Source organism: Pseudoclavibacter sp. AY1F1, from assembly GCF_002931075.1.
Lineage (GTDB): Bacteria > Actinomycetota > Actinomycetes > Actinomycetales > Microbacteriaceae > Pseudoclavibacter.
In genome coordinates, this window is record NZ_PSTQ01000011.1 from 1 (window position 1) to 55,469 (window position 55,469).

General features: G+C 67.6%; 59 protein-coding genes (1 of these 59 running past the window's edge). 33 read left to right on the forward strand and 26 right to left on the reverse strand.

Going from position 1 to position 55,469, the window contains the following annotated elements:
- Positions 1–717: 717 nt before the first annotated feature.
- The 5 genes from C5B85_RS14710 to C5B85_RS14730 all read right to left on the reverse strand — a co-directional run bounded on the left by C5B85_RS14710 (position 718) and on the right by C5B85_RS14730 (position 6,110).
- Positions 718–1,542, reverse strand: a complete 825-nt coding sequence (locus tag C5B85_RS14710; protein WP_104286775.1) for an ABC transporter ATP-binding protein — start codon at positions 1,540–1,542, stop codon at positions 718–720.
- Positions 1,539–2,576 carry an ABC transporter ATP-binding protein gene (locus C5B85_RS14715; RefSeq protein ID WP_104286776.1) on the reverse strand — a complete coding sequence of 346 codons (1,038 nt, stop codon included), beginning with the start codon at positions 2,574–2,576 and terminating at the stop codon, positions 1,539–1,541. Before C5B85_RS14715 ends, C5B85_RS14710 begins: the two co-directional genes overlap by 4 nt.
- Complete coding sequence (locus tag C5B85_RS14720) at positions 2,569–3,549, reverse strand: branched-chain amino acid ABC transporter permease (RefSeq protein WP_104286777.1); 981 nt, start codon at positions 3,547–3,549, stop codon at positions 2,569–2,571. Before C5B85_RS14720 ends, C5B85_RS14715 begins: the two co-directional genes overlap by 8 nt.
- Before the next feature lie 9 nt (positions 3,550–3,558).
- Complete coding sequence (locus tag C5B85_RS14725) at positions 3,559–4,833, reverse strand: branched-chain amino acid ABC transporter permease (protein WP_104286778.1); 1,275 nt, start codon at positions 4,831–4,833, stop codon at positions 3,559–3,561.
- A 344-nt stretch (positions 4,834–5,177) separates the two neighbouring features.
- Positions 5,178–6,110, reverse strand: a complete 933-nt coding sequence (locus tag C5B85_RS14730) for a rhodanese-related sulfurtransferase (RefSeq protein WP_104286779.1) — start codon at positions 6,108–6,110, stop codon at positions 5,178–5,180.
- 78 nt (positions 6,111–6,188) lie between these two features.
- Here C5B85_RS14730 and C5B85_RS14735 point away from each other — a divergent pair, with 78 nt between their 5' ends.
- The gene (locus C5B85_RS14735) at positions 6,189–7,121 is read left to right on the forward strand and encodes a DNA-3-methyladenine glycosylase (protein WP_104286780.1); all 933 of its coding nucleotides are present in this window, start codon (positions 6,189–6,191) and stop codon (positions 7,119–7,121) included.
- A gap of 266 nt (positions 7,122–7,387) precedes the next feature.
- Complete coding sequence (locus tag C5B85_RS14740) at positions 7,388–7,828, forward strand: Hsp20/alpha crystallin family protein (protein ID WP_104286781.1); 441 nt, start codon at positions 7,388–7,390, stop codon at positions 7,826–7,828.
- A 170-nt stretch (positions 7,829–7,998) separates the two neighbouring features.
- On the opposite strand, the gene C5B85_RS14745 is transcribed toward C5B85_RS14740, so the two are convergent.
- On the reverse strand, positions 7,999–9,438 hold the full coding sequence (locus C5B85_RS14745) for a xylulokinase (protein WP_104286782.1): 1,440 nt from the start codon (positions 9,436–9,438) through the stop codon (positions 7,999–8,001).
- 201 nt (positions 9,439–9,639) lie between these two features.
- Positions 9,640–10,833, reverse strand: coding sequence for a xylose isomerase (gene xylA, locus C5B85_RS14750; RefSeq protein ID WP_104286783.1), 1,194 nt, complete (start codon positions 10,831–10,833; stop codon positions 9,640–9,642).
- A gap of 220 nt (positions 10,834–11,053) precedes the next feature.
- Here xylA and chvE point away from each other — a divergent pair, with 220 nt between their 5' ends.
- The 4 genes from chvE to C5B85_RS14770 all read left to right on the forward strand — a co-directional run bounded on the left by chvE (position 11,054) and on the right by C5B85_RS14770 (position 16,338).
- Positions 11,054–12,175 carry a multiple monosaccharide ABC transporter substrate-binding protein gene (gene chvE, locus C5B85_RS14755; RefSeq protein WP_104286784.1) on the forward strand — a complete coding sequence of 374 codons (1,122 nt, stop codon included), beginning with the start codon at positions 11,054–11,056 and terminating at the stop codon, positions 12,173–12,175.
- Positions 12,176–12,338: 163 nt separating this feature from the next.
- Positions 12,339–13,853 carry a multiple monosaccharide ABC transporter ATP-binding protein gene (gene mmsA, locus C5B85_RS14760; protein ID WP_308471341.1) on the forward strand — a complete coding sequence of 505 codons (1,515 nt, stop codon included), beginning with the start codon at positions 12,339–12,341 and terminating at the stop codon, positions 13,851–13,853.
- A gap of 50 nt (positions 13,854–13,903) precedes the next feature.
- Positions 13,904–15,058 carry a multiple monosaccharide ABC transporter permease gene (mmsB, locus tag C5B85_RS14765; protein WP_104286874.1) on the forward strand — a complete coding sequence of 385 codons (1,155 nt, stop codon included), beginning with the start codon at positions 13,904–13,906 and terminating at the stop codon, positions 15,056–15,058.
- A 128-nt stretch (positions 15,059–15,186) separates the two neighbouring features.
- A complete protein-coding gene (locus tag C5B85_RS14770) occupies positions 15,187–16,338 on the forward strand; it encodes an ROK family transcriptional regulator (RefSeq protein ID WP_104286786.1) in 1,152 nt (383 codons plus the stop codon).
- A gap of 84 nt (positions 16,339–16,422) precedes the next feature.
- On the opposite strand, the gene C5B85_RS14775 is transcribed toward C5B85_RS14770, so the two are convergent.
- Positions 16,423–17,376, reverse strand: coding sequence for a beta-ketoacyl-ACP synthase III (locus C5B85_RS14775; RefSeq protein ID WP_258070825.1), 954 nt, complete (start codon positions 17,374–17,376; stop codon positions 16,423–16,425).
- Positions 17,377–17,512: 136 nt separating this feature from the next.
- On the reverse strand, positions 17,513–17,878 hold the full coding sequence (locus tag C5B85_RS14780) for an META domain-containing protein (protein ID WP_104286787.1): 366 nt from the start codon (positions 17,876–17,878) through the stop codon (positions 17,513–17,515).
- 114 nt (positions 17,879–17,992) lie between these two features.
- On the opposite strand from C5B85_RS14780, the gene C5B85_RS14785 reads away from it, so the two are divergent.
- From C5B85_RS14785 to C5B85_RS14795, 3 genes are all read left to right on the forward strand, one after another.
- Positions 17,993–18,493: a DUF1990 family protein gene (locus tag C5B85_RS14785; protein ID WP_104286788.1), complete on the forward strand. Its 501-nt coding sequence runs from the start codon at positions 17,993–17,995 to the stop codon at positions 18,491–18,493.
- 49 nt (positions 18,494–18,542) lie between these two features.
- The gene (locus C5B85_RS14790) at positions 18,543–19,472 is read left to right on the forward strand and encodes an AraC family transcriptional regulator (RefSeq protein ID WP_104286876.1); all 930 of its coding nucleotides are present in this window, start codon (positions 18,543–18,545) and stop codon (positions 19,470–19,472) included.
- Between the two features lie 122 nt (positions 19,473–19,594).
- A complete protein-coding gene (locus tag C5B85_RS14795) occupies positions 19,595–19,972 on the forward strand; it encodes an ankyrin repeat domain-containing protein (protein ID WP_104286789.1) in 378 nt (125 codons plus the stop codon).
- A gap of 61 nt (positions 19,973–20,033) precedes the next feature.
- Here the strand turns inward: C5B85_RS14795 and C5B85_RS14800 are convergent, their stop codons facing one another.
- Positions 20,034–21,248 (reverse strand): MFS transporter, encoded by a 1,215-nt coding sequence (locus C5B85_RS14800; RefSeq protein WP_104286790.1) that lies wholly within the window; start codon positions 21,246–21,248, stop codon positions 20,034–20,036.
- 105 nt (positions 21,249–21,353) lie between these two features.
- A complete protein-coding gene (locus tag C5B85_RS14805; protein WP_104286791.1) occupies positions 21,354–22,439 on the reverse strand; it encodes an AI-2E family transporter in 1,086 nt (361 codons plus the stop codon).
- A 173-nt stretch (positions 22,440–22,612) separates the two neighbouring features.
- On the opposite strand from C5B85_RS14805, the gene C5B85_RS14810 reads away from it, so the two are divergent.
- The 4 genes from C5B85_RS14810 to C5B85_RS14825 are packed head-to-tail and all read left to right on the forward strand — an operon-like array spanning position 22,613 to position 26,851.
- Positions 22,613–23,293, forward strand: coding sequence for a GntR family transcriptional regulator (locus C5B85_RS14810; RefSeq protein ID WP_104286792.1), 681 nt, complete (start codon positions 22,613–22,615; stop codon positions 23,291–23,293).
- Positions 23,290–24,825, forward strand: coding sequence for an MmgE/PrpD family protein (locus C5B85_RS14815; protein ID WP_104286793.1), 1,536 nt, complete (start codon positions 23,290–23,292; stop codon positions 24,823–24,825). Before C5B85_RS14810 ends, C5B85_RS14815 begins: the two co-directional genes overlap by 4 nt.
- The gene (gene prpB, locus C5B85_RS14820; RefSeq protein WP_104286794.1) at positions 24,825–25,739 is read left to right on the forward strand and encodes a methylisocitrate lyase; all 915 of its coding nucleotides are present in this window, start codon (positions 24,825–24,827) and stop codon (positions 25,737–25,739) included. Before C5B85_RS14815 ends, prpB begins: the two co-directional genes overlap by 1 nt.
- The gene (locus C5B85_RS14825) at positions 25,736–26,851 is read left to right on the forward strand and encodes a bifunctional 2-methylcitrate synthase/citrate synthase (RefSeq protein WP_104286795.1); all 1,116 of its coding nucleotides are present in this window, start codon (positions 25,736–25,738) and stop codon (positions 26,849–26,851) included. The genes prpB and C5B85_RS14825 overlap by 4 nt, the downstream gene beginning before the upstream one ends.
- A 30-nt stretch (positions 26,852–26,881) precedes the next feature.
- On the opposite strand, the gene C5B85_RS14830 is transcribed toward C5B85_RS14825, so the two are convergent.
- The 4 genes from C5B85_RS14830 to upp all read right to left on the reverse strand — a co-directional run bounded on the left by C5B85_RS14830 (position 26,882) and on the right by upp (position 29,577).
- Positions 26,882–27,214 carry a helix-turn-helix transcriptional regulator gene (locus C5B85_RS14830; RefSeq protein WP_181064455.1) on the reverse strand — a complete coding sequence of 111 codons (333 nt, stop codon included), beginning with the start codon at positions 27,212–27,214 and terminating at the stop codon, positions 26,882–26,884.
- Positions 27,198–27,662: a MarR family winged helix-turn-helix transcriptional regulator gene (locus tag C5B85_RS14835; protein WP_104286797.1), complete on the reverse strand. Its 465-nt coding sequence runs from the start codon at positions 27,660–27,662 to the stop codon at positions 27,198–27,200. Before C5B85_RS14835 ends, C5B85_RS14830 begins: the two co-directional genes overlap by 17 nt.
- Before the next feature lie 150 nt (positions 27,663–27,812).
- A complete protein-coding gene (locus tag C5B85_RS14840) occupies positions 27,813–28,508 on the reverse strand; it encodes a winged helix-turn-helix domain-containing protein (protein WP_104286798.1) in 696 nt (231 codons plus the stop codon).
- Positions 28,509–28,941: 433 nt separating this feature from the next.
- The gene (gene upp / locus C5B85_RS14850; protein WP_068478425.1) at positions 28,942–29,577 is read right to left on the reverse strand and encodes a uracil phosphoribosyltransferase; all 636 of its coding nucleotides are present in this window, start codon (positions 29,575–29,577) and stop codon (positions 28,942–28,944) included.
- A 71-nt stretch (positions 29,578–29,648) separates the two neighbouring features.
- Here upp and C5B85_RS14855 point away from each other — a divergent pair, with 71 nt between their 5' ends.
- On the forward strand, positions 29,649–30,119 hold the full coding sequence (locus C5B85_RS14855) for a nucleoside deaminase (protein WP_374953102.1): 471 nt from the start codon (positions 29,649–29,651) through the stop codon (positions 30,117–30,119).
- An 18-nt stretch (positions 30,120–30,137) separates the two neighbouring features.
- Here the strand turns inward: C5B85_RS14855 and C5B85_RS18980 are convergent, their stop codons facing one another.
- A complete protein-coding gene (locus C5B85_RS18980) occupies positions 30,138–30,437 on the reverse strand; it encodes a hypothetical protein (protein ID WP_146077972.1) in 300 nt (99 codons plus the stop codon).
- Positions 30,438–30,551: 114 nt separating this feature from the next.
- Here C5B85_RS18980 and proC point away from each other — a divergent pair, with 114 nt between their 5' ends.
- From proC to C5B85_RS14875, 3 genes are all read left to right on the forward strand, one after another.
- The gene (gene proC / locus C5B85_RS14865) at positions 30,552–31,391 is read left to right on the forward strand and encodes a pyrroline-5-carboxylate reductase (RefSeq protein ID WP_104286801.1); all 840 of its coding nucleotides are present in this window, start codon (positions 30,552–30,554) and stop codon (positions 31,389–31,391) included.
- Between the two features lie 91 nt (positions 31,392–31,482).
- Positions 31,483–33,036, forward strand: coding sequence for a DnaJ domain-containing protein (locus C5B85_RS14870; RefSeq protein WP_104286802.1), 1,554 nt, complete (start codon positions 31,483–31,485; stop codon positions 33,034–33,036).
- A gap of 152 nt (positions 33,037–33,188) precedes the next feature.
- Positions 33,189–34,370, forward strand: coding sequence for a type II CAAX prenyl endopeptidase Rce1 family protein (locus tag C5B85_RS14875; RefSeq protein ID WP_104286803.1), 1,182 nt, complete (start codon positions 33,189–33,191; stop codon positions 34,368–34,370).
- Between the two features lie 67 nt (positions 34,371–34,437).
- Here C5B85_RS14875 and C5B85_RS14880 read toward each other — a convergent pair whose 3' ends face one another.
- Positions 34,438–35,106 carry a TrkA family potassium uptake protein gene (locus C5B85_RS14880; protein ID WP_068478414.1) on the reverse strand — a complete coding sequence of 223 codons (669 nt, stop codon included), beginning with the start codon at positions 35,104–35,106 and terminating at the stop codon, positions 34,438–34,440.
- Positions 35,099–36,556 carry a TrkH family potassium uptake protein gene (locus C5B85_RS14885; protein WP_104286804.1) on the reverse strand — a complete coding sequence of 486 codons (1,458 nt, stop codon included), beginning with the start codon at positions 36,554–36,556 and terminating at the stop codon, positions 35,099–35,101. Before C5B85_RS14885 ends, C5B85_RS14880 begins: the two co-directional genes overlap by 8 nt.
- A 210-nt stretch (positions 36,557–36,766) precedes the next feature.
- Here C5B85_RS14885 and C5B85_RS14890 point away from each other — a divergent pair, with 210 nt between their 5' ends.
- From C5B85_RS14890 to C5B85_RS14900, 3 genes are all read left to right on the forward strand, one after another.
- The gene (locus tag C5B85_RS14890; RefSeq protein ID WP_068478412.1) at positions 36,767–36,979 is read left to right on the forward strand and encodes a helix-turn-helix domain-containing protein; all 213 of its coding nucleotides are present in this window, start codon (positions 36,767–36,769) and stop codon (positions 36,977–36,979) included.
- Between the two features lie 106 nt (positions 36,980–37,085).
- Positions 37,086–37,184, forward strand: a complete 99-nt coding sequence (locus C5B85_RS14895) for a 30S ribosomal protein bS22 (RefSeq protein WP_082775156.1) — start codon at positions 37,086–37,088, stop codon at positions 37,182–37,184.
- A 107-nt stretch (positions 37,185–37,291) separates the two neighbouring features.
- Positions 37,292–37,555 carry a glutaredoxin family protein gene (locus C5B85_RS14900; protein WP_104286805.1) on the forward strand — a complete coding sequence of 88 codons (264 nt, stop codon included), beginning with the start codon at positions 37,292–37,294 and terminating at the stop codon, positions 37,553–37,555.
- A 143-nt stretch (positions 37,556–37,698) separates the two neighbouring features.
- On the opposite strand, the gene C5B85_RS14905 is transcribed toward C5B85_RS14900, so the two are convergent.
- The 3 genes from C5B85_RS14905 to C5B85_RS14915 are packed head-to-tail and all read right to left on the reverse strand — an operon-like array spanning position 37,699 to position 40,591.
- Positions 37,699–38,838 (reverse strand): FHA domain-containing protein, encoded by a 1,140-nt coding sequence (locus C5B85_RS14905; protein ID WP_104286806.1) that lies wholly within the window; start codon positions 38,836–38,838, stop codon positions 37,699–37,701.
- Entirely contained in the window at positions 38,838–40,094 is a 1,257-nt protein-coding gene (locus C5B85_RS14910) for a M23 family metallopeptidase (protein ID WP_181064456.1), read from the reverse strand. Before C5B85_RS14910 ends, C5B85_RS14905 begins: the two co-directional genes overlap by 1 nt.
- Positions 40,049–40,591, reverse strand: coding sequence for a hypothetical protein (locus tag C5B85_RS14915; protein WP_104286808.1), 543 nt, complete (start codon positions 40,589–40,591; stop codon positions 40,049–40,051). Before C5B85_RS14915 ends, C5B85_RS14910 begins: the two co-directional genes overlap by 46 nt.
- A gap of 315 nt (positions 40,592–40,906) precedes the next feature.
- Between C5B85_RS14915 and C5B85_RS14920 the strand changes: the two genes are divergently transcribed.
- The 9 genes from C5B85_RS14920 (at position 40,907) to C5B85_RS14955 (ending at position 49,468) form a co-directional block, all read left to right on the forward strand.
- On the forward strand, positions 40,907–41,200 hold the full coding sequence (locus C5B85_RS14920; protein ID WP_104286809.1) for a hypothetical protein: 294 nt from the start codon (positions 40,907–40,909) through the stop codon (positions 41,198–41,200).
- 17 nt (positions 41,201–41,217) lie between these two features.
- Positions 41,218–41,445 carry a hypothetical protein gene (locus tag C5B85_RS18985; protein ID WP_146077974.1) on the forward strand — a complete coding sequence of 76 codons (228 nt, stop codon included), beginning with the start codon at positions 41,218–41,220 and terminating at the stop codon, positions 41,443–41,445.
- Positions 41,446–41,486: 41 nt separating this feature from the next.
- Entirely contained in the window at positions 41,487–42,044 is a 558-nt protein-coding gene (locus C5B85_RS14925; protein WP_104286810.1) for a hypothetical protein, read from the forward strand.
- Positions 42,044–43,639 (forward strand): hypothetical protein, encoded by a 1,596-nt coding sequence (locus C5B85_RS14930; protein WP_104286811.1) that lies wholly within the window; start codon positions 42,044–42,046, stop codon positions 43,637–43,639. Before C5B85_RS14925 ends, C5B85_RS14930 begins: the two co-directional genes overlap by 1 nt.
- On the forward strand, positions 43,629–45,137 hold the full coding sequence (locus C5B85_RS14935) for an SCO6880 family protein (protein ID WP_219819422.1): 1,509 nt from the start codon (positions 43,629–43,631) through the stop codon (positions 45,135–45,137). The genes C5B85_RS14930 and C5B85_RS14935 overlap by 11 nt, the downstream gene beginning before the upstream one ends.
- The gene (locus tag C5B85_RS14940) at positions 45,134–46,696 is read left to right on the forward strand and encodes an ATP/GTP-binding protein (protein ID WP_104286812.1); all 1,563 of its coding nucleotides are present in this window, start codon (positions 45,134–45,136) and stop codon (positions 46,694–46,696) included. Before C5B85_RS14935 ends, C5B85_RS14940 begins: the two co-directional genes overlap by 4 nt.
- Positions 46,693–48,453, forward strand: a complete 1,761-nt coding sequence (locus C5B85_RS14945; RefSeq protein WP_104286813.1) for a type IV secretory system conjugative DNA transfer family protein — start codon at positions 46,693–46,695, stop codon at positions 48,451–48,453. Before C5B85_RS14940 ends, C5B85_RS14945 begins: the two co-directional genes overlap by 4 nt.
- Positions 48,450–48,839 carry a DUF4913 domain-containing protein gene (locus C5B85_RS14950; protein ID WP_104286814.1) on the forward strand — a complete coding sequence of 130 codons (390 nt, stop codon included), beginning with the start codon at positions 48,450–48,452 and terminating at the stop codon, positions 48,837–48,839. The genes C5B85_RS14945 and C5B85_RS14950 overlap by 4 nt, the downstream gene beginning before the upstream one ends.
- Positions 48,840–49,093: 254 nt before the next feature.
- Complete coding sequence (locus C5B85_RS14955; RefSeq protein WP_104286815.1) at positions 49,094–49,468, forward strand: hypothetical protein; 375 nt, start codon at positions 49,094–49,096, stop codon at positions 49,466–49,468.
- Positions 49,469–49,620: 152 nt separating this feature from the next.
- On the opposite strand, the gene C5B85_RS19810 is transcribed toward C5B85_RS14955, so the two are convergent.
- From C5B85_RS19810 to aspS, 5 genes are all read right to left on the reverse strand, one after another.
- The gene (locus tag C5B85_RS19810; protein WP_374953104.1) at positions 49,621–49,911 is read right to left on the reverse strand and encodes a TOPRIM nucleotidyl transferase/hydrolase domain-containing protein; all 291 of its coding nucleotides are present in this window, start codon (positions 49,909–49,911) and stop codon (positions 49,621–49,623) included.
- Positions 49,827–50,288 carry an AAA family ATPase gene (locus C5B85_RS19815; RefSeq protein WP_104286879.1) on the reverse strand — a complete coding sequence of 154 codons (462 nt, stop codon included), beginning with the start codon at positions 50,286–50,288 and terminating at the stop codon, positions 49,827–49,829. Before C5B85_RS19815 ends, C5B85_RS19810 begins: the two co-directional genes overlap by 85 nt.
- Positions 50,289–50,296: 8 nt before the next feature.
- On the reverse strand, positions 50,297–50,866 hold the full coding sequence (locus C5B85_RS14970; protein ID WP_146077975.1) for a hypothetical protein: 570 nt from the start codon (positions 50,864–50,866) through the stop codon (positions 50,297–50,299).
- Between the two features lie 123 nt (positions 50,867–50,989).
- Positions 50,990–51,121, reverse strand: a complete 132-nt coding sequence (locus tag C5B85_RS19820) for an AAA family ATPase (RefSeq protein WP_104286818.1) — start codon at positions 51,119–51,121, stop codon at positions 50,990–50,992.
- 128 nt (positions 51,122–51,249) lie between these two features.
- Positions 51,250–52,560 (reverse strand): aspartate--tRNA(Asn) ligase, encoded by a 1,311-nt coding sequence (gene aspS / locus C5B85_RS14980; protein WP_104286819.1) that lies wholly within the window; start codon positions 52,558–52,560, stop codon positions 51,250–51,252.
- A gap of 117 nt (positions 52,561–52,677) precedes the next feature.
- On the opposite strand from aspS, the gene C5B85_RS19415 reads away from it, so the two are divergent.
- The 4 genes in view from C5B85_RS19415 to C5B85_RS15000 are tightly spaced (at most 35 nt apart) and all read left to right on the forward strand, a layout consistent with a single transcriptional unit that may run on beyond the window.
- Positions 52,678–53,325, forward strand: a complete 648-nt coding sequence (locus tag C5B85_RS19415) for a histidine phosphatase family protein (protein ID WP_104286820.1) — start codon at positions 52,678–52,680, stop codon at positions 53,323–53,325.
- Positions 53,322–53,960 (forward strand): TlpA disulfide reductase family protein, encoded by a 639-nt coding sequence (locus tag C5B85_RS14990; protein WP_258070826.1) that lies wholly within the window; start codon positions 53,322–53,324, stop codon positions 53,958–53,960. The genes C5B85_RS19415 and C5B85_RS14990 overlap by 4 nt, the downstream gene beginning before the upstream one ends.
- Positions 53,961–53,995: 35 nt before the next feature.
- The gene (locus C5B85_RS14995; RefSeq protein WP_258070832.1) at positions 53,996–54,883 is read left to right on the forward strand and encodes a cytochrome c biogenesis protein CcdA; all 888 of its coding nucleotides are present in this window, start codon (positions 53,996–53,998) and stop codon (positions 54,881–54,883) included.
- Positions 54,867–55,469 carry the start of a cytochrome c biogenesis protein ResB gene (locus tag C5B85_RS15000; protein ID WP_104286821.1) on the forward strand. 1,209 nt of this gene lie beyond the right edge of the window, so only the first 603 of its 1,812 coding nucleotides appear in the window; its start codon is at positions 54,867–54,869; its stop codon lies off the right edge, out of view. Before C5B85_RS14995 ends, C5B85_RS15000 begins: the two co-directional genes overlap by 17 nt.

Consider the following 55,469-nt stretch of genomic DNA (forward strand, 5'->3'; position numbering starts at 1 on the left):
CTTCTCGCATCGCCGCCCGCGAAGCAACCAACGCTGCCCGGCGTTTCCCCCTCTGCGAGCTGTCGCAGAGGGGGAAACGCCGGGCAGCGTTTGGGGGTGAGGTCGCTGGGGTGGATGCGCGGGGCCAGGGCGCAGAGGTTGGCTCGGCCGTGCTCGTCTCAGTGGGGCAGAGCAGGGGCAGGTTCGTTCCGACCACCCGCGTCACCATCGCTGCCAGTCAAGCGGCCATTCCTAGGCGCTGTGAGTGGCACATTGGCTGGCACCGTTGGGGTGGAAGCAGCGGGAAGTGCGCATTGGCTGGCAGTGGTCGGGGGTGGAAGCGCGAGGGTCAGCACGAGGCAGGGCGGGCAGGGCAGGCCGGGCGAGGCAGGGCAGGCAGGGCAGGGCAGGCCGGCCGGCTGGCTGGCAGCGCGCGGGCGCATGCTCGGCGCGGCCCAAGCGCATCCACTCGCCCAGGTGTGCTCGCCCCCCGCCCCCGCCATCGCTGCCCGTCAATTGTCCCTCTGGCACCGCTTGCAGAGGCGAAACGCCGGGCAGCGTTCGGGGTGAGACGGCGCGCAGGGAACAGAGGCGCGCGGGGAGCAGAGGCGGGCGGGGAAGAGAGGCGGGCGGGGAGCAGAGGCGGGCAGGGAGCAAAAACGGGCGGGGAGGCTCCAGCGTCTGCTGGAGGCCTCCCCGCCCGTCTGCTTCTCTGCGGTGAGCGGTGGATGCTCGCGGCTAGTGGGCCGCGTCGCCGTCCTTCGCCTGCTCGCCGTCCTTCGCCTGCTCGTCCGCGGCGAGGGTGCCGAGGTAGAGCGCGATGACCTTCGGGTCGTTGAGCAGTTCGCGGCCGGTTCCCGTGTACGCGTCCTTGCCCTGGTCGAGCACGTAGGCGCGGTCGCAGATCTGCAGGCAGCGGCGCGCGTTCTGCTCGACCATGATCACGGAGACGCCGGCGCGGTTGATCTGGCGCACGCGCAGGAACGTCTCGTCCTGACGCACTGGCGAGAGGCCCGCCGAGGGTTCGTCGAGCAGCAGCACCGACGGGTCCATCATGAGGGCCCGCGCCATGGCGACCATCTGCCGCTCACCGCCGGACAGCGAGCTGGCGCGCTGCTTGCGGCGCTTCCCCAGCTCGGGGAAGAGGTCGGCGACGAACTCGAAACGCTCGTTGAAGACCTTCGGGCGCAGGAAGAGCCCCATCTCGAGGTTCTCCTCGATCGTGAGCGATGGGAAGACGTTGTTGTTCTGCGGGACGAGTCCGACGCCCTTGGCGACGAGCTTGTCGGCGCGTAGGCCCGTGATGTCCTCGCCCTTCAGAATGACGCTGCCGCCACGGATCTTGATCTGGCCGAAGATCGCCTTCAGCACGGTTGACTTGCCGGCGCCGTTCGGCCCGATGATGCCGATGAGCTCCCCCGGGTAGGCGTCGATCGAGCATCCGTTGAGGATGTTCACGCCTGGCAGGTAGCCGCCGACGAGGTCGATGGTGGACAGCACTGCGTCGCCCCGTGGCGCGGTCGCTGTCGGTGCAGCGGATGCGGTGGGCTGCGTCTCGCTCATTTGCCGTCACTCTCCTTCGTCTCAGTCGCCGTCTCGGTCGCCGTCTCGCGCTGCGCCTCGACCAGCTCCTCGGCGATCGTGGTGGTTCCGAGCACCTCGGCCTCATATTCGGCCGCAGCTTCCACGCCCTCTTCCTCCGCGATGCGCTCGACTTCCAGCTCCTGGATGTCGAGGTCGCCGAGGTCCTGGTCGTGGTGGGCGCCCAGGTACGCGTCGATGACGGCCTGGTCCTTCATGACCGTCTCGGGCGGGCCCTCTGCGACGATCTGACCCTCGGCCATGACGACCACCCAGTCGGAGATGTTCGTGACCATGTGCATGTCGTGCTCGACGAAGAGCACGGTCGTGCCGTCGTTCTTGAGCTCCTTGACGTGGCCGAGCAGCGACTGCACGAGGGCTGGGTTGACGCCGGCCATGGGCTCGTCGAGCATGATGAGCTTCGGGCTGCTCATGAGGGCGCGCGCCATCTCGAGCAGCTTGCGCTGTCCGCCGGAAAGCGACGCCGCGTAGTCTTCACGCTTCGCGTCGAGCTTGAAGCGAGCGAGGAGCTCGTCTGCCTTCGCCGTGATCTCCGTCTCGCGCTCGCGCCACAGCGGCTTGAAGAGCGCGCGCAGCATGCCCTCGCCGCCCTGCTGGTCGGCGCCGAGCAGCATGTTGTCGAGCACCGTCATGCGGCCGAGCGACTTCGTGAGCTGGAAGGTGCGGACCATGCCGGAGCGCGCCACCTTGAAGGCGGGCACGTTGGCGAGCGAGGTGCCGTCGAACGACCAGGTGCCTGTGTTCGGCTTGTCGAAGCCGGTCAGCAGGTTGAACATGGTCGTCTTACCTGCACCGTTCGGACCGATGAGCGCGGTGATCTTGCCGCGCGGGATCTCGAGGTGCTGCACATCCACTGCCGTGTTGCCGCCGAACTGGCGGGTGACGCCGTCGGCGATGACGATCGGGTCGACCTTCTTGCAGCCCGGACCGACGTTGCCGTCGACGAACTCGTGGGTGGGGAGGATGCCCGTTGTTGGGCTCGTCTGCTCAGGCACTGAAGCTCAGCTCCTTCTTGTTTCCGAAGATGCCCTGGGGTCTGAAGACCACCAGCAGCATGAGCGCGATTCCGACGAGGATGAAACGGAGCTGGGCGCCCTGCGTCATGGAGAGGAAGGTGATCGCCCCGGATTCGATGAGTCCGTTGATCACGCCCTGCGTGAGGGAGAGGACCACCCAGAAGATCATGGCGCCCACGATGGGGCCGAAGATCGTCGCGGCTCCACCGAGGAGCATGATCGTCCAGATGAAGAACGTGAGGCCCGTCGTGTAGTTGGCGGGCTGCACGGCTCTCGGCAGGATGAAGATGATGCCGGCCAGCGAGCCGAGGAGACCTCCCGTGATGAGGGCCTGCATCTTGTAGGCGAAGACGTTCTTGCCGAGGCTGCGCACGGCGTCCTCGTCCTCACGGATGCCGCGGACGACGCGACCCCACGGGCTGCGCATGAGGGCCCACACGAGGAGCGTCGCGAGGAGGACGATGCCCCAGCCGACGATGCGAGTCCACCAGTCGTACGCGTTGTACGTGAATGGACCGAAGCCGTAGGTGCCGTCCGGGATCGGGTTGATCGCCGCGAAGGTGCCCTTGAAGCCGTTGAGGCCGTTGGCGGCACCCGTGACCGAGGTGAGGCCAGTCGTCGTCACGATGTACCGGAGGATCTCGGCGGAGGCGATCGTCACGATGGCCAGGTAGTCCGCTCGCAGCCGCAGTGTCGGGACACCCAGGATGAACGAGAAGATCACGGAGACCACGATGACGCACAGCACGGCGGCCCAGAGCGGCCAGCCGAGGCTGATCGTCGGGATCGCGAACGCGTACGCGCCGATCAGCATGTACGCGGCCTGACCGAAGTTGAGGAGGCCGGTGTAGCCGAAGTGGATTCCGAGGCCGATCGCGGCGAGCGCGTAGGCAGCGGTGGTGGGGCTGAGGAGCTCGCCGACGGCGTTGCTCAGGATGTTTGACCAGTCCATGTTCGTCTCCTAGCCGACTCGCTCGCGGCGGCCGAGAATGCCCTGGGGCCTGACGAGCAGGACCAGGATGAGGATGAGGAGCGCCGCCGCGTACTTGAGGTCGGCGGGGATGAAGAGGGTCGAGAGCTCGACGAAGATGCCGACGACGAGCGATCCGACGAGCGCGCCGTACGCGGAGCCGAGGCCACCGAGGGTGACGGCGGCGAACATCAGCAGCAGCACCTGGAAGCCCATGTCCCACGACGACTGGCGGTACAGGGCGAGCATGACACCGGCGAGGGCGGCGAGGCCACCTGCCGTGGTCCAGACGATGCGGATGATGCGGTCGACGTTGATACCGGATGCGCTCGCGAGCGACGGGTTGTCGGAGACCGCGCGGGTGGCCTTGCCCACTCGGGTGCGGGTCAGGAAGAGCCCGACGAGCACGAGGGTGACGATTGAGATGCCCATGCTCAGCAGCGAGCCGGTCGTGATGCGCACGGGGCCGAACTCGACGGCACCGCTGAGTCCCACAGAGCTCATCGGGAGGATCGCACCCCCGAAGAACAGCTGGTAGATGTAGCGCAGCGCGAGACCGAGGCCGATGCTCACGATCATGGCGGGCACGAGGCGCACACCGCGCTTGCGCAGCGGCTTCCAGAGCGCCGCATCCTGGACCCACCCGAAGGCGGCGCCGAGGATGACGACGATGATGAGCGCCACGAAGATGTTGAGGCCCATGACGACGGCGAAGAGCCAGGCCATGAGGCCACCGAACGTGACCAGCTCGCCATGCGAGAAGTTGTTCAGCCCGGTCGTGCCGAAGATCAGTGTGATGCCGATCGCGCCGAGCGCGATGAGCAGGCCGAAGTTGAGCCCCGCGACGAGGCGCTCGATGAGCTGCGAGCCGAAGTTGCTGCTCTGCCTCGTGTCCTCGCCGAGCGCGAAGAGGCGACCGACGTTGGTCGTCGACCACTCGTCCTCGGTGACCTCCGCGGTCGCGCCGTCCTCGTTTCGGAGGTCGATGCCGTCTGGCAGCGTCTCCGTGTCGAGGGTCACGGTGTAGTTGCCCGGGCCGGGGACCGGGACGCGCCAACGGCCGTCTTCACCCGACTCCACCGTCTCGGTGTATCCGTCGCCTTCGACGGTGAGGGAGACACCCTCGACGGGTTCACCCTCGAAGTTGAGGATGCCGCTGATCGAGTACGCCGACTCTTCTGGTGGCTCAGCCTCCGCGTGTGCGGGGCCGGCCATCGCGAAGACGCCGAGGAACGCGAAGAGCGCCATGGCGAGCGCCGCGAGCATTCGGTGCGTGTGGGTGAGCCGGGAACGCCGCGTGGTCGCTGAGCGCGATCCTGCTGGCGGAAGCGGACTGAGAAGAAGGGGCACGGAGTACCTCCAGTGCGAGTCGGGCTGGGCACGACGACTGAACGAGATTCTGGAACTGCTATTTCTGCAAGCGAGGAGAGGATTCGCCACTCTGCGAATCTACGGATGGTTTGTATCGGCAATGTTTCACTGCCGCTACACACGATAGCGGTGCTGGGATGGCTCTGCGCGCAGCAGGCAGCCCAGATGCGCAATTTTGTTCTGCGTCACCACAAATCTGAAGGCTCGGTGCGGTCCAGTGTGCCGCCGCAAACAAGATCTCAGTTTGTGAAGACGAGTTTCTCCTCCGGCGTGTCACCAACCGGAAGGTGACGCACGCAGAAGAGCTCGCGCTCTCCGCAGCTCTCGCAGGCTACGAAGCGTTCACGACAGGACGCGTCGCTGCAGTTCTGGGTGCGGTGCGTTGGCGCCTTGCACTCGCGGCAGCGTCCGAGCTTCTCCGTGTTCGGGCCGAACTCGAGGTGCTCGCGCGCATCGAAGACGGCGAGCGAGCCCTGCCAGAGTCCCTCGTCACCGAACTGCTCGGCGTAGCGGACGATGCCCCCGTCGAGCTGGTACACCTCGGTGAACCCCCGCTTGAGCATGAGGGCCGACAGGACCTCGCACCGTACACCGCCCGTGCAGTACGTCACGATGGGTTTTGACTTGAGCTCGTCGTACTTACCCGACTCGAGCTCGGCGATGAAATCGCGGGTTGTCCCCGTTTCGGGCACGATAGCCCCCTCGAAGCGACCGATCTCCGCCTCGATCGCGTTGCGTCCGTCGAAGAAGACGACGTCGTCCCGCGATTCGACAAGCGAGTGCAGCTCGTCTGGGGCGAGGTGGGTGCCGCCACCGACCACGCCGCTGGTGTCGACCTCGAGCTCGCCTGGCGCCCCGAAACTCACGATTTCGTCGCGCACCTTCACGCTGAGGCGCGGGAAGTCAAGTGTCAGGCCGTGCTCGTCGAGGCCCGTGCCTTCCGACCACTTGTAGTCGGCGTCCTTGAACGCCGCGTACTCGCGGGTGCTGCGGACGTAGCGCTTGAGCGCGTTGAGTTCACCGCCGAGGGTGCCGTTGATGCCGTCCTTCGAGATCAGGATGCGCCCACGAAGCCCCAGCGACGCCGCGAGGTCGCGCTGCCAGAGGCGGATCGCCTCCGGGTCGGCGAGGGGCGCGAAGGCGTAGTAGAGCACGATCTTGGGGACAGCCATGGTCTCGATTTTAGGTGAGCGGGTGTCTCCCCGAAGTTCGAGCGGCCGAATGTCCGTGGTCCTGCGTACCCTTGCCGCATGCCAGATCGGGTCATGACGCTCTATCGGCCGGCACTGCCGGTCGATGTGCTGCAGACCCTACGGCCCCTCATGCGGGGCAGGCGTGACCCGACGTGCTGGGTGCATCCGGCGTCGAGGGATGTGTGGCGCACCTCGCACGCGCTCGCAGGAGGCGCGACGACTGTGTTCCGTCAGGCGAGGGAAGGCATCCGCATCGTGTCGTGGGGCGAGGCTGCCGAGATCGCGGTCGATGAGGCGCCCGCCCTGCTCGGCTGCGACGATGACTGGAGTGAGCTCTGCCTTGACGCCCTGCCAGAGCTGGCGGATGTGCGGCGCCGCAACGAGGGGCTCCGGCTCCCGAAGACGGGCGCGGTCTTCGAGGCGCTGAGCGCCGCCATCATCGAGCAGAAGATCACGGGCATTGAGGCCCATCGGGCATGGGACATCCTGCACCGCGACTATGCCGACGCGGCCCCGGGGCCAGCAGGCCTCGTGCCGCGCCATCTTCGGCTGCCGCTTACGCCCGAGCAGTGGCGTCGCATCCCCAGCTGGGACTGGCACCGGGCAGGGGTTGACCACTCCCGGACGGGCACGGTCATCCGCTCGGCAACAGTCGCCTCAGCGCTGGAGCGCACGAGCAGCCTGCCGACCGGGTCGGAGGAGCCGCTCCGCCGACTCCGCTCGATCGTCGGCGTCGGCGTGTGGACGGCCAACGAGACGGTTCAACGCTCGCACGGCGACCCGGATGCGCCGAGCTTCAGCGACTACCACATCCCGAACATGGTGGGGTGGGCGCTCGCGGGCTGCGACGTCGACGACGACGGCATGCGGGAGCTGCTCGAGCCGTGGCGGGGCCACCGCGAGCGGGTAGTTCGCCTCATCAAGCTCGCCGGCAACCCGCGCCCCAAGCACGGCGCGCGCATGACCGTGCAGGACCATCGCTTTCACTGATCTCACGCTGTTGCTCTCACGCTGTTGCTCTGACGCTGTTGCTCTGACGCTGTTGCTCTGACGCTGTTGCTCTGAGCGAGCGGGGGCACAGGCGGGGCACCTGTCGGCGTGCCGTTCGCCCACGGCTGACGCGGTTTTCAGCAAACTTTCTGGCACTCGTGAAGGTCGAGTGCTAATTTTTTGGTCAAGGAAGTTGACAACAGTCGACTCAAGTTCACCGCAGTCGCTCACCATCGTGAGCGTGCGTACAAGGAAGGGAAAACGACATGGCACGCGTCTTCGATCCGTTCCAGGAGATGGAACGACTTTTCCAGGGAGCACCGAACAGCCCGCGTTCGATGCCCATCGACCTCTACCGTGAGGCCGACCACTACATCCTCACCGCCGACCTGCCGGGCATCGACCCCAGCTCGATCGACGTCGACCTCGACGGCCAGCAGCTCACGATCCGCGCCGAGCGCAGCACCGTGAACGCCGAGGGTGCCAAGTGGCTCGTGCGTGAGCGCAACGGTGGCAGCTACCTCCGCCAGTTCACGCTCGGCCAGGGGCTCGACACCGAGCGCATCGCCGCGAGCTACGAGCATGGCGTGCTCACCGTGACGGTTCCCGTTAGCGAGCGCGCGAAGCCGCGCAAGATCGAGGTCGAGACTGGAACGAAGGTCGAGACAGTCGAGACAGTCGAGACGGTCGAGGCGCTGCAGGCCTAGCCTGGCTGTCCGGCGTGACCGGCCGCAGCTCGACCTGAACACGGCGGGGGCGAGCTGGCCCGAGCTGGCCCGAGCCCGACTGATCTGAGAAGAGGGCGGTGCGAATTCGCACCGCCCTCTTCGCTGCCCGGAGGCGAGAGGCAGACGGGCTCGAGCCTTCAGGCCGTCCTTCAGACCGCCCTCAGGCCCCCGCCGGACTCCTCGGCCGTCCGCGCGAGCAACGCGGCCGCCGCGTAGCGCGCGCGAAGCGCGGCATCCGGTGTGGGCTCGAGGCGGGCGACGGTCTCGACGGGCCAGTCGGGGCGGTTGCCCGTCGCGACCCATGCAGCCTGGCGCGCGGCGCCGTCGGCGACGTACTCGCCAGGCGCGGGGATCTCGACGGGAACCTCGAACAGTGTCGGAGCCACCGCGCGCACGCCCTCGCTCAGGGCGGCGCCGCCGATCAGCATGACGCGCTTCGCGTCGACGCCAAGCGCGCGGTGCGCATCGAGCGCCTGTGCGAGGCTCCCGAGCATGCCTTCGACCGCGGCGCGCGCAAGGTTCTCTCGCGTGAAGGATCCTCGAGTCATCCCGAGCAGGGATGCCGTCGCGTCGGGCAGGTCGGGTGTCCGCTCGCCATCGAGGTACGGCACGAACGCGAGCCCGCCTGATCCGACGGGTGCTGACGCGGCGAGGCGACCGAATTCGGCGTGGTCCACGCCGAGCACCTCAGCGGTCGTGTCGATGACCCTTGCCGCATTGAGGGTCGCGGAAAGCGGAAGGAACTGCCCCGTCGCATCAGCGAAGCCTGCGAGCCCGCCTGCCGGGTCGACGACGGGACGGTCCGCGACGGAGAAGACCGTGCCGGACGTGCCGATCGAGACGACGACGTCGCCGGCGCGGGCGTTGAGGCCGAGCGCGGCACCCGCGTTGTCGCCAGCTCCGGCGGCTACCAGCGCACCGGCCGGCGTCGTTCCCGCCACCTCGGATGGGCCGAGCACACGCGGGAGGATGACGTCGTGGCCGAGCGCCGCGACGAGCAGCTCGCGGTCGTACGCGCCCGTGAACGGGGACCAGTAGCCGGTCCCGGATGCGTCGGAGCGGTCGGTCGTGAGCTTCGTCAGGTCGGGGCCGTGGGGGCTCGCGTCGGCGGGGCCGTAGCCAAGGAGCCGCCACGTGAGCCAGTCGTGGGGAAGTGCGACTGCAGCGACGCGCGCCGCGTTCGCAGGCTCAGCATCCCGGAGCCAGCGGAGCTTCGTGATGGTGAACGACGCGACGGGAACGAGCCCGGTACGCGCGACGAGCTCCTCCTGACCGAACTCCTCGATGAGGTCGCGGGCGGCACCCGCACTGCGTGTGTCGTTCCAGAGGAGGGCGTCGCGCACCACGTTGCCGTTGGCGTCGAGGGCGACCATGCCGTGCTGCTGGCCCGCGACGGAGATCGCGGCGACATCGTCGAGCCCTCCGGCGGCCTCGGTTGCGTCCTGGACCGCTGCCCACCAGTTCGCGGGGTCGACCTCGGTGCCGGGGGCGTGGGACGCCCGACCCTGGCGGATGAGCTCACCCGTGTCCGCGTCGCGGATGACGAGCTTGCAGCTCTGCGTACTCGAGTCGAAGCCGGCGACGAGCATGGTGGTCTGCTTTCTGTAAGGCGGGTGCTGTGCTGAGATCGGGCGTTGTCGGGGTCGTGCACGGCAGAGCTCATGCACGACAGAGCTGGGCGGATGCACGCGCGTCGTGAGACGTGCGCGCACCCGCCGCAGCTCTGCGCGGGGGACGGGGGAAGCCGTCAGGCCCGAGGCAGCCGGGGAGGCCGGCGGCAGCCGGGTTGGCTAGCCGCGGGCGCCCATGAGGTGCTCGAGCGCGAGCTGCTGCAGGCGCACGAAGCCGAAGCCCTTGCCGTTGAAGTACGCGTTCGCGTCGAAGTCCTCGAACGCGGAGCGGTCGGCGAGGAAGTCGTCGTACGTCTCGCCCTCGCCGAGCGTGTTCGTGGAGAGCTCGTCGACGCGGGACGCCTGGAGTGCTTCCTGCACCTCGGGGTCGGCACGGAATGCGGCCGCGCGCTCCTTGAGGAGCAGGTAGGTGCGCATGTTGGCCGCTGCAGACTCCCACACGCCCGTCTCGTCCTCGGTGCGCGAGGGCTTGTAGTCGAAGTGGCGCGGACCCGTGTAGGTCTGGCCGCCGCCCGGGCCACCGTTCTCGAGCAGGTCGACGAGCGCGAACGCGTTCTGCAGGTCGCCGTGACCGAACACGAGGTCCTGGTCGTACTTGATGCCGCGCTGTCCGTTGAGGTCGATGTGGAAGAGCTTGCCCTGGTAGAGAGCCTGCGCGATGCCGGCCGCGAAGTTGAGGCCTGCCATCTGCTCGTGCCCGACCTCGGGGTTCACGCCGACGAGCTCTGGCCGCTCGAGAGTCTCGATGAAGGCGAGGGCGTGGCCGACCGTGGGGAGGAGGATGTCGCCGCGGGGCTCGTTGGGCTTCGGCTCGATCGCGAAGCGGATGTTGTAGCCCTTGTCGGTGACGTAGTCGCCGAGGAGGTTCACGGCCTCGCGGTAGCGCTCGAGGGCCTGGCGGATGTCCTTCGCGGAGTCGTACTCGGCGCCCTCGCGGCCGCCCCACATGACAAACGTCTCGGCGCCGAGGGATGCGGCGAGGTCGAGGTTGCGGAGCACCTTGCGCAGCGCGAAGCGGCGCACGTCGCGGTCGTTGGAGGTGAAGCCGCCGTCCTTGAAGACGGGAGCGGAGAAGAGGTTCGTGGTGACCATGGGAACGACGAGGCCCGTCGCATCCAGTGCACCGCGCAGGCGGGAGATCTGCGAGTCGCGCACCTCGTCGGTGGAGCCGAACGGGAAGAGGTCGTCGTCGTGGAACGTGAGCCCGTAGGCGCCGGCCTCGGCGAGCTTCTCGACGACGTGCACGACGTCGAGGTCGGCGCGCGTCGGGCCACCGAACGGGTCGGTCCCGTTGTAGCCGACGGTCCACAGTCCAAATGAGAACTTGTCTGCGGGGGTGGGAGTCAGAGACATGAGAGTCCGTTCTAGGTATCGTCGTTGATAAGTTCCAGAGAGCAACATATAGCAAGTTGTTGTGTCATTTCCACCATGAGTTCCGGATGGATTGAGCTCCAGATGGCGCCTGGGGTCAGTTTTGTCACGAATTCGACACGGGGTTGCGCAAGGCGACCCAAGTGGGTATATGTTTGGCGCGACAACTTAGGCAAGACATTTCAGAGAGGAAATGACCTTCATGTCAGCAACGAAGAAGTTGCTCGGTCTCGCAGTCGTTGGAGGCCTCGCACTCGGTCTCACCGCATGCGACGCGCCAGCAGACCCAGCAGCAACCGGCGAAGCAGGAGCAGCAGTCGAGGTCGAGAGCGTTGGCATCTCGATGCCGACCCGCGAGCTCGAGCGTTGGATCAACGACGGCGCCCAGCTCCAGAGCAAGCTCGACGAGGCCGGCTTCACGACCGACCTCCAGTACGCCGAGAACGACCCGGACACGCAGATCTCGCAGATCCAGAACCAGATCGCCTCCGGAGTCGACGTCATCGTCGTCGCAGCCATCGACGGTTCGGTGCTCGCGCCGGTCCTGCAGGATGCGGCTGACGAAGGCATCACGATCATCGCTTACGACCGCCTCATCAACGACACGGAGAACGTCGACTACTACGCGACGTTCGACAACTACGCGGTTGGCAAGCTCCAGGGCGAGTACATCGTCGACACGCTCGACCTCGAGAACCAGCCAGGCCCGTTCTACCTGGAGCCCTTCGCTGGCAGCCCCGACGACAACAACGCCAAGTTCTTCTTCTCCGGCGCATGGGATGTCCTCAACCCGTACATCGAAGAGGGCAAGCTCGTCGTCGCCTCCGGCAAGGCGCCCAAGACGAACGACGACTGGGCCACCGTTGGTATCCAGGGTTGGGAGAGCGCTGGCGCTCAGGACGAGATGGAGAACCGTCTCGCCTCGAACTACAGCGACAAGAAGGTCGACGTCGTCCTCTCGCCGAACGACAGCCTCGCTCAGGGCATCGCCGAGGCGCTCGTCTCCTCCGGCTACACCCCGGGCGCCGAGTGGCCGATCCTCACGGGTCAGGACGCTGACAAGGCTTCCGTCGTCAACATCCTCGCCGACAAGCAGTCCATGACGGTCTGGAAGGACACCCGCCTCCTCGGAGACCAGGTCTTCGCGATGATCGAGTCCCTCAAGGCTGGCACCGACGTCGAGGTCAACGACACCGAGAGCTACGACAACGGCGTCAAGGTCGTCCCCTCGTACCTCCTCGACCCCGAGGTTGTCACGAAGGACACCGTGCAGTCGAAGCTCATCGACAGCGGCTTCCTGAAGGCATCGGACGTCGGACTCTAACGAGTCGCCGACACCACACTGAACGCGCTCGGGCTGGCTGTGCCCCCACACCAGCCCGAGCGCGATTCTGTGGCAGCTCGCGCACTGGTGCGCGAAGCAACGCCGAGCAGCGACGCTCGGAAATTGAGACGGAGCAATGGTGCAAGACGACACAATCCTGAAGATGTCGAACATCGTGAAGGAATTCAGCGGTGTGCGGGCCCTGTCGGGCGTCAACATCGAAGTTCAGCGCGGCGAGGTGCACGGCATCTGCGGCGAGAACGGCGCGGGCAAGTCGACGCTCATGAAGGTCCTGAGCGGCGTCTACCCCCACGGCACCTTCGAGGGGACCATCGAGTTCGATGGCCGCGAGGTGCGGTACAAGAACATCAACGACAGCGAGCACGATGGCATCGTCATCATCCACCAGGAGCTCGCCCTCAGCCCCTACCTGTCGATCGCGGAGAACATCTTCCTCGGCAACGAGGTGCAGCGCTTCGGCATCATCGACTGGGATGAGACCAACCGCCGAGCGGCAGAGCTGCTCAAGCGAGTCGGCCTGAACGAGAACCCCGCGACGATCATCCGCGAGATCGGCGTCGGCAAGCAGCAGCTCGTGGAGATCGCGAAGGCGCTCTCGAAGGACGTCAAGCTGCTCATCCTCGATGAGCCCACGGCAGCCCTCAACGACGAAGACTCAGCTCACCTGCTCGGACTCATCGAGCAGCTGCGAGATCAGGGCATCACCTCGATCATCATCTCCCACAAGCTCAAGGAGATCAGGCGCATCGCGAACCGCGTCACGATCATCCGTGACGGGGCGACCATCGACTCCATCGACATGCGTGAAGAGGATGCGACCGAGGGGCGGATCATCCGCGCCATGGTCGGCCGCGAACTCAGCTCCATGTTCCCGCCGCGCGACGCGGTCATCGGCGAGGAGAAGCTGCGGGTCGAGAACTGGACGGTCCACCACCCGGCCGACCCGGGCCGCAAGGTCGTCGACGACGTGTCGTTCCACGTGCGCGCCGGCGAGATCATCGGCTTCGCCGGCCTCATGGGTGCCGGCCGCACGGAGCTGGCGATGAGCATCTTCGGCCGCAGCTACGGCACGAACATCTCCGGGGAGGTGTACAAGTCAGGCCAGCTGATCTCCACGAAGACGATCGACGAGTCGATCAGGAACGGCCTCGCCTACACGACGGAGGACCGCAAGCACCTCGGCCTCAACCTCATCGGCGACATCCAGGCGAACATCTCCGCGGCAGCCGCGAAGAAGGTCGCGCGCTGGGGAATCGTCGACGGCATCAAGGAGAACGGCGTCGCCGAGGGCTACCGCAAGTCCATGAACATCAAGACAGCAAGCGTCGCGACGCTCACGGGCAAGCTCTCAGGAGGCAACCAGCAGAAGGTCGTGCTCAGCAAGTGGCTGCAGACCGACCCAGACGTGCTGTTCCTCGACGAGCCCACCCGCGGCATCGACGTCGGCGCGAAGTACGAGATCTACGGACTCATCAACAAGCTCGTCGAGCAGGGCAGGGCGGTCGTCGTGATCTCCTCGGAACTCCCTGAGCTCCTCGGCCTCGCCGACCGCATCTACACGATCTCCGAAGGACGCCTCACCGGTGAGGTCTCCAAGGAGAACGCAACACAGGAACTCCTCATGCAGTACATGACCGCTGGAAAGGACGAGTCGTGACCACCACGAACACCGAGGCCGCGAACGAGGCAGGCACCCGCAAAGTGAGGATGTCCGTCGACGTCCGCCAGTACGGGATCCTCGGCGCGCTCGCCGTCATCATCATCCTGTTCCAGATCCTCACCGGCGGAAAGCTGCTGCTGCCCGCCAACATCAACAACCTCATCCAGCAGAACGCGTACGTGCTGATCCTCGCGGTCGGCATGATCATCGTGATCATCGCCGGCCACATCGACCTCTCCGTCGGCTCGGTGGTCGCCGTCGTCGGCGCCATCACGGCCATCGCCATCACCCAATGGGGACTGCCGTGGTTCGCGGCCGTACTCATCGGCCTCGCGGCCGGGGCGGTGATCGGCGTCTGGCAGGGATTCTGGATCGCCTACGTGGGCATACCGGCGTTCATCGTGACGCTCGCCGGGATGCTGCTCTTCAGAGGCCTCACGCTTGTGCTCCTCACGGGCGGCACGATCAACGCGCTTCCTGACGAGTTCGTCGCAATCGGCAAGGGCTCGCTCCCGCAGTCCTTCGGCACGATGCTCGGCGGACACGACGTCGTGACGATGCTCATCGCGCTTGTGGTCGTCGCGGCCATCATCGGAAGCCAGCTCCGCACACGCGCCCGCCGCAAGAAGCTTGACCTCCCGGTCGAGCCCGGGGCCGCCCTCATCGCGAAACTCGCGATCGTCGCGATCGCGGTGCTCGCCTTCGCGTGGCTGCTCTCGGCGCACAAGGGCCTTCCGATCATCCTGATCATCCTGGCCGTGCTGATCATGCTCTACACGTTCATCCTGCAGCGCACCGTCTTCGGACGGAACGTGTACGCCATGGGTGGCAACCTCTTCGCCGCGAAGATGAGCGGTGTGCGCACCGAGCGCGTGAACTTCCTCATCTTCGTCAACATGGGTGTGCTCGCCGCCCTCGCCGGCATCGTCACGACGGCGCGCGCAGGTGGCGCCGTCGCCTCCGCCGGAAACACGTACGAACTCGACGCCATCGCCGCGGCCTTCATCGGCGGCGCGGCCGTGACCGGTGGAGTTGGTACGGTTATCGGCGCAGTCATCGGTGCGATGATCATGGGCGTCCTGAACATGGGACTCTCGATCCTCTCGGTCGACTCGGCCTGGCAGTCGGTCATCAAGGGCCTCGTGCTGCTGCTGGCCGTCGCGATCGACGTGCTCGGCAAGCGTCGAGGCGGGCGCAGCTGATCGACCTCCGTCGCCCGCGCTGAACCCAGCGCGGGCGACGGAACACGCTTGGCCGAGCGCGAGCCTGCCCACAATCAGCCGCACATCAGCCCTGCACCACCGTGACGAGTGAGAGAAAGAGGACGGGCATGCCCACCGACCGCGTCGCGTCGTCGAACCTCTCGCTCATCATCGAGCGCCTCCACCGCGGTGGACAGGCCTCACGCGCCGAGCTGACGCGGGAGACGGGCCTCAACCGCTCCACCATCGCAGCGCTCGTCGCTGAGCTCGCCGACCGCGGCATCGTCGAGGAGCAGGAGCCCGTCGCCACTAATCTCGTCGGCCGGCCGAGCCCCATCGTCGGGCTGTGCGACAAGATCGTCGCCGTCGCGGTCGTGCCCGAAGTGGATGCGCTCAACGTCGGCGTCGTGAGCTTCCGCGGCGAGCTGCTCAAGCGCATCCGCTTCGAGACAGAGAAACCGCCGACAGCGAAAGAAGCCGTCGCGATCGTGAAGGCGCTTGTCGAGGGGCTCAGCGAGAGCCTCGACACCCTCTACGAGTGCGTCGGCATCGGCGTCGCAGTGCCGGGCCTCGTCCGGGCCTCCGACGGGTTCGTGCGATGGGTTCCCCACTTCGAGTGGCGCGACGTTCCGCTGGCCGAACAGCTGCAGAAGGCCACGGGCCTGCCCGTGCTCGCCGCCAACGACGCCAACCTCGGCGCGGTCGCCGAGCACATCTTCGGCGCTGGCCGAGGCATCAGCAACATGCTCTACATGAACGGCGGTGCGAGTGGCATCGGCGGCGGCATCATCGCCGACGACCGGCTCCTGCACGGCGTTGCCGGCTACGCGGGCGAGTTCGGGCACAATCTCGTCGCGACGCCCGCGGCCCTCGGCAACTCGGGCGACGACGAGCTCGAGCGTGTTGTCAGCAGGCGCCGACTCCTCGCGGCGCTCGGCACGAAGAGCGCCAGCGACGACGAGCTCGAGCGCATGCTGCAGCAGAACATCGACCCGGGCGTGAAGCTCGAGACGCACCGGCAGCTCGGTGTGCTGAGCGTCGGCGTGCGCAACATGATCAACATCCTCAACCCCGAGCGAGTGGTGCTCGGAGGGTTCCTCGGCGTGCTCCTCGACCTCGAGCGCGACTACTTCCTCGAGATCCTCGCCGAGCACACGCTTGCCCCGAACTACGGCGAAGTCGAGGTCGTGCGGGCCGGACTCGGCAGCGACCTGCTGTTCATCGGCGCCGCCGAGCTGCAGTTCCAGGCGCTCATCGAGCGCGCCCACCTGCGGCGCTAGGGCCCCGACGCGCCGCGATAGCGTCCGCGCCCCAGTAGCGCCGACTCCGTTGGGTGGCGTCTGTGGACGAGCGAGCCGGACCGGCTAGGCGGGGTTGCGGACCTCGGGGAACGCGATGACCTGGCCGGAGTAGCAGAAGCCGCCGCCGAAACCGAGCAACAGGGCCGGTCCGCCGGGCTCGGCGACACCCGCCTCGACCTGCTTGGCGAGGGCGATCGGGATGGATGCGGCCGACGTGTTTCCGGAGTAGACGACATCGCGCGCGACGACTTCTTCCGCGAGGCCGAGCTGCTTGCCGAGTGCGTCGATGATGCGCAGGTTCGCCTGGTGCGGGACAAACGCGACGAGCTCATCCGCTCGCACGCCACCCTTGGCGAGGGCATCGATCGCGACGTGCTGTGCCTGCGTGATGGCCCAGCGGAAGACGCTGCGGCCTTCCTGTTCGAAGCGGCCGGACGGCTGCTGGATGCGCACCAGGTTGCCGAGCTCGGGCTGCGAGCCCCAGGCGACGGGTGCGACCCCGGGCGTCTCGCTGCGTTCGAGGACAACGGCGCCTGCACCGTCGGCCATGAGGATCGCGGTGGTGCGGTCGGTCCAGTCCATGAAGTCGCTCATGCGCTCTGCGCCGATGATGAGCGCGCGGCTCGCGGAGCCGGCCCTGATGGCCTGGTCGGCGACGGCGAGTGCCTGCGAGAATCCCGCGCAGGCCGCGTTGAGGTCGAACGAGACGGGGTGGGCCGCGCCGATGCGTGTCGCCACCTGGGCGGCCGTGGATGGTGAGCGGTCCATGGCCGTCATGGTCGCGACGATGACCATGTCGATGTCCGTGCCCTGCACATCCGCAGACAGCAACGCCTTGACGCCTGCAGCCGCAGCGAGGTCGGTGACGCTCTGCCCGTCTGCGGCGAGGCGGCGCTCGCGGATGCCGACGCGCGAGGTGATCCAGTCGTCGCTCGTGTCAAGAGTCAGCGACAGCTCGTCGTTCGTGACGACGCGCTCTGGCGACTCGTAGCCGACTCCGACGATGCGAGAGTGCACTGGCTGAGGCTGGGAGAAGGAAAGCATGATCAACGCAGAATCCTACCCTCCGGTCAGTGGTTGTCTCTGTGGGGGTATTCGGAGCGTGCGGGCGCGCCGGATTGTGCCGCCACGACGGCGTGCGCTCTGGCCCACGTCAGCCGCGGGGGAGTGTGCCGATCTGATCGCCCGCTTCGTTGAAGATCGCGAGGGACTCGCCGTCGACCTCCGCGGCGAATGCGCCCAGGAGCCACGTGTCGACGCCTTCGCAGAACATCATCGTCGAGGCGAGCGCCCCGAACTCGACCTTGCCGTCAGTCTCGGTCCACTCGCCCATGAGGCGGTTGCAGCCGTCGTTGCCGGTGACCTTGCCGTCGTCGGCGAGGTTCAGGCCGGGCTCGCCCTGCCCGCTCGAGTCCGGGGTGCCCCAGGTGCCGGCGGCGGATGCGGGTGACCCTGCGCATCCGGTGAGGAATAGGAGACTTGCTGTCGCGACTGCGATGCTGACGCCGAGTGTGTTCACGAGGGGCTCCGATGCTCAGGGGATGGCCACATCGTAGCGACCGGGCGGCTGTGTTGATGTCCCCGGATGGAAGGGAGTTCCCCGGTGCTTGGGCGGAGGTGCCAGGCTGGGCAGATGTCCACTCCCGCGCCTCCCGCCCTCACGCAGCCGCACCTGAACGTGTGGCGACCCGAGGAGGGCCGCTTCCGGCGTTTCGAGAAGTCGGTGGTGCTCGGCGAGGGTGACGCGCTCTGGGATCGCGCGGCAGCTGACGTGCTGCTCTGGCGGGTCAAGACGCGCAGCGGGTTCGAAGTGCATCCGTCGCTGGTCCCTGCGGCGGTGGGGGCGCGGCCGACGATCGTGGCGGGATGGGGCGGGGTGCGCATCCTGGAACCCGTCGAGGTCGTGGCCGTCGTCGAGGAGGCGGACAGGGTCGGTTTCGCCTACCGCACGTTGCCTGGCCATCCGGTCGCCGGGGAGGAGGCGTTTCTGGTTCGGCGAGTGGATGGTCGTGTCGAGTTCACGATCCGCTCGCTGACTCGCCCAGCAGCTTCTGGTGTGTGGCGCGCGCTCTTCCCGCTGCTCCTGGTCGCGCAGCTCGTCGCGAGGTGGCGGTACCTGCGCGCACTTCGGTGAGCCGCGGAACAAGCATCGGCCGTCGAGCGTTCGACTGAGAGTGACCACGATGACGCCGCACGCGCCCCCTGGCGATGCCCTCGATCGCGCCCTCGCGTCCCTCGAGTGGACGCTTGTCGGGTCGCACCGACACGAGTTGTTCGCCGGCGAGCAGATGTTCCGGCGCCATGCGGGGCCTGGCTTCGTGTTCGTGTTCCGCGGGACTGCGACGCTGGCGGGGCAGGGGACTCCCGGAGTGGACCTCGCGGCTGGTGACCTCGTGTTCTTCCCGCGGGGGCACATGACCTCGATGCTCGCGGCTGAAGGCGTTGAGCTCATCGACGTCGGGTTCGAGGAGACACCGCACGCGAACGCCGCGGCTGAGTCTCTGCCTGGATCGCTTGTGGTGCGGGACTTCGCCGTGCAGGAGCCCTCGATGGTCGCGCTCATCGACGGCATGGCCTGTTCGTGGACCGTCGACGGTGCCGGCGTCGAAGGCGCGCGTCTTCCAGAAGCGAGCAGAACGGCCCACATGCGACCCGGCGATGCCGTGATCTGCAGTCGAATCGCGACGACGATCGTGTCGACGGCGCTGCGGGCCTGGAACGAGGCGGGCTGCGCGCCGACTGGCTGGCTGCGCGGCGTCGCCGAGCCGCAGCTCGCGGCGGCCCTCGAGGCGCTCCATACGACGCCGGGCGCCGCATGGACGCTCGATGAGCTTGCGAAGGTCGCGCGCATGTCCCGCTCCGTCTTCGCCGTTCGCTTTCAGGAGGCGGTCGGGGAGACCCCCATCGGCTACCTCACGCGCGTCCGCATCGAGACCGCGAAGGGGATGCTGCTGCGCAGTGAGCTGACGATCGCCGCGGTCGCGAGCGGCCTCGGCTACGAGTCGCAGGCAGGCTTCAGCCGCGCCTTCCAGCGGCACGCGGGCACCACCCCTGGCCGGTGGCGCGCTGAAGCCAGGTCACGGACGGGGCTCGGGACGCCCGCCAGCCCCTGACGCGCGTCCGCTCGACCGATGCGACGCGCGGCCAGGCGATGCGCGGCCAGACGATGGCCGGCCACGCGACGGCCGGCAGCCGCCTTCGCCGGGGGCCGCAAGCGAGCGGATAGCCTGTTGGCATGCCCGAACTGACCCCCGAACAGATGGCGACCCTGACGGAGCTTGCAATGGGCTGCGCTCGCCGTGGCGAGAGCCAGACCCTGCTGGAACTCATAGAACAGGGCATGCCCGTCGACCTGCAGGATGCGGCAGGCAACACGGCGCTGATGCTCGCCGCCTACAGCGGGCACCCGGACACCGTCGAGGCGCTCATCAGTCGCGGAGCCGACGTCGACCTGCGCAACGCGCGAGACCAGTCGCCCATCGCGGGTGCCCTGTTCAAGGGCGAGGACAAGATCGTGCAGATGCTCGTGGGGGCGGGTGCCGATCTCGATGCGGGGAACCCGTCCGCCCGCGCGACCGCTGTCATGTTCGGGCAGACGCACCTGCTGAGCTGATCGCACCTCCCGAACAGGTGGCACCGCTGGGCCCGGCGGCAGGCACGCCCTAGCTCACGCCCTAGCTGCGGCGGCCCGGGAAGCGCGCGCTGCCGAAGATCAGGCCGCCCACGATGGCCGACGCGGATGCGACGACAAGCGCGGGAGTGACGCCGATCAGGTCGATGAGGAGGCCGCCGACGCCGGCGCCGAGGGTGATCGCGAGCTGGAAGCCGGCGACGGAGAGCCCACCACCTGATTCCATGCGATCGGGGACGAGCCTGCCCATCCAGGTTCCGAGCGTCGTGAGCCAGCCTCCGAAGCCGATGCCCCATGTGGTGACGGCCACGGCGATGAGCCAAAGCTGGCCTGGCGCGAGCGCGACGACGCCGATCGAGACGCCGATGAGGAGCGGTACGGCGAAGCGGAGCACGGCCAGGTGGCGGTCGACGAGAAGGCCGACGAGGAAGTTGCCGACCACACCGCCGACGCCGAAGGCGACGAGCAGCGCCGCGACGCCAACGCTGTCGAGGCCTGGCACGCGATCGATTGCTAGGCGGATGTAGGTGAACGCGACGAAGTGCCCGAGGACGGTGAGGATGTGCCCCGTCAGGCCGACTCGGATGCCGGGGACACGGAGCGTGTCGACGAGTGAGCGCAGGCCGCCGCTCGACGCGGTCGGGGGAACGTGCGGCAGGGCGAGACGCAGGGCGATGGCGACGAGGACGGTCACGATCGCGACGCACGCGAAGATGAGGCGCCAGTCCATGATCGTGCCGAGGTAGCTGCCGAGCGGCACACCCGCGACCGTCGCGACGGTGGTGCCCGTGTTGACGAGCATGATGGCGCGCCCGAGGTGGCGGGGCTCTGAGAGGCTCGCCGCGATGGCGATCGACATGGCCCAGAACGCGCCGAGCGCCGCGCCCAGGAGGAGGCGCGCGACGAGCAGGAGCACGAATCCGGGGGCGACGGCGACGATCGCGCTCGAGAGGGCGGCGGCACCCGCGAGCACCACGAGCAGGGTTCGGCGGTCGAGTCGGGGGACGAGGATGCCGATGGTGGGGGCCGTGAGGAAGCCGATGAACGCGGTCACCGTCACCGTCTGCCCTGCCTGCCCCTCCGTGATGCCGAGCGACGCGGCCATCGATGGCAGGAGGCTCGGCGGCAGGAACTCGGCCAGGACGAGCACGAAGCTCGTCGCCATCATGGCCGCGATGGCGGCCCACGCCGTCTTCGGGGGAATCTGCGTCTGCGGGGTCTGCGTCGCAGCGACGGTGGGGATGGTTCCGGTGGTCATGCCCTCAAGCCTCCCCGACGATGGCCTCCCGCGGTTGACCGTGCGTCCGCGGGAGGTAACCGAACGTCCGTGCTTCCGAGCCGCCCGGACCCCGGGGCTTCCGTGTCAGGCGCGGGCCTTGCGCGGGATGACGACCTCGCGGACGAGCAGAACAACACCTGCCGCCATCGGAATCGCGACGAGCGCTCCGACGAGTCCGAGGAGCGTGCCACCGGCGAGCGCCGCGATGAGCACAAGCGAGCCGGGGATCTGCACTGCCTTCGACATGACGCGCGGCGTGAGGATGTACGCCTCGACCTGCATGTACACGAGCATGGCCACGAGCACGACAAGCGCGGCGATGGGGGAGGCGAAGAGCGCGATGACGGTCATGAAGATCGTCGTGATGATCGTTCCGATGAGCGGGATGAGCGTGATGAAGAAGCAGATCACGGCGACGACAAACGGGTAAGGGGCCCCGACGATCCACAGCAGCAGCCCGCTGAAGACGGCGTTGATGAAGGCGAGCACGACCATGCCGTTGAGGTAGGACCCGACGGAGGCCATGATGCGCTCCGCGTACTCCTCGAAGCGGGGTCGCACGGAGGCGTTGACGAGTGAGTAGCCGGCCTTCTTGATGCTGCCGAGGGTCGCGATGAAGTTGAGGGTCAGGATGAAGACGAAGAGTCCGGTGCTGACCCCGTTCACGATCGAGGAGCCGACCTGCACGGCCCCGCCGCCGACGGTCGCCCACGTGTTCGGGTCGGTTGCGGTCTTCTGCGCCCAGTCGAGTGCGTTTGTCGCCGCTCCGTTCGTGGCCTCGTTGATCGTGTCGAACCAGCCCTCGTTGTTGAGGCGGGTGATCTCCTGCGGCACCGTCGTCACGAGCGTGCTGATCTGGCTCACGAGGATGGGGACGACGACCCAGATGAGGCCTGCGACGATCAGGACGAACACGACGATGACGGACACGATCGCCATGCCGCGCTTCAGACCCCAGCGCTGCAGGAGACGGATGAGCGGGTCGAGGCCGAGCGTGATGAAGAACGCGATGAACACCGAGAGCACGACCGACTGCAGTTGGATGACGGTGGTCGCGAGCAGCGCGGCGAGCAGGAGCCCGATCGCGACCGAGAACCCCCACATGACGGGGTTCCTGCGGAACAGATCAGCTGCTACTTGGGCCATAGCCGGTCGGGATGGGTTGGACATCGGGTGCCTCCTCGGCAACAAGGGATGCGCTCGCCCAGGAGAGCGTCTGCTCGCCAAGGCTAGGGCACCTTTGGACCGTCCGGTTATGTATGCACAAGCTGGCAGTATTCGCAGAAATATTGCTCCTCAACTCCTCAGTGCATACATTGGGGGTGTCCGAACGAGGAGGATCCATGCTCGCCAGCGATCGCGTCTACGCGGTGCTCCGCGAAGAGATCCTCGCGGGCGCGCTTCCGCCGGGAGCCGTGCTGACGGAAGTCGAGCAGAGCAGCCGCCTCGCCGTGTCCCGGACCCCCGTCCGCGGCGCGTTCACGCGCCTCCTCGCCGACGGCCTCGTCCGCAGTCAATCGCCGCGCGTACTCGTCGTCTCCGAGATCAGCGCCGATCGGGTCGTGCAGCTGTACGAGCTGCGCGAGGCGCTCGAGACGCAGGCGGCCGCGCTCGCGGCGATGCGTCGCGACGCCGATCGATTCGAGCCCATCCGCATCCGCCTGCTCGACGCCCCGCGGCTGCTCGAGCTCGGTGAAGAGGGCATCGCCGACTACTTCGAGCTCGTGGATGCGCTCGACCGCGCCATCGACGAGGCGGCGGCGAGCGAGTACCTGAGCGTGGCGCTCGAGTCGTGCCGCCTGCATTCTTCTCGGGTGCGGCGACTTTCGCGCCACAACCCGGTTCGTCTGCGTGAAGCGGCGAGCGAGCATCTCGGCGTCGTGGACGCGATCCTCGCGAACGACCCCCGCCTCGCGTCCCACGCGACCCACTTCCACCTGCACCGCAGCCTCACCACCGCGCTCGCCTCCCTGGAACCGAGCGCATCACAGTCAACTTCTCCCGAAGGGATCCTCTCTACGTGAATCTCCACGACGTCCGAGTCCACCGCAGCGACGAGAACCTGGAACGCCGAGACCAGTTGGCGTGGAAGATCGCCGAGGTCGCCGCCGACCCTGTTCCCGTCCGGGCCGAGGTGACCGACATGGTCATCAACCGCGTGATCGACAACGCCGCCGTCGCGGCCGCCTCCCTCACGCGTGCCCCCATCGTCGCCGCCCGAGACCAGGCGCTTGCGCACGGCGTCTCGCGGCACGGCGCCGGCTCCACGCTCTTCGGGCTCGAGGACGCGCAGCGCACCTCCCCGGAGTGGGCGGCTTGGGCCAACGGCGTGGCCGTGCGTGAGCTCGACTACCACGACACGTTCCTCGCGGCCGAGTATTCGCATCCCGGCGACAACATCCCGCCGATCCTCGCCGTCGCCCAGCACCTCGCCGGCCAGCGGGCGATCTCGGGCGAGCAGCTCGTGCGGGGCATCGCGACGGGCTACGAAATCCAGATCGACCTTGCAAAGGGCATCTGCCTGCACGAGCACAAGATCGACCACGTCGCGCACCTCGGCCCATCGGCCGCCGCCGGCATCGGCACGCTCCTCGGCCTCGACACCGAGACGATCTTCCAGGCCGTCGGCCAGGCACTGCACACGACCACCGCGACCCGCCAGTCGCGCAAGGGTGAGATCTCGACGTGGAAGGCGCACGCGCCGGCCTTCGCGGGGAAGATGGCGGTCGAGGCCGTCGACCGGGCGATGCGCGGGCAGACCAGCCCCACCCCCATCTACGAGGGCGAGGACGGCGTCATCGCTTGGCTCCTCGGAGGCGTGGATGCGCGCTACCAGGTGCCGCTCCCCGCCTCGGGCGAGGCGAAGACCGCGATCCTCGACAGCTACACGAAGGAACACTCGGCCGAGTACCAGGCGCAGGCCTGGATCGACCTCGCCCGCAGGCTCCACAACGAGCACCCACAGCTGGCCACAGCCCCGGACCGGATCGAGCGCATCCTCATCCGCTCCTCCCACCACACGCACTTCGTGATCGGCTCGGGCGCGAACGACCCGCAGAAGTACGACCCGACGGCAAGCCGCGAGACGCTGGACCACTCGATCCCGTACATCTTCACGGTCGCCCTGCAGGACGGGGCCTGGCATCACGTCGGCTCCTACGCGCCCGAGCGCGCGGCGAGGCCCGACACGGTCGAGCTGTGGAAGCGGGTCGTGACCGAGGAAGACCCCGAGTGGACGCGTCGCTACCACTCGCTCGACATCGCCGAGAAGGCGTTCGGTGGGAGCGTCGAGATCCTGCTCACCGACGGCACCGTCATCCGCGACGAGATCGCCGTCGCCGACGCGCATCCCCTTGGAGCTCGCCCGTTCGCGCGCGCCGAGTACGTCAACAAGTTCCGCACGCTCGCGGCGGGCGTCGTGGACGAGGGCGAGATCGAGCGGTTCCTCGACACCGCGCAGCGCCTCCCGGAACTCCACCCGGGGGAGCTGGGGCAGCTCGGCTTCGTTGCTCTGCCAGGCGTCGTTGAGTTCACCGAGGGTGGAGGGATCTTCTGATGCTGTACGCCAAGACCAGCCCAGCGGACAAGCGCGCGGCATTCCGCGCGCGCCTCGCGAGCGGCGAGCTGTTGCGCTTCCCCGGCGCCTTCAACCCCCTCTCGGCACGCCTCATCGAGCAGAAGGGGTTCGAGGGCGTCTACATCTCTGGCGCCGTGCTCTCGGCCGACCTCGGGTTGCCCGACATTGGCCTCACGACCCTCACTGAGGTGGCCGGCCGTGGCAAGCAGATCGCCCGCATGACCGAGCTGCCCGCCATCATCGACGCCGACACGGGCTTCGGCGAGCCCATGAACGTCGCCCGCACCGTGCAGGAGCTTGAAGACGCGGGCCTCGCCGGCATGCACATCGAAGACCAGGTCAACCCGAAACGCTGCGGGCACCTCGACGGCAAACAGGTCGTCGACGAAGAGACCGCGCTGAAGCGCATCAGGGCGGCAGTGGATGCACGGCGCGACGACAACTTCCTGGTCATGGCTCGCACCGACATCCGAGCCGTCGACGGACTCGACGCATCCATCGACCGGGCGAAGAAGCTCGTCGACGCCGGCGCCGACGCCATCTTCCCCGAGGCGATGGCGACCCTCGAGGAGTTCGCGGCCATGCGCGCCGCGGTCGACGTGCCGCTGCTCGCCAACATGACCGAGTTCGGCAAGAGCGAGCTCTTCACCGTGCAGCAGCTCGCCGACGTGGGCATGAACCTCGTCATCTGGCCGGTCTCGACGCTCCGCATCTCCATGGGGGCGACCGCCGGTGCGCTCGACGAACTCATCGAGCACGGCACCCTCACCGGCAAGCTCGACGAGATGCAGCACCGCTCGGAGCTGTACGAGCTTGTCGACTACGAGGGGTATAACCACTTCGACAGCGGAGTGTTCAATTTCAGCGTTAAGGAAAGGCCAGGTCAACGATGACTGAGCAGGAGATCTACAAGGGGCTCGCAGGAGTGCCCGTCGACTACAGCGCCATCTCGAAGGTCAACCCGGAGACCAACTCGCTGCTCTACCGGGGCTACCCGGTGCAGGAGCTCGCGTCGCAGAAGAGCTTCGAGGAGGTCGCCCTGCTGTTGTGGGGCGGCGAGCTGCCGAGCGAGTCCGAGCTGGCTGAGTTCGAGGCGGAGGAACGCGCGGGCCGTGCGCTCGCGGACAACGTTCGGGCCGTGATCGACGCGCTTCCGAAGTCTGCGCATCCAATGGACGTCCTGCGCACCGCCGTGAGCATCATCGGCGCCAACGATCCAGACGCGGAAGACCCCTCGGCGGACGCCGAACTCGCGAAGGCCAAGGCGCTCTTCGCGGCACTCCCCGCCATCGTCGCCTACGACCAGCGGCGCAGGCACGGGCTCGAGCTCGTCGAGCCCCGTGACGACCTCGACTACTCGCAGAACTTCCTCTGGATGACCTTCGGTGAGGAGGCCGCCCCGGAGGTCATCGACGCGTTCCGCGTCTCGATGGTGCTGTACGCCGAGCACTCCTTCAATGCCTCCACCTTCACGGCTCGCGTGATCACGTCGACGACTGCCGACCTCTATTCGGCGGTCGTCGGCGCCATCGGCGCGCTCAAGGGCGCTCTGCACGGGGGTGCGAACGAGGCGGTCATGCACACGTTCGACGAGATCGGCGAGGCGGCCAACGTCGAAGCGTGGCTTGATGACGCGCTCGCGAGCAAGAAGAAGATCATGGGCTTCGGGCACCGCGTGTACAAGAACGGAGACTCACGAGTCCCGACGATGCACGCCGCGCTCGAGAGGCTGGTCGAGCACTACGACCGCCGCGACCTGCTCGAGCTGGCCGAGGCGCTCGAGAAGAGCTTCGGCGAGCGGAAGGGCATCAAGCCCAACCTCGACTACCCGGCGGGACCTGTTTACCACCTCATGGGCTTCGATACGCAGACCTTCACCCCGCTCTTCGCGGCGGCGCGTATCACCGGCTGGACGGCCCACGTCATGGAGCAAGCGGCGGCGAACTCGCTTATTCGCCCGCTCGCGGTCTACAACGGCGTCGACGAGCGACACCTGGAGGGCTGACGGGCTGCTCGCCTGAGAGTAGAGGGGCTCTCAACGGGGGCGGATGCTCGCCGACGTCTCGAGGAGCTTCCGCACCTCGAGGCGGTACAGCCCCCACGTGCCGCTGCGCTCGTAGCTGAGGTAACCGCCGTCGACGAGGATCCGCAGGTGGTGCGAAGCCGTCGACTGGGCGCATCCGAGCGCCGAGACGAGTTCCGTCACGGTGGTCGGCCTGTCGGGGTTCGCGGCGACGAGCGAGAGGATGCGCAGCCTCGTCGGGTCGGCGATGACCTGAAGGCCGTGCGCGAGCGCATTCGCGGCGGCTGCGTCGAGCGGCTCAGGGGAGGGATCGCCTGCCCAGGCGAAGTCAGGCGTCGTAGTCACGCCCGCGACCGCCCGTCTGCCCGAGGCGGAGCTTCGTGCAGAGGTACTGCAGCGTGCGCAGTTCGTCAGGGTCGAGGGCGCCCGTCATCCGCTCCTGAATGTTGCGCATGTGCGTGCGGGCGGCTCGAGTGAACTCGGCGCGGCCCTCTGGCGTGATCTCGATGAGCGTCGAGCGGAGGTCGAGCCTGTCGTCGATCTTCACGAGGAGGCCTCGCATCACAAGCCGGTCGACGAGCCTCGACACGGAAGACTGCGTGATGAGCACGTTCCGATTCAGATCCCGCAGACGGATGCGCCCCTGCGGTTCGCGGACCACGTTGAACAGCACGTCGTACTCGTTCATCGACATCGAGTTGCTGGAGAACTCGCCGCGAAGCTCGCGCATGATCGAGACCTGCGCGCGGAAGAGCGACTCCCAAGCTTCCACTGGGTTGCTCGTCGGCATCATCGGCCCTCCAGCTTCTTCGTCTCGGCAGCTTCCGTCGAGTGTACTGGCCAGTACATCCAGCGGCGGAATCCGGCGCGACGGCAGGGCAGGAGTGCCCGCATCCTTGAGGCGCTATCCGCGGAACGCACCCCGCGGCGCGATCTCAGCCGCTCAGAGTCGATCGGGCGACTGCGCGTTCGGGTAGAGCACGTCGACGTCCGCGTGACGATCGAAGCGGTAGCCCGTGCCGCGCACCGTGCGCACGATGTCTCCGTAGGCACCGAGCTTCGAGCGCAGGCGGCGCACGTGCACGTCGATGGTGCGCTCGTTCGGGCGCTCCTCGTCGCTGTCCCGCCAGAGGATGTCGATGATCTCCGTGCGGTCGACGGTGCGTCCCTCCCGCAGGACAAGAGCCTGGAGGAGCTCGAACTCCTTGTACGTGAGGCCGGCGTTCTCGCCGGAGACGCTGACGCGCTTGCGTGTCGTGTCGATCGTGACGCCCTCGGCGGAGTCGGGCTGCTCGTCGTCATCGACGCCCCGGGCGGCGAGTGCCTGCGGGTCCTGCAGGGCAAGACGGACAACCTCGACATCGCGACCGCCAGCACCCTTCGGCGCAAGCGCCACGGCGGCGTGAGTCTCGGCGTGCGGGGCGACTTCGGCGGTCACTCGCTTGAGCGCTTCGACGAGCTCGGTGAGCGTCGTCCCGTCGAGGTTCGCCTTGGCTTCATCGAGGCCGACGTAGAGGACAAAGCCGCGCGCTTCAGGCGCGGCGGGGACCGCCTGGACGTAGGCGGGGCGGGGGGTTTCTGGAATCTGAGTCACGGCATTCAGGGTGCGGGGGCGGCGGAAGTCGGTTGCGAGAGACACGGGAGGAAGTCCTTTGAGGTGATGATGCTCATGACACCCGACTGAGTGCGGGTGCGGTTCGCGACGGTTCGCGAACTGTGCCGAGGGGCTGGAGCCTCGGCGGGATGCGGTGAAGTGCGGTGCTGCGAGGAGCGGTGCTGCTTCGGGAAGCGGTGGTGCTTCGGAGAGCAGCGAGCACTTGGACCACGCTGGCCCGATGGGCTCAGGTTTCCTTCTTCGCTGAAGAGCTTCACGAGCGAGAAGGGGGCGGAAGTTGCGGCGACTCGACGGACCGGGTCCGGAGTCAGCGGCACATTCGACAGCACATCGCGTTGCTGGGCATCATCATGCCAGCTGTTCCCGTCGCCGAAAAGGCGGTTAGGGGTCGCGAGATGTTCGTCATGCCGCCAGTATGTTTCCTCGTGACGGCGCATGTCAACAGGTGACGTGAAGTTTATTCCGCGACGCCGTAGAGACGATCGCCAGCGTCGCCGAGGCCCGGGACGATGAAGCCCTCCTCGTTGAGGCCCTCGTCGAGCGCCCCGACGACCACCGTGACGTTCTTGTCGGCGAACGCCTCGCGCATCCGCTCGATACCCTCGGGGGACGCGACGATGCAGATGGCCGTCACGTCGACCGCTCCAGCGTCGAAGAGGAAGTCGATTGCAGCTACAAGTGAACCGCCTGTTGCGAGCATCGGGTCGAGTGCGAAGCACTGGCGGTTCGCCAGGTTCTCGGGAAGGCGCTTCGCGTAGGTCTCCGGCTGCAGCGTCTCCTCGTTGCGGCGCATGCCGAGGAAGCCGACCTCGACGTTGGGGACGAGCTTCAGGAAGCCGTCAAGCATGCCAAGCCCGGCGCGGATGATCGGCACGACGAGCGGGACCGGGTCGGTCATGCGGAGCCCGGTCGTCTTCGCGACAGGCGTCTGCAGTTCGTACGACTCCGTGCGGACGTCGCGCGTGGCCTCGTAGCTGAGCAGCGTCACCAGCTCCTCGACAAGCGAGCGGAACTGCTGCGACGAAGTCTTCTCGTCCCGCAGCACCGAGAGCTTGTGGGTGATGAGCGGGTGGTCGGCTACGTGCAGGCGCATGAAATACAGAGTAACGAAGCTGAAGGCCTCCCGGTGACATTCGGCCAGCCCGGCGCGATCGCAGTGGGAAGATGGGCAGCGTGTCACTTCACGTCGACGAGCGCTTCCACGAGCTGATGGGTATCGCCCTCGGCGAGGCCGAACTGGCGCTCGCGAGCGACGACGTGCCCATCGGGGCGGTCGTGACCGACGCATCCGGTGCCGTCATCGCTTGCGCGCACAACGAGCGCGAGCTGACGGGCGACCCCACGGGCCACGCCGAGGTGCTCGCCCTGAGGCGCGCCGCCGAGCGACTCGGCACCTGGCGACTCGACGGGTGCACGCTCGTGGTCACTCTCGAGCCGTGTGCGATGTGCGCGGGGGCGATCCTCTCATCCCGTGTCGGCACCCTCGTCTACGGGGCATGGGACGACAAAGCCGGCGCGGTCGGATCTCGGTACGATCTCGTGCGCGACCGCCGGTTGCCGGAGCGCGCCGTCGTCATCGCCGGGGTACGGGAAGCCGAATGCGCCGCGCTCGTACGCGGCTTCTTCCGAGACTGAGCGCTCGCTCGCTGGTGCCTAGTCGACCGAGCGGATGACGATCGACTCAGTGCTCACGTGCACGTTGTGCCGCTCCGTCACGTCTGGTTCGACGAAGATCGCCTCAGCGTGCGGGGCCGCCTCGCGCACCAGCGCGCGGAGCTGGGCGAGCACGGGAGGAAGGTCGAGGACCTGTGGGAGGTTCAGTACCGAGACGCGCACGCCCACGAGAGTGACTCGATCGTCGACTTCCACGCTGCGCACTTGGAGCACTTCACCCACGTGCTGGTTTTCGAGCAGCAGTTCGCGAATATGTGCGGCGAGTTCCGGATTCGGCACGAGTTCCCCTTCGACGGCGACGAGTAACGGCCAGCATACCGAGGTCACCCTGACGGCTCTCAGAGCGGATGCCACATTCGGCGACTGTCCGTGGTGCATCCGTACAATCCGGGTATGACGGCACTGACATACGCGTTCCTTGGCGGCGGCAACATGAACGGCGCGATCCTGCGCGGGCTGCTGGACGCGCCCCTCGGCGACGGGGCACGCGTGCACGTCACGACACGGTCGGCGGCTTCGGCTGCCGCAGCGGAGAGCGACGACCGCGTCACGACGACGGCGCTCGAGAACGACCCGCGGGCAAACCTGGCCGCGGTCGAGGACGCCGACGTTGTTGTCCTCGGCGTCAAGCCCTACCTCATCGGGGAGCTGCTGGACGAGATTGCCCCTTCGCTCAAGCCGGATGCGGTGGTCATCTCGGTCGCCGCCGGCGTGCGCCTCGAGAGCCTGGCCGCCCGCCTTCCAGGAGGCGCGCAGATCGTCAGGTCGATGCCGAACACCCCAGCGAGCATCGGGCTCGGCGTCACGGGCCTCGCCGCCAACGACTCGACCAGCGAGGAGTCCATGGCCGTCGCGGTCGCACTCTTCGAGAGCGTCGGACGCGTCGCCTCGATCGACGAAGACCGCATCGACGCGCTCGCGGCCGTCTCCGGGTCGGGCCCAGCGCACGTCTTCCTCCTCATCGAGCAGTACCTCGACGCGACGAAACGGCTGGGCTTCGACGAAGAACTCGCGAGGCAGCTGGTCGTCGGCACGTTCGAGGGGGCCGTCGGCATGGTCGTGCGCGACCCGGAGGCCGAGCCGTCCGAGTTGCGCCGCCGCGTGACGAGCCCGAAGGGGACAACCGAGCGCTCCGTCGCCGTGCTGCAGGAGGCAGATCTCGCGGGCCTTTTCGAGCGAGCCTTCGACGCCAACCAGCGCCGCTCCGCGGAACTCGCCGCCGAGAACTCCTAACAGCACGCTCGTCTTCTCCCGCACGGCGACGGGCGACGGAGCGATCGATGCGTAGTCTTGGGAACTTGAACCAGCAGCGGGAGGGGCGGCCATGAGCGGTCGGAGGCACGTCTTCACGGAAGACCTGTACCTCGTGCTCGGCGTCTCCCGCACTGCCTCGCTCGAGGAGATCCGCAGGGTCGGCCGCGCGAGGCAGCGCGAGTCGCACCCAGACCTCGGCGGGAGCTCTGACGACTTCGTCAGGGTGCGCCTCGCGGTCGAAGTGCTCACGGAAGAGGCCACTCGGCGAGAACACGACGCTTGGCTGGCGGGTGGTGGCTCTCGCCGCACTCGAGCCCAGCAGCGCACCCAGTGGGCGCCGACGAGCAGACGCTCTGCCGGCGGTGGCGGTCGCTTCCGCACACCCCCTCGTTCCGGAGCGTCGAAGGACGCTCCGGCCTCCGCGCCGCGGCGCAGCGCGCACGCCGAGCCGGCCACCAGGGACGCCCCACCGCCCGCGCGCATCCCTGCTCAGGTCTTCGACGTTCGGCGCATGGCCTGGTTCCGCACGCGCTGGCAAGAGCAGCCCGTCTACTGGCCCCCCGCCGTTGCCGCCAAGCGCCCCTTCACGCGCCGCGAGCTGGCTTCGGTCACGGTGCATGCGGCGATCGTCGTCCTCGGCGCGCTCCTGCTCCTGCTCGACTTCTCCTTCGCCCGCCTCGCCGCCCCGACTTTCGGGGCTCAAGCGGCGCCGACGATGTGGCCGGCTGTCTTTGTCTACGTTGCGTTGAGCGCGGCCTGGCTGACGCTCCGGCTGAGGGTGCGCGCGCCACGCTGGGCGCTTGTTCTCTGGCTCGCAACGGTCGTGATCGCGGTCGTGGCGGGTGTCCTCTCTGCCACCCTCGGCGTCGTATCCCTGTTCGCCACGACCACGGGCATGCAGAACCCGGCCTTCGCGAGCCTCCTGACGCAGGCGGCCATCTACCTCGCCGCGGCTGTATCCGGCTACTTCGCCTGGTCGGGCCTCGCGCAGCGCCGCGTCGCGGTGACGCGCGAGCGGCTGCTTGTGCAGCTCGCGAACGAGTCCGCCCCGCCCGCGGGCGACGGCAAACGGATCTGGGGTGAGCCGGGCCAGACGGCCATGGATGCGGGCGGCACCGCCGGCGGCACGAATCCCATGCGCGCGTTCCTCGCCCAGCGGTCAGTCGGCGAACCGCTCAGCCAGCTCCTCCGCATCCCCGGCGTGCGGATCGTGCATGGCCTGCGCGTGCCCGGCCAAGGTGCCGGCTCGATTGCGCACGCGGTCATCAGCGGCCGCAGGGTGGCCCTCATCAACGATGAGCTCTGGGCGCCAGGTACGTACGGCATCTCGCGCGACGGCGAGCTCACCCACGACGGCGTCGCCTTCTCGTCGCCCGCGGCCGAGTTCCCGCACGCCGTCGAACGGTTCCACAAGCTCTTCGGCGAGATGTCGGCGGTGCGCGGCTGGATGACGATCGTCGCCGAGCGCGAAGGGGCGCTCGAGGTCGACAACGCACTCACGTGGCAGCGAGTACGCCTCGCCACGACCGAATCCCTGCTGCGCGAAGTCGGCGACTGGCTCGCCGGCGACGGCAACCGAGTCGACCGACTCCTCCTGCGGGACCTCGTCGCGCACAAGCGCTGACCGCTCCCGCTCCGGCTCCCGCTGGGGCTCCCGCTCCGGCTCCGGCTCCGGCTCGGCTCCGCCTCGCCTCCGTCGCGCAGCCGAGCGGCGCAGGTTCGGAATCATTCGTGCGGCCGATCCCCCGGGCATCAGCCGGTGAGTAGCGTCGAGGCATGAGCAACCACAGCATGACTCCGACCCCGACCGGCAGTGCTCCGCTCACCGCGCAGCCCCCCGGCAGCAGCAGACTCACGTACGACCACGCACTCAGCCCGATCGGGCGTGGGAAGGGATGGTGGAGGGGGCTCCTCTACATCGCGTTCCTCATCGCCGGCTTCTTCGTCACGTCGATGACGATCGGCGCCGTCGGCATCCTCATCTCCACGCTCACCGGCGAGCTCAGCCAGGAAGCCCTCGGGGAAGCCGTCGAGAGCGGCGTGATCCCCATGACTCCAGCGATCTTCGTCACCAACAACCTCGCCCTTGCGGCTCTCCTCCCGCTCGCCTACCTCGGCCAGCGGATGCTCTTCGGCGTGAAGCCCGGCACCATCTCGTCAGTCACCGGACGGTTCCGCTGGGCTTGGTTCCGCAAGCTCGCGATCGTCATCGTCCCGGTGTTCGCGGTCTACTCGGCGGGCCTCTTCCTGCTCGAGCCCGCGGAGATCAACATCGACGGCACGGCGATGCTCATGCTCATCTTCGTGCTGCTCACGACCCCGTTCCAGGCTGCCTCGGAAGAGTACGTCGCGCGCGGCGGATTCCAACGCGCGGCCGGCTCCTGGGTGTCGTCGCCGCAGCTGTCCTTCATCGTCGGCACGGCCGTCTCGGCGGCACTGTTCTGCCTGGCCCACGGCGCGGGCGACTGGTGGCTCATCGGCTACTACTTCTTCTTCGGCGTCATCATGTCGGTCACAGTCAAGTACACGGGCGGACTCGAAAGCGCCGTGCTCATCCACGCCTCGAACAACGTCATGCTGTTCATCCCCTCTGTCCTGACGGGTCAGCTCAACGAGGGCATCGACCGCTCGGAGGGGGCCGGCGGGCCGATCATGCTCCTGCCGGCCGCGTTCCTCGCGATCGTCGCCGCGTTTGTCATCTGGCGCGCGAAGAAGGAGAACATCGAGACCACGACGGCCCCGCTCGTCACCGCGAAGCAGCGTCGCGAGCAGGAGGCTCGGGCCGCCTACGAGTTCTACGCGCAGCAGCAGGCGCAGCTCGCCCAGCAGGCGGCGCAGCAGCCGATGCAGACCTACGGAGATGCGCCGGCTCGGCCGTACGGCCACGCGCCGGCTCAGCCGTACGGCCAGCCTCCGGCTCAGCCGTACGGCCAGCCTCCGCACCCGCCCCGCGACTAGCGGCAGCGATCGTCCGACGACAAGCTGTGGCCCCGCCGCCGGGATCGAGGCGACGGGGCCACAGCGACTACGTGAGGGCGGCGAAGCGCTCCACGTCTGAGGCCGAGCCCGACACGATCACGAGGTCGTGGTTCGAGACCACCGTGTCCGCCATGGCATAGGTGAACGGCTTGCCAGGGCTCTTCACGCCCACGACCGTCACGCGGTACTTGGTGCGCACGCCCGACTCCATGAGCGGCACCCCGCGGATCGCCTTCGGTGGGTACAGCTTGACGAGCACGAAGTCGTCGTCGAACTGGATGAAGTCGAGCATGCGCCCCGAGAGAAGGTGCGCGATGCGCTCGCCGGCCTCGCGCTCCGGGTAGATGACGTGGTGCGCGCCGATGCGGCCGAGGATCTTGCCGTGCGTCGCTGACATCGCCTTTGCCCAGATCTGCGGCACCTTCAGATCGGACAGGTTGGCGGTGACGAGCACGCTCGACTCAAGCGACGTGCCGACAGCGACGACGGCGACCGCGAACTCGTGCGCGCCGATCTGCCGTAGCGCCTCGATGTTGCGCGCATCCGCCTGGACGGCATGTGTCACCCGCTCGGCCCACTTCTGGACGAGACCCTCGTCGGTGTCTACCGCGAGCACCTCCCGGCCCTGACGCTGCAGCTGGCCCGCAGTCGCAGCGCCGAACCGGCCGAGGCCGATGACAAGCACCGGCGCATTGTGTGGAATCGGCTCACCCAACGATGATCCTTTCTTCAGGCAGCCGGAAGAGCTGCTTGTGCTCGCTGGAAGCGAGAGCTGCGGCCATGGTGACCGTGCCGACGCGGCCGAGCCACATGGTGATGGAGAGAATGTACGCGCCCTGCTCCGGCAATTCGCCGGTCAGGCCTGTTGAGAGGCCGCAGGTCGCGAACGCGCTGATCGCTTCGAAGAGCGCCTCGTCGAACGGCACCGACGCGAAGTGCATGAGGGAGATGGACGAGACTGCCACGATCGTCGCGCCCCAGAGCGTCACGCTGACGGCGAGGCGGAGCACGTCGTTCGGGATGCGGCGGCCGAACGCCTGGATGTCGTTGACACCCTTCGCCTCGGCGAACGCCGCGAGGAAGAGGATGGCAAGCGTCGTGACCTTGATGCCGCCGGCCGTGGACGCGCTGCCGCCACCCACGAACATGAGCATCTGCATGGCGAGCATCGTGGCGGGGTCGGCGTCTGCGAGGTCGATCGTCGAGAACCCGCCCGAGCGCGTCATGGCCGACATGAAGCCGGCCGTCACGGGCCGGAACCACGGGTTCTGCGCGCCGATCGTCTCGGGATTGTCGCCCTCGAGGAAATAGATGGCGACAGCACCGAGCACGAACAGGAGCACGGTCGTCGACAGGGTCAGCTTCACGTGAACTGAGATTCGCTGCTTCGTCTTAACCCACCTGGTGAGCGCGAAGATCACTGGGAATCCGAGGCTGCCGAGGAAAACGGCAGTGGCGAGGCACGTCAGCATCCACGCGTCGGTCGCGAACGGCTCGATGCCGGTGCTCGTCGGCATGAAGCCCGTGTTGGTGAACGCCGAGGTCGCCCAGAAGAAGCCGTCGAGGATCGCATCCCACAGCGGCTCACCCGCGATGAGCAGACGAGGAATGATCAGGAGCGCGATGCAGGTCTCGATGATGACCAGCGAGATCGCGACCGTCGCCAGGATCCCGCCGATGTCACCCAGCTTCACGGCCTGCGACTCTGAGACGGGGCCGGCGTGCGTGCGCAGTGCGTTGCTGTCGCTCGCGGCGACGAGCTTCTGGCGCAGGCCGAGGCGCCGCGTGACGATCGCGCCCATGATGCTCGCGAGCGTGAGTACGCCGATCGCGCCGACCTGCATGCCAAGGAACACCATAAAGTGGCCGAAACCGGACCAGTGGGTCGCCATGTCGACGACGGAGAGCCCCGTCACGCAGATCGTGGAGACGGCCGTGAAGAGCGCCTCGTGGAACGGGGTCGCCGTTCCATCCGCCGAGGAGATCGGCAGCATGTAGATCGTCGTCCACAGCAGGATGATGCTGGTGAAGATGATCACGGCGAACCGCGAGGGCGTGTGGTGCGCGAAGTCGTCGATCTTCCGACCGACCGCCGAGACGATGCGCCGTAGCAGCCCATCCGTGTCCACGGGTGCGGGGATGCTCGAGGCCCGCGGAGTGCGCATCACATCCCCAATTCACAGCACAGTTGTCGATTCCTCACGTGCGCGAGGCGTCGGTCATGCTACTCCTCGCGGGTGGAATCGCGAATCCTTGGCACAGGATGATTCGCGCTGCACCTTGTTTCTGCAGTGCTCTGGGCCATAAGGTATTCAACTGACACTCACTTCACTTCCGTAACGCGCGGATCATCCGTCACCTTGGAGCTGCAACACATGGCAAACGACCTGTCTGATGTGCGGTTCTTGACCGTTGCCGAGGTGGCAGAACTCATGCGGGTCTCGAAGATGACGGTGTACCGACTTGTGCACTCCGGTGAACTTCCCGCGGTGCGCTTCGGCCGGTCCTTCCGGGTGCCTGAGTCGGCGGTCTCCGAGGCCATCAAGCAGTCCGGCCGTGGAGACGAACTCGGTCAGCACACGGCCTGAGTCCTGCTGGACTCAGGGTTACCGCCAGGTGACGTGTAAGCTGACGCCAGCGATGCCGCAGCCCACCGCTGCGTGCACCTCGTACTTGTAGATAAAGGATGTTCCTATGGGTTCAGTAGTCAAGAAGCGCCGCAAGCGCATGGCGAAGAAGAAGCACCGCAAGCTGCTTCGCAAGACTCGCCACCAGCGTCGCAACAAGAAGTAGTCGCGACGACGCAGAGCGCCGGGCCCTCGGGCCAGGCGTTTTCTGCGTTAAGGCGCCGGTTTCCTGGCCGTGATCCGAGCCGCCAGGTGCCTGCGAGAATCGAGGGTATGACGGATGCGCGAGTTCCGAAGGTCACATTCCTCAGCAAGCCAGGCTGCCACCTCTGCGAGGAAGCCGAACCTGTCGTGCGCGAGGTCACAGCCCGCCACGGCGCGGAGCTGTCGGTGCTGAGCATCCTCGACGACGAGGCATTGCAGCAGCAGTACGGCGAGCTCATCCCGGTAGTCCTCGTCGACGGGGTGCAGCACTCGCAGTGGTTCGTTGAGGCTGAGCGGCTGGACGCCGCGATCGCCGCGGCGGCCTCGGTTTAGGCCCGCAGCGGAGCTGGGAGCGTTGGTTGGTTGGTTGGTCGGGCAGTCGGTCGGTCGAGCGCCTGGCCGCCTGGGCGCTTGTGTGACTGGGCGCTTGTGTGACTGGGCACTTGTGTGACTGGGCACTTGTGTGACTGGGCGGATCAGCTCGCGCGTGCAGGTTCGGTGCTGACTCGGCACAGGACGTCGCCGAGCCGCAGCTCTGCGCCGCTTGCCACGCGGTAGACGACGCCGGGCGAGAACGTCGAGGTGCTCTTGCCGCTGAGGTGCACGCCGTGCGTCGAGTGGTAGTCCGTGACGAGGATGCGACCGGCATGGTCGAGGTCCACGAGGGCGTGTGTGCGCGAGACCGTGTTGTCCCGGCTGTCGACGCGGACCGGGATGCGACCGTCGACGGGCGACGGGTTGCGGCCGAGCGCCGCACTGCCGGCGAGTACCGCGCGCGACGCGTCTTCGAACTCGATGACCAGAGCACGGGGTGCGTCCGCCGGAGCCGGCCCGCGGCGACGCGAACGTCGTGCGGGTTCGGGCGTCGGCGTCGATGCGGGCGTGGGCGTGCGCGCCGACGAGAGTGTGAGCGGGGGAGCTGACCGAAGCGACGGCATGGGAGGCGGCGCGAGTTCGGGCGTGGGTGTCGGCGTGGGTGTGGGCGTAGGTGGCGGCACGGTCGATGCAGTCAGCTCCGAGCCTTGACGGAGCGCGCGTCGGCCGGAGCGCGCTCGCTCGACGACGCTGGCCTTGCTCGGCGTGGCCTGAGCTCTCGGCGGATCGCCGCCACCGCTCCGGCGGATTCCGCCACTGCTCCGGTGGCTTCCGCCACTGCGGCTGAGCGGTTCCAGGGCGCCGCATCCCTGGCAGTGCGCCTCGGCCGCGCTCGCAGGAGCGGAGCAGGTGTGACACGCGCCGACAACCGAGGCCAGTCGAGTCGCCTCGGCCCATGGGGTTGAGAAGGTGGGCTCGACTCCGTTCGGGTGGAGATGTTCTGGCACGCCGTCGTCACCGATGGGCTGCACGGTCCCTGACGGAAAGACCGCGAGCTCCCACATCCGGTTGCCCTCCTTCAGGTCCAGCCGCACGGGTCGCGCGATCGTCTGCGCGATGCGTGTGCAGCGCGCGACGATGGCGGCGTGCGCTTCGTCGCTGGCGTCTGCGGAGATCTCGACCGGAACCGAATTCCAGGAAAGCTCGCCTCGTCCGTCACCGTCGAGGCTCGCTGTGATTCGCGGCCACGTTGGCACTGCCGAGCCGGGTGCGGGCGCGCCCCGCGTGCGTCGCTTCGCCATCAGTAGCCCACCCCTCGTTCGGCGAGAAAGAGGAGCGGATCGACTCGGCTGCCCTCGACCAGCACCTCGAAGTGGAGGTGGCAGCCGGTCGACTGTCCGCTTGTGCCGGTGACTCCGATCTGCTGGCCGGCCGCCACGGTCGCCCCGACCCCGACGAGGTAGCCGTCCGCCTCCATGTGCAGGTACTTGGTGACGACGCCCGCGCCGTGGTCGATGCGAATCGTCCCGTTGCCTGAGCTGTCGGGTGCCGCCTCGACGACGGTCCCCGCCTGCGCTGCCCAGATCTGGCCGCCGCAACCGCCAGCGGCGAGGTCGATGCCGTTGTGCATCCGCCACTCCAGTTCGGTGGGGTGGAAACGATTCCCGAAGGTGTCGGTGAGTCCACCCGAACCGGGGGAGGCCCAACCGCTCGGGCTCACGGACGTGCTGACGCCTGCCCCACCGGTGCCGAGGGCCGCGGCGGCGCTCCCTGGCCCGCATCCGCTCGCGGAGCCCGCAGCAGCGCCGACTGACACGATCGCGCCGGCCCCGAGGCTCGTGATCCTGCCGCTGATCGTCTCGCTCACGGCGACTGCGGCCGGCCAGTACTTCGTGTAGTGCTGCGGGTCGGCGTTGCCCTGGACTCGGTGTGCCGCCTCGGAAGGCGTCAGCGCAGCGCGCTCGGTGACGGCGAGGAGCGCGGAAAAGAAGTTGCCGGCGCTGACCTGCGGATCCATCCTGTCGGCGTAGCTTCCCCACGCGCCGTTGTCTCGCTGCTGGAAGAGTCCGCGCGAGTCGGGACCTGCCGCGTCTCCGTGGTCGAGCACGCGCAGCGTGGACTCGCCGATCGCAGTCATCACGCCGATGATCTGGTCGCGCGAGACCAAGCCAGCTGCGCGTCCAGCTCCGAGGATGTGCGCCGCGTTCGAGAGCTGCACGCCGGTGAACTCGACTACCTCCCCGTCGATCAGGGTGCTCACGGTGAGCTTCGCCGCAGCAGCCGGGTCTGCTTCCAGCGCCGCGCTCGGCATCGCGTCCCCGCCGCCCGTAAACGCCGCGTCCCCGCCGCCAGTGAAGGGGGAGAGGAGTTCCGAGAATCCAGACGTCGCACAGGCCGTCGCACCTGCGAGGGAGCTGCTGGCGATGGTCGCGGCGACGAGCGCGCCAAGCAGCAGGCCGGGCGCGAGCAGGATCGCGACGGCGGCGACCAACCAGAGTCCGTTCCGGCCGCTCACGAGGCGCCGTTCTCTGACTGCGCGATCTCGCTGACCAGCCACGGTCCGGATCCCTGCCGCACGAGAAGCAGCACGAAGGTTTCCGTCCCCGGGCCAGTCCCCGTCCCAGTGCCCGTCTGCGCCACCGCCCTTGCGAGGTAGCCGCTTGCGTCGCGTTCCAGCACGATCTCCCCTGGCGGCGAACCGGAGGGGATGGAGGCAACGTCGACCGAGCCCAGCGCCACGGTCGCCGCGGTCGTGAGGTGGGGCTCCAAACCTTCGAGCCAGGCGCGCTGGGGGACGTCGTGCCGCAGGTAGGCAGTGAGAGCCGCGGATGCAACGGTCACCGCCTCAGCGTCCGACTCGGCGTCATGCGTCGGTGATGGCTCCGGGGTGTCCGCCTCGATGCGCTCGTCCTGAGCGCCGAGGGCGAGCATCGACGAGTCTGCTGGCGGAGGCGATTCGGTGCTCGCAGCCTCCGGCCGTCCCTCGTCCGGCCAGCAGCCGCACAGCGAGAGGGCAAGCGCAGCAACCGCGATCGCGGTGATCTTTCGGCCCACGGGGACCCCCTTCCGCCGCAGCCCGGCTGCGGCGAGCACCAATCTAGGTCGCTCGGGATGAGACGGATCACGGCTGTGGATAACTCCCGGGGGTCTCCTCTGCCGTGCGTAGAGTCCATTCCTGAGCCGAGCTGGTGTGCCGCAACGACGACCGATCTGAGGGCGTCCGCGCACCGGCTCACGCCACGCAACAGCGCGCCGCGAGCTGACTCGAGCGCTCGCGGCTCGACGCCCGTGGCGGCCCGACCTCGCCGTGCGCGGGGCGCTTTTCGGCGCGTGCTCTCGCGCAATCATCTCGACAGGAGACCACTGAACATGACGACCGCCGCACTTACTGAACTGCTGCTCGATGCCTCAACCCGTTTGTCGACGCTCCCGGACCCCGATCCTGTCCAGCCGCCCGGTACCGAGGGGTTGACGACGTTGCTCGGCTGGGTGAAATGGATCGGGCTGGCCGTGTGCGTGCTTGGTCTCATCGCAGCCGGCACAATGATGGCGATCCAATCGCGCAGAGGCGAGGGAGGCGAGCACGCCGGGAAGATCGGTATGGCGCTTGGTGGAGTCATCATCATCTCTGCGGCGACGAGCCTCGTCGGCTTCTTCGTCTGACGGCGCTGGCGAGCACCATGCAGTCCAGATCTCAACGGCCCGGGCCTGGCCGGCATCTCCCCGGCCTGCACGGTTCAGGGGCCTCCCTCAAGCGACCAGGCTTCATCTTGGCCTCGGCCGGGGTCGCACTCCTCGTGGTGGCAGGCATCGTCGTCTCGATCGTCGTCGCCGTCGACGGCGGCGTTCCAGGTGGCCGGGGGACGCTCGCGACCAACCGCAGAGTCCGACCACAGCCGCGGCGCTGACCGAGGCTCCTGTCCCTGCGGGTGCCGATGGCTCGGAACCCATGATGCTGAGCACGTGCGGGCTCTCGGAGCTCCCGCCAGACTCAGCCGCTGACCAGTCGCGCTGGCGGCTTGCGATCGCACCGGAGACAAGCTGGCGTGATGTTGACGTGAATCTTGCCCCGAGCTCGCCTGAGGCAGGGCCAGGGGCCGTGCACGATGACGGCTTCGCCTACTGCTTCCAGCGCGCACCCGAGGGTGCCCTGTTCGCGGCGGCGAACTTCCTCGTGCAATCCAACACTCAGGGGCTTCGAGCTCCCATGTTCGACTACGCGCTTGTGGCAGGCGACCACCGCGATGCGCTTCTGGCCGACGCGGACTCGACGGGGGATGTCGTCCGCCTCCAGATCGTTGGTTATCGGATGCTCTCCTTCGACGGCGAATCAGCCAGAGTCGACGTCGCGCAGCGCGTCACGGTCGACGGGGCAACCAACTTCATCGCCGCCATCGTCGATCTCGAATGGGTGGACGGTGACTGGCGGATCCCGACCGACGGGCCGAATCCAGTGCGGATGCAGGCGCTCAGCGATGTCGGTGGCTACACGAGGTGGACCGCCTGATGGCCGACTGCGGACTTGGCGACTTCGACTGCTACTCGAAGGAGATCGCGTCGACGGTGTGGACCAGGACGAGGGAGGCGCTCCAGAACGACGTCAACGAGTGGGTTGCCGAGCAGCTCTCGACGCTCGGGACGATGTGGGTCGACGTGCCGACACCCGATCTCGGGACGACGGGAGCGCCGGCGGGGTCTGCGGTCGCCGCCCCGACCGGTGACGTCGAAACCCACCTCACCACGGTGCTCGGCTACGTGAGCTGGATCTCTGGCACCGTCGCCGTCATCGGGCTCGTGATCCTGGCCGTCATGGTGGGGCTCCGGATACGCTCCGGCGACGGGATCCCCTTCCACGGGAAACTGATCGCGGTGCTCGCGGGCGGGGTGCTCATCGCTGGCTCCTCCTCGCTGGTCTCCGCGCTCATCCCAACCGCTCCCGCCGCGTCGACGAACACGGCGACGTTCCTGCAGTCCTCAACGTGGTGGCTCGCGGGCGTATGCGCCATCGTGTCAGTCATGATCGGCGGCGCCCGCATGGCCTGGGAGCAGCGCGCCAGACCGGGGCAGGAGCTGCTGAAGAGCCTCCTCACGCTGGTCATCGTCGCCAGCGCGGGCCTGACGATCGTGTGGCTCCTGGTCCGAGCTGGGGACTCCTTCTCGACCTGGATCATCGACGAGTCACTCGACTGCGACCTCGACTCGACGCCGAACTGCTTCAAGGACAACGTCGGCGTGATGCTGGGCGCCACTGGGGGACTCGCGGCCGCAGCGGGCGGTGGCTCAGGCGCGGCGGTTGCGTCCGGGCTAGGCCACGGCCTGTTCATCGGCGTGATCGTGGGGCTCGTCTCCGTGGTGCAGGTGCTGCTGATGATCGTGCGTGGCGGGATGCTCGTCATCCTCGCCGGCATCCTCCCGCTTGCAGCTTCGGCGACGAACACCGAGCTCGGGAAGGGGTGGTTCCAGCGCTGCGTCGCCTGGCTCACCGCGTTCATCCTCTACAAGCCCGCTGCGGCGATCGTCTACGCCGCAGGCTTCCACATGAGCGGCGCAGCTCCAAGCACGGAGGGCAGTGCTGTGCTGACGACGTACACGGGCCTTGTTGTCCTCGCGTTGGCCATCGTCGCGTTGCCGGCGCTCATGCGCTTCGTCACCCCAATGGTCGGAGCACTCGCCTCGAGCGGAGGAGGCGCCGCCATCTCGAACTCGGTCGCAGATCGTGTGCCGGACGGCGCCCGCCCCAGACCTGGGAGCGGGCCCCAGGGGAGTAGCGGCTCGACTGGCGCGGCGAGGCCGGGGGCCAACCCGGCTGCGCGCCCGCCTGGCGCCACGGCACCGCGGCCACACCGGGCTCAGCCAGCCGGGTCAGCCAGTCCGATGGCCGCTCCCTCGTCAAGCGCGAGCTCCGCCAGTGCTGCTGGTGCTGCTTCCGGTGGCACAGCCGCCACGGCTGCCGCCGGGGCAGGAAAGGCCGTCGGCGGGCCGTACGTGGCGGCCGCCATCGCCGCCGTGCAGCCCCTGAAGAAGGGCATCCAGTACGGAACGGACGCCGCGATCGCGGTCGCCGAGCGGACAACAGGAGAGGACCCGAGCGGTGGTCGATAGCGCGACAACACGACAGGTGCGCACCTACGGAAACTGGCGCAGACCGACCTCAGCGGGGCTTCTCGGCCTCGGCTCGGTCGGCACGGCACTCCTGCTGGTCGGGCTGGTGCTCGTTGTCGTCGCCGTCATGATCTCCGGCATCGTCTCGGCCCTGGTCGTCGCCACCGTCATCGGCATCGCGCTGCTGCTCCTCGTCGTGCGAGATGCGCATGGGAAGAACGCGCTCGCGCGCATCGCGGCGCGCTCTGGGTGGGCACTGGCTCGAGCCAGGGGACAGGCGAGCTACCGCTCCGGCCCGATCGGCCGAGTACCGTGGGCGACGTTCCAGCTCCCCGGAATCGCGGCGCCGACCAGGCTCAGCGAGCACAGCGACTCGCACGGGCGCCCATTCGCCCTCCTCCTCACCCCCGCGGTCGGCAGCTACACCGTCGTCTTCGGAACGGAACCGGATGGCGCTGCGCTCGTAGACCAGGAGCAGATCGACTCGTGGGTGGCGGAATGGGGCCACTGGCTCTCGAGCCTCGGAGACGAGCAGGGGATCGAAGCGGCGTCGGTGACGATCGAGACCGCGCCAGACTCGGGCACGCGCCTCAGACGGGAAGTCGCCATGAACCTCGACCCGAACGCGCCAGCCTTCGCGCGTGCCGTGCTCGACGAGACTGTCGCCGACTACCCGGAGGGCTCCTCCACGGTGAAGGCCTTCGTCGCGCTCACCTTCCAAGGAGCGCTCAGAGCCGGTGGGCGGCGGCGGGCGCCCGACGAGATGGCACGCGAGCTCGCGGCGCGCCTGCCTGGCCTCACCGCCGGGCTCCAGGCGACGGGCGCCGGAGCCGCCCAACCGCTCACGGCGCAGGAGGTGTGCGAGATCGTTCGGGTCGCCTACGACCCGGCCGTGGCCGCGCTCATCGACGAGGCACACGCGGCGGGCGAGACCCCCGAGCTCAGTTGGAGTGACGTGGGCCCGGCCGCGGCACGAGCCAGTTGGGACGGCTACCGACACGACTCGGCCTACTCGACGACGTGGGCAATGACCGTCGCGCCACGAGGCAGCGTGCAGTCGAGCGTGCTCGCCCGGTTGCTCGCCCCGCACCGCGACATCGCCCGCAAACGGGTGACGCTGCTGTACCGGCCCATCGACGCGGCCCGGGCGGCGGCGCTCGTCGAAGCCGACCTCAGCGCGGCGCAGTTCCGGCAGACCTCGAGTTCGAAGCCGGCCGCGCGCGACACCCTCGCCGTTCGTGCAGCAGCGGCGACCGCGAGCGAGGAGGCATCCGGCGCTGGCCTCATCAACTTCGGGGCGCTCGTCACGGCGACCGTGCTCCACGCGGAACACGAGCTCGACGCGCGAGCCGCGGTCGACAACCTCGCCGCGACGGCACGGCTTCGGCTGAGGCCCGTCTACGGATCCCAGGACTCGGCCTTCGCCGCGGCGCTGCCGCTCGGCCTCGTCCTCAGCAAGCACCTCCGGGTGCCGAGCGAACTGCGAGAAAAACTATGAAACGAGCACGCCGACAGGCCGCGAGACCACGCAAGCCGACGCAGGCGCCGGCCCCCGAGCGGCCAGGGATGCGCGGCTGGGGCGGAATCGGCCGGGGCGCATCCACCTACGTCCAAGCACCAGACGAGTGGCGGGGCACGACCGTCCAGGTGTGCGGGCTCTGGCCCTTCGCGGTCGGCACGGGCACGCCCATGATCGGGGTCCCGCTCGGCCGGCACACCCAGACGGGCGCGACGCTGTGCTGCGACCCCATCTCGTGGTTCCAACGGGCGAAGCTCATCAGCAACCCGTCGGCGTTCATCCTCGGCAAACCGGGGCTCGGCAAGTCGTCACTTGTGCGCCGCATGGCCACGGGGCTCGCGGGCTACGGCGTCATGCCGCTGGTGCTCGGCGACCTCAAACCCGACCACGTCGACATGATCACGGCGCTCGGCGGGCAGGTCATCTCGCTTGGGCGAGGGCGCGGATACCTCAACGTGCTCGACCCGGGCGAGGCGACTGCCGCCGCGAAGACGCTCAGGGAGCACGGCTTCACCGCCGAGGCCGGCCAAGTCCTCGCCGACGCGCACGGTCGTAGGCACACGATGGTGTCAGCCCTCCTCACGATCATGCGCCTCCAGCCGCCGAGCGACCGCGAGGAGACCATCATCGACCGCGCGCTCAAGTGGCTCGACGAGCACTACGACGGGGTGCCCGTGCTCGGCGACCTTCTTGAGGTCGTGCAGGCCGGACCACCGGAAGTGCGCGCGGCTGCCCTCGATCGCGGCGACGACAGCAGGTACAAGGCCATCACGGAAGACCTCGAAGCGTCGCTCATCGGGCTCGTCGGAGGCGGTCGCCTCGGCGAGACCTTCTCCAGGCACACCACGAACCCGATGCGCCGCGACGCTCCCGTCGTGTACGACGTCTCCTCGATCGACGACTCCGACGTCGACCTGCAAGCTGCCGCGCTCCTCGCGTGCTGGTCCGCAGGGTTCGGCACCGTCAACGTCGCGAACGCGCTCGCGGACGCGGGGCTCGAGCCCCGGCGGCACTACTTCGTCATCCTCGATGAGCTCTGGCGAGCGCTGCGCGCGGGGAAAGGCATGGTCGACCGAGTCGACGCCCTCACTCGTCTCAACCGGCAGCGAGGCGTCGGCATGGCCATGATCTCCCACACCATGAGCGACCTGCTTGCGCTGCCCACGGAGTCGGAGCGGATGAAGGCGAAAGGTTTCGTGGAACGAGCGGGCATGGTCATCTGCGGCGGGCTGCCAGGGGCGGAGATGCGGCGCCTCACCTCCGCCGTCCCGCTGTCGCTTGCAGAGCAGGAGCTCCTCATCGGCTGGCAGGACCCGCCAGCCTGGGACCCCACGAGCGGCCGCGAGGCCGAACCACCCGGGCGGGGCAAGTTCCTCGTCAAGGTCGGTGGCAGGCCGGGCATCCCGATCGACGTGCAGCTCACGGCAGCAGAAGCGAGCATCAACGACACCAACAAGCTCTGGCATGAGTCGAGCCGCGTGTCCGCCTACGCACCAGAACCGACGATCAACACCGACGCTGGCCGGGAGCAGCGATGAGCGCCCCACGGAAGCGTGGCCCCGGTGGACTAGCCGCAGAAGCTCTGCTGCTCTGGGTCGCGCTCGGCACCGCCGTCATCGGCATCGGCGGGGTCAACCTCTGCGTGAGGCTCGCCGCCGAGCTGGAGAGGGCAAGCCCGGCGCTACCCGACGACGCCTTCGCGTTGTTCTTCGCAGTCCTGCGGGGGAGCATCCATTGGAGCTCGACCGCGTCTCTGCTCGCGGTAGTTCTTGGTGCTGGCCTCGCACTCGCTGCCGTGGCCATCGTCCTGACCGTCCGCGGGCGTCGAACAGGACACCGCAGACTCGACCGAGCGGCGACCATGCTGGGTCACGGGAAGGAAATCGCGTCCATCGGCGCTCGCGGGGCACGCACCAGCAGCCAGCGCCTCGGAGTCGAAGGGCCCATCGGCGTGCAGCTCGGCACGAGCATTCCCGGCGGCTCACCCGTCTACGGCGGGTGGGAGGACATGCAGATCAACGTCAGCGGACCGCGCACCGGCAAGTCGACCGCCTTCGCTATCCCCGCCATCGTAGAGGCGCCTGGGGCGGTTATCGTCACCTCCAACAAGCGCGACGTCCTGGATGCGACCCGGGGCATGCGCGCCGCCTCGGGTCGTGTGTGGGTGTTCGACCCGCAGGCCGTGGCAGGCGAGGGCCCCGCCTGGTGGTGGGATCCCCTGAGTTATGTGACCGACGAGATCCAGGCTGGCAAGCTCGCCGACCACTTCGCGAGCGGTTCGAGAGAACCAGGTGCCAGGTCCGACGCGTTCTTCGACCCCGCTGCCAAGGACCTCCTCGCGGCGCTCCTGCTTGCCGGCGCGCTCGCGGGCAAGCCCATCACGGAGGTGTACCGGTGGGTGACCAGGCCGGGCGACGACGAGGCCGTCGGCATCCTGCAGGACGCCGGATACCGTCTCGTCGCCGACCAGCTCGAAGGTGTCATCGGCGCCCCGGAACGGCAACGCGGCGGCATCTACGGCACCGCCCAGCAGATGGCCTCGTGCTTGACCAGCAGGGCACTCGCGCCATGGATCACCCCGGCAGCGGACCGTGACGCTCGGCCGCAGTTCGACCCCCACGAGTTCGTGCGTGGCACGGACACGCTCTACTCACTCTCCCGCGAGGGGCAGGGAACCGCCGGTCCGCTTGTCACCGCACTCACCGTCGCCGTGGCCGAGGCGGCCGAGGAGCTGGCGTCCGCTTCGCCGTCCGGGCGGCTCAAGCGTCCGCTGCTCGGCGTCCTCGACGAGGCCGCGAACGTCTGCCGCTGGCGCAACCTCCCCGACCTCTACAGCCACTACGGCTCGAGAGGCATCGTGCTCATCACCATCCTGCAGTCCTGGTCGCAGGGCGTCGAGGTCTGGGGCGAGGGCGGCATGCGCAAGCTGTGGTCGGCGGCGAACATCAAGGTCTACGGCGGCGGCGTGAGCGAAGCCGCGTTCCTCGACGAGCTCTCGAAACTCGTCGGCGACCACGACCGCGAGCTCTCCTCGCTGAGCTACGGACGAGGCCACAGAACCGTCTCGAAACAACTCCACCGGGAACGGATCCTCGACGTGGCCGAACTCGCAGCCCTCCCGCGTGGGCGCGCGCTTGTGCTCGCATCCGGATGCCGCCCGACCCTCATCAAGACCAGGGCGTGGATGCAGGGGCCGTACGCAACGCGCATCCGCGCGTCCCTCGCGGACCACGGGCCAGGCAGGGGCGACGGGCCCGAACAGGAGTCGCCCGCGCCGGAGAGGGCACCGCGATGATCGCGGAAGGCGCTCCGACAAGCGCCGACGATGCTTCGTCGCGTCAGTTCGAGTGCCTCGACGACTTCGTCCGAAAGTTCGTCGGCCGTTCCTGCGCACGCCGAGTGGATGGACGCACGCGCGTCTGGTCGGCCCGCTGGTGGGACTCACCGGAGGCCGTACTACGCCTCGGCGGGCTCTGGGAGGCGTGGGAGGAACTGAAGGACGTGCCAGGCGGCGCTTCGCTCTGGTTCCGAGATCACGCCGACTACCACCTTGCGGTGCTCTTCAGCCCGGACGGGCCGTTCGAGTCGAGCCCGGACGTGCGCGACAGCACGAGCCGCCGCGGCGACGACCTGCCATGCGCGCCGCCCCCGCCCGGCCACGAGGTGACGCGACGCGGCTGAGTCGCACTGGGCAGTGCGTCTGTCTGGCAATACCCATTGCCTGCATACGTCTAGAGGGGTGGACAAGGTTGTGCAACGATCAGACTTGATGAAAAGACTTCGCCGCCAGGAGGGAACGAGGCGTCAATGGTGCTGGTTGAAGGTGCAAAACACACCAAAGTCGTCATCGGCGAGGCCAGGACCGTGGTGCCGAGGCACAGCGAGATCAACGAGCGGACCGCAAGAGCAATCTTGAGGCAGATGGGAGTCCAACGATGAACGTGACCGCAAGGGCGACTCGCTCCGGACAATGGTGGGCCGTGGAAGTGCCTGAGGTGCTCGGGCTGTTCACTCAGGTCAAGCGTCTTGAACACGTCGCGGCCCAGGTCGCGGATGCGGTCGAGGTCCTCGAAGGCATTTCAGCCAGTTCAGTCCGTGTAGCTGTTCTCCCGGTTCTGGACGCTGACGTGAACGACGTTGTACACGACGCCAGGGACGCGGCAACGACTGCGGCGGAGGCCCAATCCATTGCGTCGCACAGCATGCGGTCTGCGGTCGCACGACTCCGCGACGAGCACCTCACCATGCGGGACATCGCAACCGTGCTCGGCATCAGTCATCAGCGCGTCTCGCAGCTCGCACGTTCATAGTCCGGCCGCGAGGCGACCCGACTTCGCAGCGTGAACGCGTGGCCACACGCAACAGAGCCGCCCGCGATCGCTCGCGGACGGCTCTGAGCCGCTAACTCACGAGTGCTCCGGCAGCTATCAGGATTTCAAGTACGGCACCGCTAGGCGGCGTCTTACATTGTTGCGCGGCTAGACGATACGTCAACCTCGGTAAGTTCACGCATCTCGCCTGTAGATCTGAGCTTCTGGGTCCTAGTGGCGATGGCGCGCTGGTCTACCCCAGAGTTGTTGTCCCATACAACCAATGTGGGGATGCCGAAGGCGTCGAGGACACTATGGGCAAGAAAAAGGTCCGACTTACCTCGGACGGTTGCGGTCGTCACGCCGATGACATCGAAGTCGCGCAGGTGTGAGCTCGCCCCGTGAATGATGGCGGCATCGTCAGCGCCTTCGCATAAGTCCACAGCCGAGGCAAAAGGGCCTCGCGGAGATCCTGCAAGATCAGCTTCGACCACCGACCGCTGACATTCCAGGTTGAAGACATCTGGGGTGAGACTCGATCGGCAATAGTCTGACGATCCGTCGAAGAAACGGTGAACGTACCCTCCGCGTCTCTCGTGACGCGGCGGACTTCGTGAAACTCGTACGGGTCGACGAAATAGAGGCTGTGAGTAGCGTAGGCGACTTGGAGGCGACGCTCGTTCTCTGTAGCCAGACGACGGAGTACCGACGCGAACGCTCTTGCCTGTGTCGGGTGCTGGAAGAGTTCAGGCTCCTCGATGGCCAGAAAGAGTGTCCCGTCTGACGAGCTAGCTGCTGAGTGCTTTGCCAGTACTTGCAGGCTCGCGACTAGAACGGCTCGCTGAAACCGTGCCCCTGGTTTCCCAGAGCTGTTTCGACGATGCGGTCTAGGACCTTCACGTCAACGCGGGCTCGAGGTGGCGTGTAAGTCGATCCTTGCGGTTTGAGGACGAGACGTCGACCGACCGTGAACATACCGATACTCGATGACAGTTCATCAGACAAGGTCTCGAGTTTTGGACCGAGGTGCTGGGCATTGATCTCGTCGTGTTTGTTCGTCACCTCCTCAGCCAAGGCTTCAAGCGCATCTTCGGCAGCCTTCCGATCCAGTGCGCGTGACAGGATCTCGCCGATGATGGTCTTGCTGGAATCCTCGGCCTCGTCGTTTGCTCGGAGGTCCGCATCCACGAAAATGAAGTTGAAGATGCGAGCAATCGCACCTTGGCCGGCAAAACCGAACATTTGTGAGTCAGACGTATATACCGTCTCCAGGCGTTCGGGGTGCTCCACTTCCCAGGACGCAAGCGCTGCCAGGATGGCGGGCTTCGTTGATGCGGCTCCACTGGCGCCGAAGTGTGAAGGTCTCAGACTGAGGCGGTGCGTAGCGGGGGTGAGCACCTCGCGGTCGGTGTCACTCAGATCCCTAAATTCGACCGTGACCTCGATAGTACGGCCGGTCGCCTTCGTCGTTCCGCCGAAGCAGTCGCTCGCGGATAGGCTTTCCTTCGCACCATTGAACAGCTAATCAGGGGCGCGAAGAACGGTGGATTTCCCGGCCCCGTTGGGGCCGATGAAGCTCGTGATTTCATTGAAATCAATCGTCGCTTCCTCGATGCAACGGAAATTTTTTACGCCGATGCGGTTTATTTGCACTGGTTCCCCCGGCTCTTATGTAACACGGTACCGCTATTCGTGAATCTAGCGCAGTCATGCCGGGGGTATCGAACGAAAATGCCCCTCAGGGCACCGATGTGGCATCTGAAGGGCATTCAGGAAAGGGCTTACGGCTGCAGGCGGTTCGGGCCGCGGAACAGGTACGTGACCTCGCGAAGCGTCGTCTGGTGCAGCATGAGCATCAGGATGCGCGCAAAGCCCATGCCGAACCCACCGTGGGGCGGTGCGCCGTAGCGGAAGAAGTCGAGGTAGAAGCCGAGCTCGTCGACCTCCATGCCCTTCTGCTTCGCCTGCTCCTCGAGCACGTCCACACGGTGCTCACGCTGGGCGCCCGTCGAGATCTCGACGCCGTTCCAGATGAGGTCGTAGCTCTTCGTGAGCGACTCGTCGCCCTCGTGACGCATGTGGTAGAACGGGCGGATCGACGCGGGGTAGTCCGTGAGGAACACGAATTCGTGACCGAACGTCTCCTGCACGTGGGCCGCGATCTGACGCTCGCCCTCGGGGTCGAGGTCGAGGTCGTTGCGCTCCAGCTTGTGGCCACGCGCCTCGACGATCTCGCGCGCCTCGAGCAGCGGGATACGCGGGAACGGCGACGATGGAACGACGATGTCGACGTCGAAGAGCGCCTTGATCTCCTCGCCGTGCGCATCCTTGACCGCCTGCAGGCCGGCAACCATGAGCTGCTCCTGCATCTGCATGACGTCCTCGTGCGACTCGATCCAGCTCACCTCGGCGTCGATGCCGGTGAACTCGGTCGCGTGGCGCGACGTGAACGACGGGTCGGCGCGGAACACTGGCCCGATCTCGAAGATCTTCCCGAGGCCGGAGCTCATCGCCATCTGCTTGAAGAACTGCGGGCTCTGCGCGAGGTAGGCGCTCGTCTCGAAGTAGTCGACCTTGAAGAGCTCCGCCTTCGACTCGGAAGCCGATGCCATGAGCTTCGGCGTGAAGAGCTCGACGTAGCCGTTCTCGACCCAGTACGTGCGGAATGCGTGCGCAAACGTCGTCTGGATGCGGAAGATGAGGGCGTTGCGCGGGATGCGCAGGTCGAGGAAGCGCCAGTCGAGGCGCTTGTCGATCGACGTGTCCTCGGCGATGGGCGTCTCGGGGAGTGCGGCGGTCTCGACGACGATCTCGTCGACCTTGACCTCGAGCCCGCCGAGCTTGACGCGCTCGTCGGCCTTCTTCTGGCCGCGCACGGAGATGAAGCTGCCCTGTGCGAGCCCGGAGATCGTGTCGGAGATCGCCTCGCGGCCCTCGGCGCGCGGGTTCACGAGCTGGACGGCACCGCTCTCGTCACGAAGGACGACGAACTGCACCTTCTTCTGGTCTCGGACCGTATCGACCCACCCCTGCACAAGCACGGGGCCGTCTTCGAGCGTGGAAAGGGAGGAGATGAGGGCGCGATCAGTCACCTCGCAAGGGTACCCGAGGCGCAGGCGCGTGCGAGCGGGAAGAGAACAAGGGACAGCTTGGGTCGCGGATGCGCATCCTGTGCCGCAGTGTCGGTGGCGGTTCGTAGACTGGTGCGCATGGCGGCACAGCGAATCCACCTCGTTCGCCACGGCGAGGTCGAAAACCCCAACGGGCTCCTCTACGGGCGGCTCCCGGGCTTCGGGCTCTCCGAGCTCGGCGCCCGCATGGCCCGCGTCACCGCGGAGGACCTGCACGCTCGAGCGGTACCCGCGACGCGCCTCGTCGTCTCGCCGCTGCAGCGCACTCGGGAGTCCGCCGCGCCCATCGCAGAGCTGTTCGGGCTCGAGCCGGTCATCGACGAACGCGTCATCGAGCCGACGAATGCTTTCGAGGGCCGGCGGATGACGGGCAAGTACGGCGCCCTGCGTCGCCCGGGATCGTGGCCCAAGCTCGTCAACCCCCTGCGTCCCAGCTGGGGCGAGGCGTACACATCGATCGTTGCTCGCATGCGCGAGGCGGTGCTCGACGGGGCCGAGCTCGCCGACGGCGGCGATGTTATCGTGGTCACTCACCAGCTGCCGATCTGGATGGTGCATCGCGCGCTCTCGAAGGAGCCGCTCGCGCACAACCCGAAGCACAGGCGATGCTCGCTCTCGAGCATCACGACGCTGGAGTACCACCCCGCAACCGGCTTCGTGGAAGCCGACTACCGCGAACCGGCGGCGCACGAACTCGGCGCCGCCACCGATGAGGGAGCCGTGTGACCATCCGCTCAGAGAGCGTGAAGACACAGCGCTTTCCCCGAACCCTTCGCGTGGCCCTCGCATCGGCTGGCGTTGCCACGATGCTGCTGCTGTCTGCGTGCTCGGGAGACGAGCCGCTCCCCGACGTCACGTGGGAAGACGGCGGATCCGGCACTGTCGCGAGCGACGGCAGCTACGAGATCTTCCCCGAGGGCGAGCGCCAGGCGCCGATCGAGTTCGGCGGCGTCACCGAGTTCGGTGATGAGCTCTCCAGCGAAGACCTCGTTGGCTCGGTCACCGTCGTGAACTTCTGGTACGCGTCCTGCCCACCGTGCCGCCTCGAGGCGCCGGACCTGCAGGCCGCTTGGGAAGAGCACCAAGATGACGGCGTGGAGTTCGTGGGGGTCAACATCTACGACCAGGCCGCGACGGCCAAGACGTTTGCCGAGAAACAGGGCATCACGTACCCGTCGATCCTCGACGTCGACGACGCGAGCGTGCGTCTCGCGTTCGCCGACAACGTGCCGCCGCAGGCCATCCCGTCGACGCTCGTGCTCGACGCTGAGGGCCGCGTGGCATCCGTCATCCGCGGCCCCATCGACCCGTCGATCCTCAGATCGATGATCACCGACACCCTCGCAGAGAGCAGCAAGTGACCACTGCCCTGCTCGCATCCTCCGCACTGACCGCAATCGCACCAGGAGCCGCTGCCGGCAACGCGGTCGGCGAGACCATCGTCAGTGGGCAGCTGCTCGTGGCGATCCCGCTCGCGCTCCTCGCGGGCCTCATCTCGTTCGCGTCGCCCTGCGTGCTCCCAGTCGTGCCCGGCTACCTCGGGCTCGTCGGCGCCGTGGCGCAGGATGCGCCTGCGAAGGTGTCCGCGCGGACATCAGTCGGCACAGCCGCTTCAGGCACTGTCGGCGCTGGGCAATCCCCTCGCCCCTCAGCCGCTCCGGCGACAGAGGGCCAGGCGAAACCGCGTCTGCTCACGCGCTTCACCACAGGGCGCGGACGGGTCGCGTTCGGCGCGACCCTCTTCGTGCTCGGGTTCTCGGTTATCTACGTCGCGTTCGGCGCTGCATCGGGCTTGCTCGGCAAGTGGTTCTGGCTCTACCAGGACATCATCACTCCAATTCTTGGTGTGCTTGTGATCCTGATGGGCGTCGTGTTCATCGGCCAGGTGTCGTTCATGCAGCGCACAGCCCGCATGAAGTTCGCGCCATCCGGGCTTCTGGGTGCACCGCTTCTTGGCATAGTCTTCGGCGTCGGCTGGGCACCATGCTTGGGGCCGACGTTGATCGCCATCAACTCACTTGGCTACCAGTTCGGTGACCCTGGTCGAAGTGCCTTGCTGGCATTCTTCTACTGCCTGGGGCTTGGGGTGCCGTTCATTCTTGTTGCGTTGGGCTTCGGCAAGGTGACTACAAGCGTCAACTGGGTCCGCAAGCACATCCGCACGATCAACCTCATCGGCGGCGGCATCCTCATCCTTATCGGACTCCTCATGGTCATCGGCATCTGGCAGCACTTCATGTCCGCGTTCGCGGCGACGATCGGCGGCTATGTCCCGGCCCTCTGACCACTTCGACGCGGGCAAGGACGGCTTCGAGGCCCGCGATCGCGAAGCGAAGAAGTCCACGTCCGGTGGCGCCCGCGCGACGATGCCGAACAAGCCAGGAGGCGCCCAGAAGCCGGGACGCGCATCCGCGCTCGTGGCCTGGCTGCGCACCGCCTGGCGCCAGCTCACGAGCATGCGCACGGCGCTCCTGCTGCTCCTGCTCCTCGCGATCGCGGCCATACCCGGCTCGCTCGTGCCGCAGCGTTCGAGCGACCCGAATGGCGTCATCGTCTACCAGGATCAGTACCCGGACATCGCGCCGTTCCTCGACGACATCGGCATGTTCGACGTCTACAGCTCGCCGTGGTTCACAGCCATCTACCTGCTGCTGTTCGTGTCGCTCATCGGCTGCATCATCCCGCGCATCAAGCACCACTGGGATGCGCTGCGCTCGAAGCCACCCAAGACCCCGGCACGCCTTTCACGGCTCGACGCCTACTCGATGCAGGTGCTCGACGCTTCCCTCGACCCGAAGCGCGGCGCCGTCATCGACGAAGCCGCGAAGGTGCTGCGCGACAAGAAGTACCGCACCGTCATCTTCGACGAC

Coding starts and splice junctions, on each gene's coding strand:
- C5B85_RS14835 (WP_104286797.1), bottom strand. CDS start 27,662: ATGATGCCGACGAGCAACCCAGTGGAAGCTTGGGAGTCGCTCTTCCGC.
- C5B85_RS14785 (WP_104286788.1), top strand. CDS start 17,993: ATGTCCACTCCCGCGCCTCCCGCCCTCACGCAGCCGCACCTGAACGTG.
- C5B85_RS14795 (WP_104286789.1), top strand. CDS start 19,595: ATGCCCGAACTGACCCCCGAACAGATGGCGACCCTGACGGAGCTTGCA.
- C5B85_RS18985 (WP_146077974.1), top strand. CDS start 41,218: ATGCAGTCCAGATCTCAACGGCCCGGGCCTGGCCGGCATCTCCCCGGC.
- C5B85_RS14730 (WP_104286779.1), bottom strand. CDS start 6,110: ATGGCTGTCCCCAAGATCGTGCTCTACTACGCCTTCGCGCCCCTCGCC.
- mmsA (WP_308471341.1), top strand. CDS start 12,339: ATGTCGAACATCGTGAAGGAATTCAGCGGTGTGCGGGCCCTGTCGGGC.
- C5B85_RS14720 (WP_104286777.1), bottom strand. CDS start 3,549: ATGGACTGGTCAAACATCCTGAGCAACGCCGTCGGCGAGCTCCTCAGC.
- proC (WP_104286801.1), top strand. CDS start 30,552: ATGACGGCACTGACATACGCGTTCCTTGGCGGCGGCAACATGAACGGC.
- C5B85_RS14710 (WP_104286775.1), bottom strand. CDS start 1,542: ATGAGCGAGACGCAGCCCACCGCATCCGCTGCACCGACAGCGACCGCG.
- C5B85_RS14885 (WP_104286804.1), bottom strand. CDS start 36,556: ATGCGCACTCCGCGGGCCTCGAGCATCCCCGCACCCGTGGACACGGAT.
- C5B85_RS14855 (WP_374953102.1), top strand. CDS start 29,649: ATGGGCAGCGTGTCACTTCACGTCGACGAGCGCTTCCACGAGCTGATG.
- C5B85_RS14735 (WP_104286780.1), top strand. CDS start 6,189: ATGCCAGATCGGGTCATGACGCTCTATCGGCCGGCACTGCCGGTCGAT.
- C5B85_RS14800 (WP_104286790.1), bottom strand. CDS start 21,248: ATGACCACCGGAACCATCCCCACCGTCGCTGCGACGCAGACCCCGCAG.
- C5B85_RS14725 (WP_104286778.1), bottom strand. CDS start 4,833: ATGCTCGCGGCGCTCGCCATGGCGCTCTTCGCGTTCCTCGGCGTCTTC.
- C5B85_RS14805 (WP_104286791.1), bottom strand. CDS start 22,439: ATGTCCAACCCATCCCGACCGGCTATGGCCCAAGTAGCAGCTGATCTG.
- C5B85_RS14945 (WP_104286813.1), top strand. CDS start 46,693: ATGAGCGCCCCACGGAAGCGTGGCCCCGGTGGACTAGCCGCAGAAGCT.
- C5B85_RS14930 (WP_104286811.1), top strand. CDS start 42,044: ATGGCCGACTGCGGACTTGGCGACTTCGACTGCTACTCGAAGGAGATC.
- C5B85_RS14925 (WP_104286810.1), top strand. CDS start 41,487: ATGATGCTGAGCACGTGCGGGCTCTCGGAGCTCCCGCCAGACTCAGCC.
- C5B85_RS14940 (WP_104286812.1), top strand. CDS start 45,134: ATGAAACGAGCACGCCGACAGGCCGCGAGACCACGCAAGCCGACGCAG.
- C5B85_RS14920 (WP_104286809.1), top strand. CDS start 40,907: ATGACGACCGCCGCACTTACTGAACTGCTGCTCGATGCCTCAACCCGT.
- C5B85_RS14745 (WP_104286782.1), bottom strand. CDS start 9,438: ATGCTCGTCGCCGGCTTCGACTCGAGTACGCAGAGCTGCAAGCTCGTC.
- mmsB (WP_104286874.1), top strand. CDS start 13,904: ATGTCCGTCGACGTCCGCCAGTACGGGATCCTCGGCGCGCTCGCCGTC.
- C5B85_RS14790 (WP_104286876.1), top strand. CDS start 18,543: ATGACGCCGCACGCGCCCCCTGGCGATGCCCTCGATCGCGCCCTCGCG.
- C5B85_RS14955 (WP_104286815.1), top strand. CDS start 49,094: ATGAACGTGACCGCAAGGGCGACTCGCTCCGGACAATGGTGGGCCGTG.
- xylA (WP_104286783.1), bottom strand. CDS start 10,833: ATGTCTCTGACTCCCACCCCCGCAGACAAGTTCTCATTTGGACTGTGG.
- C5B85_RS14740 (WP_104286781.1), top strand. CDS start 7,388: ATGGCACGCGTCTTCGATCCGTTCCAGGAGATGGAACGACTTTTCCAG.
- C5B85_RS14875 (WP_104286803.1), top strand. CDS start 33,189: ATGAGCAACCACAGCATGACTCCGACCCCGACCGGCAGTGCTCCGCTC.
- C5B85_RS14895 (WP_082775156.1), top strand. CDS start 37,086: ATGGGTTCAGTAGTCAAGAAGCGCCGCAAGCGCATGGCGAAGAAGAAG.
- prpB (WP_104286794.1), top strand. CDS start 24,825: ATGCTGTACGCCAAGACCAGCCCAGCGGACAAGCGCGCGGCATTCCGC.
- C5B85_RS14870 (WP_104286802.1), top strand. CDS start 31,483: ATGAGCGGTCGGAGGCACGTCTTCACGGAAGACCTGTACCTCGTGCTC.
- C5B85_RS14810 (WP_104286792.1), top strand. CDS start 22,613: ATGCTCGCCAGCGATCGCGTCTACGCGGTGCTCCGCGAAGAGATCCTC.
- C5B85_RS14950 (WP_104286814.1), top strand. CDS start 48,450: ATGATCGCGGAAGGCGCTCCGACAAGCGCCGACGATGCTTCGTCGCGT.
- C5B85_RS14890 (WP_068478412.1), top strand. CDS start 36,767: ATGGCAAACGACCTGTCTGATGTGCGGTTCTTGACCGTTGCCGAGGTG.
- chvE (WP_104286784.1), top strand. CDS start 11,054: ATGTCAGCAACGAAGAAGTTGCTCGGTCTCGCAGTCGTTGGAGGCCTC.
- C5B85_RS14770 (WP_104286786.1), top strand. CDS start 15,187: ATGCCCACCGACCGCGTCGCGTCGTCGAACCTCTCGCTCATCATCGAG.
- upp (WP_068478425.1), bottom strand. CDS start 29,577: ATGCGCCTGCACGTAGCCGACCACCCGCTCATCACCCACAAGCTCTCG.
- C5B85_RS14825 (WP_104286795.1), top strand. CDS start 25,736: ATGACTGAGCAGGAGATCTACAAGGGGCTCGCAGGAGTGCCCGTCGAC.
- C5B85_RS14905 (WP_104286806.1), bottom strand. CDS start 38,838: ATGGCGAAGCGACGCACGCGGGGCGCGCCCGCACCCGGCTCGGCAGTG.
- C5B85_RS14900 (WP_104286805.1), top strand. CDS start 37,292: ATGACGGATGCGCGAGTTCCGAAGGTCACATTCCTCAGCAAGCCAGGC.
- C5B85_RS19415 (WP_104286820.1), top strand. CDS start 52,678: ATGGCGGCACAGCGAATCCACCTCGTTCGCCACGGCGAGGTCGAAAAC.